We start from the raw sequence: 55,471 nt of genomic DNA, 5'->3' as shown, positions 1-55,471 counted from the left end.
ATTCACATCGCTATGACCTAAAATACCGTAGCGGAATGCATTGACCATATACACGACAGGGTTGATTAAAGAGAGATTTTGCCAAAAAGGACTCAGTGATGAGATGGCATAGAAAACACCGCCTAAATAAGTCAGCGGAGTCAGGACGAAAGTCGGGATAATCGAAATGTCGTCAAAAGACTTTGCATAAACAGCATTAATAAATCCGCCAAGAGAAAACAGCAGCGAAGTAATGAGAACTGTATATATAGTTACGAAGATATTGGTCAGGTGTAATTCAGTAAAAAATAGGCTCATCGCAGTGACAATAAAGCCGACTAAAACACCACGGCAAACACCACCGATCACATAACCCCAAAGCACCATGTGTAACGGCACTGGACTCATGATTAATTCTTCGATGCTTTTTTGAAATTTTGCACTAAAGAAACTGGATGACACATTGGCATAGCTGTTGGTAATGACCGCCATCATAATTAAGCCGGGCACGATGAACTGCATATAGCTAAAACCACCCATTTGCCCAATGCGTGAACCGACTAAATTACCGAAAATCACAAAGTACAAACTCATGGTGATTGCCGGTGGGAGAAGGGTTTGCGGCCAAATACGCATGAAACGGCGAATTTCTTTATACACTAAGGTGTAGAGGGCAATACACAGTTGGTTAAAATTCATTGTGCTGCACCTTCAAGATTTTTTTCGACCATACGGACAAACAGTTCTTCTAGTCGGTTAGATTTATTACGCATACTTCGAACCTGAATACCTTGAGATTCCATGAGTTGGAATAAATCATTCAAGGTATGGCCTTTATCCATAGTGACTTCTAAGGTGACAGGATCTACTAAGTTGAAACGGACACCAATAATTTCTATATGGATCGGTTCAATGGGTTCGGCTAGATCGAAAATAAAGGTTTCTTCATTCAACTGGCTGAGGAAACCTTTCATGCTGGTGTCTTCTTTAATCACACCACGATCAATAATTGCGATTCGACGGCACAACATTTCAGCTTCTTCTAAATAGTGTGTCGTTAAAATAATGGACGTGCCTTTTTCGTTCATTTCAGTGAGGAAATCCCACATCGAACGGCGTAGTTCAATATCAACACCAGCAGTCGGCTCATCTAAAATCAGCAGTTTAGGTTCATGCATCATGGCACGAGCGATCATTAAACGGCGTTTCATACCGCCCGATAGCATGCGTGCTTGGGTGCTACGTTTTTCCCAAAGGCCAAGCTTTTCTAAATATTCCTCTGCACGTTTCTCTGCTATCTTTTTAGAAATACCGTAATAACCAGCTTGAGTCACCAAAATATCAAATGTTTTTTCAAATTGACCAAAGTTAAATTCTTGAGGTACAACGCCCAAACACTGCTTTGCATGCGAGGGATGGGTATCTAAATTGTGCCCAAAAATTTCGACAGTACCTGAAGTTTTACGGGTTAGTGAACTGATAATACTAATCGTGGTAGATTTTCCTGCACCATTGGGACCTAAAAGTGCATAAAATTCACCTTCGGGTACTGTTAAATCAATACCTTTAAGCGCCTGAAACCCATTTTTATAGGTTTTTGACAGCTGCTTTAACGTTAGTGCATCAGTCATAAATAATTCACTCTATAAATAGTATGAGTATTGTGCGATATCGGGGCAAATAAACCAAGTAAATCGTATGGAATTCTGCATTTTAAAAATAGAACGTTGTATAAAGCTTAAGCAGAAAAATACCTAACATCTATATAGTTGCTTTACCTTACAGTTTTTTTTGTTATGATGTGCGCAATCCAAAATAAGCGCTCATAGCTCAACTGGATAGAGTACAGGTCTCCGAAGCCTGTGGCGTGGGTTCGAGTCCCGCTGAGCGCACCATTTTTTAGTTTTGATTGTTGAACTAAATTTTGCGAATCAATAGCTTTTATTATTACTACTTTTCTATTCAACCCGATCAATCTCAAAGCCCAATATTGCTTTAGCCATCATTGATGTATCTTTTTCTATATATAAAATTCAAAATATTTCTCAGTTCTTTTTATTCTAAGTTCAAAGTCATACAAAACATCTAAATTGAAAGCTTATAAAGAGTGAAAATAGAAAGTTCACTGTATTTATATCTGCATCTAAATGAAAAGAATCTATTGAAAACACGATTATAAAAGTCATGCACCAAAATAGTGGAGCTTGGAAACTTAATAGAACATTTATCCTTTTGTACTGGCTAAATAAAATAGGCAAATGATTGATAAAATATATTAAGATATTGAAAAATAAATAATAATTAGAGTTGGCATGATGTGTGCAACACAGTATTCAAACTTGGATACAAGAATGAGCACATCAATGAACTCAATAAAAACTTTAGGCTGGACCTTAGCGGAATGGAAAGCGGCCTACACGAATAACACAATTCAACTTGAAGACTTATATGCCTTGGTCGAGCAATTTGATCGCGTAGACCCAGCATGGATTTCCATTGCATCTATAGAGCAATTAACTTCTCAGATTAAAGCTTTAAAACAAATTGAAAATGCTACGGCCTTACCTTTATTTGGTGTGCCTATTGCAGTGAAAGATAATATTGATGTGGTGGGCTTTGCATCGACGGCTGCGTTTAAATTATTTACGGACATTAAAACTGAAGATGCCTCTGTGGTGCAGCGCTTAAAACAAGCAGGTGCCATCATTGTAGGTAAAACCAATTTAGATCAATTCGCTACTGGTTTAGTCGGTACGCGTTCGCCATTTGGTGCCGTGCCGAATACTGTTAATCCTGACTATGTAAGCGGTGGTTCAAGCTCTGGTTCAGGCAGTGTAGTAGCACGTGGTTTAGTCCCGATTGCACTCGGTACAGATACTGCAGGTTCAGGACGAATCCCTGCAGCTTTCAATAATATTGTCGGTTTAAAGCCGACCAAAGGTCGCTTTTCAAATACAGGCTTATTGCCTGCCTGTAAGAGCTTAGATTGTATTTCAATTTTTGCCTTAACCGTCGCTGATGCAACTGCAGTGGCAGAAGTTATGGAAGGTTTTGATGTAACCGACAGCTATTCACGTGTGAACCCAGCAACAGCGCCTGCAAAGTTCAGCGCACAATTAAAGTTAGCCATTCCAAAACAGTTAGAATTTTTTGGCGATGCTCAATCTGCTGATGCATTTCAGCAAGCACTAACTGAATTAAAAAACTTAGGTGCAGTACTAACTGAAATTGATTTCAGTCCTTTTGCAAAATTGGCTGCACAACTGTATCAAGGGTCATGGGTAGCAGAGCGTACGGCAGCCGTAGCTGAAATTTTAGACAGCCATGCAGATGACTTTGATCCAACAGTTTTAGAAATTATTCAAAAAGGGCAGCAGTACACTGCGGTGGATGCTTATAACGCCGAATATTTAAAGCAAGATTTGGCACGCCAAATTCAGCAAACCTTAGCGCAATTTGATGCTTTAGTGGTGCCAAGTTCGCCAACCATTCACACACTGGCTGAAATGGCAGAAGCGCCAATTGAAAATAATAGCCACTTTGGCACCTATACCAACTTTACTAATTTAGCTGACCTCAGTGCCATCGCTGTACCTACAGGCTTTCGTGCCGACGGGCTGCCTTTTGGAATCACATTCATTGCGCCGGCTTGGCACGATACGGCTCTAGCAGACTTTGCAGAAAAATGGCAAAACCACCTGCAATTACCGCTGGGTGCAGTAGCTAAAACATTGCCTGACGCAGCTTCAGTCATTTCTGCACCATCAGCACAGCATTTTCGTGTTGCTGTTGTAGGCGCACATCTCACAGGTATGCCACTCAATTTCCAACTGACAACACGCCAAGCCGTGCATGTTGAAACCACAACGACTTCTGCCGATTACGCCCTCTATGCACTGCCGGGCACAGTACCGCCGAAACCAGGTTTAGCGCGTCAGGAAGCGGGTCAAAAAATTATTGTCGAGCTTTGGGATATTCCAAAAGCACGCTTTGGTGAATTTGTCGCCGAAATTCCAACACCACTAGGTATGGGCAATGTCGAGCTTGCCGATGGACGTTGGGTGAAAGGCTTTATTTGTGAACCTTATGGCCTAAACGGTGCAAAAAATATCAGTGAATTTGGCGGCTGGCGCGCTTATATCCAATCACTGCAAGCAACAACAGCAAAATCAAATTAAAAAAATCGGGGAAATAATCATGTTTAAAACAGTTTTAATTGCAAACCGTGGTGAAATTGCTGTTCGTGCGATTCGTACTCTAAAAAAATTAGGTGTGAAATCTGTTGCCGTGTATTCAGAGACCGACCGTTATGCACAGCATGTGTTAGATGCAGATGTAGCGGTTTCACTTGAAGGTGTTAAACCTGCAGAAACTTATTTAAGTATTGAAAAATTGATTCAAGCAGCCAAACAAACTGGCGCTGAAGCAATATTTCCCGGTTATGGTTTTTTATCTGAAAGTGCCGACTTTGCCCGTGCATGTGAGGAAAATAACATTGCTTTTATGGGGCCAACGGCTGAACAAATTTTAGAGTTTGGTTTGAAGCATCGTGCACGTGAATTGGCTGCGGCCGCCAATGTACCCATGACACCAGGCACAGGTTTATTGGCAAGTTTGGATGAAGCACTCGCATCTGCTGCAGAGATTGGCTATCCAATCATGCTGAAAAGCACCGCAGGTGGTGGCGGAATTGGTTTAACCCGCTGTGATGATGAACAATCATTAAAAGATGCGTATGAAAGTGTAAAGCGTCTAGGCGAGCAATTCTTTAAGGATGCAGGTGTTTTCCTCGAACGTTTTGTCGATAAAGCCCGTCACGTAGAAGTACAAATTTTTGGTGATGGTTTAGGTCAAGTCGTTGCCTTTGGGGAGCGCGATTGTTCATTGCAGCGCCGTAACCAAAAAGTCGTTGAGGAAACACCTGCACCGCACTTACCAGAAGCAACCCGTCAAAAATTGCACCGTGCTGCTGTAGAGCTTGGTCAATTGGTGAAATACCGCAGCGCAGGTACGGTTGAGTTTATCTATGATGCTGCCCGTGATGAAGTGTATTTCCTTGAAGTGAATACCCGTTTGCAGGTTGAACACCCAGTCACTGAAATGGTGACGGGCTTAGACCTGATTGAATGCATGCTGAAAGTGGCGGCAGGTGATGCTTTAGATTGGGAAAAACTCAGCAATATTCAACCCAATGGTGCTGCCATTGAAGTGCGAATTTATGCGGAAGATCCAGTGAAAAACTTCCAGCCAAGTCCGGGTGTGTTGACGGATGTGTATTTCCCTGAAGATATTCGTGTGGATACTTGGGTGTCTACAGGTACTGAAATTTCACAATATTTTGACCCGATGATTGCCAAAATTATTGTGCATGCTGCAGACCGAGACAGTGCGATTGCCAAGTTAAAAACAGCCTTGGCTGAAACCCGCTTGAATGGCATCAGCACCAACTTAGACTATGCGCATACCGTAGTGTCTGATGCACGCTTTGAAAATATGCAAATTTGGACACGCCTGCTGGATGATTTTAAATATGTGCCAAATGTGATTGAGGTGCTGCAACCAGGTACACAAAGTACGATTCAGGATTATCCGGGGCGTGTGGGCTATTGGGATATTGGTGTACCGCCATCAGGCCCAATGGATGATTATGCATTTCAGTTGGCCAATCAAGTTGTGGGTAATCCAAAATCGGCAGCAGGCTTTGAATTTACCTTACAAGGACCAAGTCTTAAATTTCATGCCAACAGCATCGTAGCCTTAGCAGGTGCGCCATGCAGCGCGGCTCTAGATGGAGTAAATGTCGATTTTTGGCAGCCGATCAACATCAAAGCTGGGCAAACTTTGGTACTAGGACAAGTTGAATCGGGTTGCCGTACATATCTTGCAATCCGCAATGGGTTAAATGTACCTAAATATCTAGGCAGTCGTTCAACCTTTGCATTGGGTAATTTTGGCGGTCATGCAGGGCGAGTGCTGCGCGCAGGCGACATGATTAAAATGGTCAACCCTAGCCTGCCTTTGGATGGATTGGAAATTGCTACAGCAGCACCACAAGCTTTGGCAGCAGAGCGTATTCCAAGCTATGGCAAAGAATGGAAAATTGGCGTGCTGTATGGTCCGCATGGTGCACCCGATTTCTTTAAACCTGAATATATTGAAGAATTCTTTGCTTCAACATGGAATGTGCACTTTAATTCAAACCGTTTAGGTATTCGCCTAACAGGTCCGACACCAAGCTGGGCACGTGAAAATGGCGGTGAAGCAGGTTTACATCCATCCAATGTGCATGATTGTGAATATGCCATTGGGGCGATTAACTTCACCGGTGATTTCCCTGTGATTTTGGCTAAAGATGGCCCAAGCCTCGGTGGCTTTGTTTGCCCAGTAACCATTGCCAAAGCAGAACTTTGGAAGATTGGTCAGCTTAAAGCAGATGACAGCATCAGTTTCTATCCGATGAGTGTTGAACAAGCCAATGCCTTGGAAGTTCAACAAATTGCCGATATCCAAAACTTTGCTCAAGCACCTGAAGCAAAACAGGCGGCAACTTTTGAATGTAAGCCAGAAGGGATATTGGCAGTGCGTGAAGCAGATGCGTATGCGCCGAAAGCTATATATCGTCAGGCAGGTGACAGTTACATCTTGCTGGAATATGGCGAAAACGTTCTCGACCTTGCATTGCGCTTACGTGTTTATCGACTGATGCAGCTGATTCGTGAAGCGAATATTGATGGCATCTTAGAGCTTTCACCAGGTGTACGTTCACTGCAAATTAAATATGATGGATTGCGTTTCAGCCAAGCGAATTTGATTCAGTTCTTATTGGGTCTCGAAAATGAGATGGGCGATTTGAGCCAAATTAAAATTCCATCCCGTATTATTCACTTGCCGATGGCATTTGAGGATTCGGCAACTTTAGGTGCTGTAGAACGTTATCAAGAAAGTGTTTGTGCCAAAGCGCCATGGTTGCCAAATAACGTCGATTTCATTCAGCGTATTAATGGCTTAGACAGCCGTGAGCAAGTCAAAGACATCATTTTCGATGCAAATTACTTAATTTTAGGTTTGGGCGATGTGTATTTAACTGCACCTTGTGCAGTGCCAATTGATCCGCGTCATCGTTTGCTCAGCTCGAAATATAACCCTGCACGTACTTTTACTGCAGAAGGCACAGTGGGTATTGGCGGTATGTACATGTGTATCTATGGCATGGACTCACCAGGCGGTTATCAATTGATTGGCCGTACACTGCCTATTTGGAATAAGTTTAAAAAGAACAAACAGTTTGGCGATCAGCAATGGTTCTTACGCTTCTTTGATCAAATTAAATATTATGAAGTAACCGAAGCTGAACTGGATCAATTCCGTGCTGACTTTGCCAATGGTGTGGCGGAAATCAAAATTGAAGAAACTGAATTTGATTTTGCAGCCTATCAAGCCTTTTTAGAAACAGAAAAGGACAGTATTGCCGAATTTAAAGCGCAGCAGCTGCAGGCATTTACAACTGAAGTTGAACGCTGGAAAGATGAGTTTGATGCGCCTGCGGAAATGGAAATCCTGCAAGATGATACCGACTATAGCCAGTATGCAGCCTTGAATGCATCGATGACCGGCAACATTTGGAAAATTTTTGTCGAAGCGGGACAGTCTGTGAAGAAAGGTGAGACTGTAGCCATTATTGAAGCGATGAAAATGGAGCTTCCAGTCTATGCCGATGATGATGGTATCGTGAAAGCGATTATCTGCCGTGCAGGACAAACGGTACATAGCGGTGAGCCGCTGGTTTATATGGAATAAACATGACCACAACCACCATTGTTGGGAAAAGCTCAGACAACTTGTCTGAGCTGGTTTTCCAAAAAATAAAAAACGATATTTTTGATTTCCAGCTCAAACCGGGCGCACGTTTTACCGAATCTGAAATTGCCGAGTTGTATGAAGTGAGCCGTACACCCGTACGTCAGGCTTTATACCGTTTACAGCAAGATGGCTATGTAAGAGTACATTTTCGTAGCGGTTGGGAGGTGAAGCCGCTGAACTTTAAAGCTTATGAAGAACTGTATGATTTGCGGATTTTGCTTGAATGCTATGCCATTGAGCAGCTCTGCAAAATGGAAACAGAACAACTCAAACAGGCTTTACAAGACTTGGTGAATCTGTGGTGTATTCAGCCTGAGCAGTATTTGCATGATTTAAAAACTTTATCGATGCAAGATGAAGCATTTCACTGTCAATTGGTTGAAGCAATAGGCAATAGTGAAATGGCAAAGGTGCATCGGGATGTGAGTGAAAAAATCCGTATTATTCGACGTTTAGATTTTTCTAAAGATTATCGAATTGAAGCCACTTATGCAGAGCATCAACAAATTTTACAATTGATCTTTGGACATAATGTGACAGCGGCATTGGAGAAAATGCGCAGCCATATTCAGCAAAGTAAAGAAGAGGTGAAAAAAATTACTTTGGAAATGTTGGCGCGAATGGCATAGAAGTATTTGCAAAAGATCTACCTCACGATAATTCACGGTAGATATGTATTTTACGAGTCAATCTGTGTCGTTCGAGTAGCGCTTAGAGTTACAAATATCTGTATTCATTGGTTAATATGATGGAGAAAAATAAAAAAGACCACGAAGGGGAGATTCTTTATTTCAACTTTAGAAAATGCGATTTCTTTGGCGACTGAACGCCATTTCGGACAAGTCGATAAAGCGGGACAAGCCTATATTCAACATCCACTTCGTGTGATGCAAAATGTGCAACATCCCGACGCTAAAATCGTCGCTGTATTACATGACATTTTAGAAGATACAGAGACAACAACGGATGAGCTTCATGCTTTAGGTTTTCAAGCCCATATTATCGACGCAATACAGGCACTAACTAAAACAACAGGTGAGAACCGATTTCAAGCGGCGCAGCGTACTGCTAAAAATGCAATAGCGTGTGAAATAAAACTCAGTGATTTACACGACAATATGGATTTATCGCGCTTAACTTCGGTCACAGCAAAAGATCGACGTCGGTATCAACAATATGTCAAAGTTAAACGTAGATTAGAGCGTGCTCGGAGCGTCCATTTACATCTGATCGATTTAAATCTAACAACAGATTATCCGAGATTTCAATTTCAAAGTTCACAGCAAAATTTTCAGTATCTGCTCAATGCGATGTTTGATCTAGAGCATTCATTAGGTGGCGTTCAGATTGGAAGTCCACAGGAGTGGTGGATTTTATTTGAAGATGTCAGCGCATATTTTGCATATTGCCAAAGAAAGGGAGTAGTTCCCAAGCAGGCAACATTCTTCGATTTAATTTTAAACACAGATCGGGACTATTTCGGTGGCATCTTTCAATCTGAACAAGATCGGCAATTATTTTTCTCTATGTTTAACGTCTTTATGCAAAATCATTTTTATCGCGTGGAAACTGAAGGCTGATTAGATAGATTGCATCAGCAATAGAATAAAATCACCTTTGATTGATGAATTTTATCTAGATAATTAGATGCTGAGTGTCATTTAAGAATATCTCGAAATGCTTGATTTCGAGACGTTTAAAGTGATTCCATCCATTGACATCTCCAATGAAACATGTGGCCATGCTTGCTGAGCCTTATGCCTCAATCCTACATGGCATCATGGTGGCTGCAGGGTTTATCATTCCAACTTTGGTGTTGATGTGGTTGTATAAACGAAGTGAACGCCTGAGCCAAGCGACATAAAAAAAGCCCTCACATTTGAGGGCTTTTTTTTATTTTACTTCAGGTAAATCAAACCAAATCACTTGAGCATCTTCAAGCGCTTCAATTTGGCTATCTTCTAAGAACGCAATTGCACCACCAGCTTCAACTTTATGTTCAGCAATTTGCACTGAACCTGAAATAACATGGATATAGTTGATATGCTGCGTTGCATGGATATCTAAAGATTGACCTTTCGTCAAAAATGCAGATTTAACTTCCGCTTGCTGGCGAATATGCATAGCTGCATTGTCATTTGGACCGACAATTAAATGCCATTGATTGGGTTGATCGCGTGGATCACATTTAATTTGTTGATAGGTCGGTTCAGCATCACGTTCATTTGGAACGATCCAAATTTGTAGTAAATGTACATCTTCATCACCTTGGTTCATTTCGCTATGACGCACACCTGTACCTGCGCTCATCAGCTGCCATTCACCCGCAGAAATGCCACCATGGTTGCCCATGCTGTCTTTATGCGTAATGGTACCTTTTAACACACAAGTTAAAATTTCCATGTTGTCATGTGGGTGTTGACCGAAACCTTCATGTGCTGCAATTAAGTCATCATTAATTACACGAAGCGCACTAACGCCCATGTATTTCGGGTCATACCAGTTACCAAAAGAGAAGCTGTGTTTAGACTCAAGCCAGCCCATTTTTACGTGACCACGGTTTTCACTTGGATGTAAAAAAGCATTCATGGCATTCATCCTTATCTTAATTATTGAACATGTGCCTATTTTAAGATTGAACTAAATCGGGATATATAGTTTTTTAGCGACAATTCATCCTATTTTTGCAACGATCATTCATGATTGAGTCTTTTGTTATGCATGAATGCACAGCTATAAAAAAAGCCTGCACGAAGCAGGCTTTTTTAAATGTGACTAAAATTATTCTAAGAATTTAACAGTCACACCAGATTTCACTTTCTTACCTAAGTCATTTGCATCCCAGTTGGTCAAACGAATACAACCGTGTGACGCAGTTTTAGAGATAGCAGATGGGTTCGGTGTACCGTGAATACCGAATGATTTTTTGCTCAAGCCAATCCAGATATTACCGACAGGGCCATTTGGACCAGGTGGTAATGAAAGTGGTTTTTTGTTGTTGCCTTGAACAAAGTTAGACGGTGAGTAGCTGTACCATGGGTTTGGTGCAACACCTGTGACTTTGTATGTACCTGTAGGCGATGGAGTATCTGAACTACCAATCGTTGCAGGGAATGAACCGATCATTTGGTTGCGGCTATTAAACAAGTAAAGTTGTTTCGCGCCTTTATGTGCAACGATTAGGTGAATATCTTCAGGAACTTCGTTACGAATATTCGCTACTAAGATTTTTTCACCAGCTTTTTTAAATGTCGCTTTTGGATTCAACTTTTTCAAAAAGTCTTCATCCATGTGGAATTTTTCACCCAACATTTCAGTCACACGTGTGTAGTACAAGCCCTTCATTTTTGCTTGTAATGCATAGTCGTGTGGAATCGATGCTGCATAAGGACCTTTCAAGTCTGCATCAGTCAATGTGTATTCAATAAATGCAGGTTTAGAACCTTGTTTTGCAATCAGTGCATCCCAAGTTTCTTTAGTTAAAGTCCCTGTAGGTTTCAAGCTATTCATTTGTTGGAATGAAGCGATCGCCTTTAAGGTATTTTTACCACTAGTACCATCAATTGCACCTGGTGAAGCATGTGCATTATTGAGCATGACATGCGCACGTGCATAAACAGGGAATTGACCTTTACCGATATTGTCATACCACTGTGCATTATTTAGGTCATTTAAACCCCAAGCAACTTTGGCAGCAGGCGAAGTTGATGTTGGAGTTGTAGCAGTCGATGTAGCAGGTGCAGCACCGATGTCGGCTTTAACATCTTCTGATTGTTGCAGGCTGTCTAAAGTTTGCGATGCTTGGTTCAGATCTTCTTGTTCTTGAGCGCTAATCTGGCTAGTTGCAGATGAAGCTTCAGTCGCTAACGGATCAATGGGATCCTGAACTGCAACATTAGTCACTTTTTTTGGCGTTAATGGTTGTTCAGCAGTAGATGCGGCAATAGCTGTACCAGCAAATATGCAACTTAGGCTCAGTGCGAGCATGGTGCGAACGAACATGTAATTCAACCTTAAGAATTATTCATTTACTGTGTATTAAAAACTGGCTAAGTATTACAGAAAAAAAGTGGAGATGCAGTAGTTGTTTTGTGTAAATATCATTTTTGGCACTCAACATGATCGGTTTTTAAATGCTTGAGAAGTTATTATATTTACAACCTTTTTGATATGATGATGCGAATATCGAATTAAGTTGGGAAAGTGAATGACGACCTTAAAAAATGATCGTTTCTTGCGTGCCTTATTACGTGAACCGGTAGATGCAACTCCGGTTTGGATGATGCGTCAGGCTGGCCGTTATTTACCAGAGTATCGTGAAACACGTGCAAAAGCGGGTGATTTCCTATCTCTTTGTAAAAATACAGAATTTGCTTGTGAAGTTACTTTACAACCTTTGCGTCGTTATGACTTAGACGCAGCTATTTTATTTTCAGACATTTTGACAGTACCTGATGCGTTGGGTTTGGGACTGTATTTTGAAGCAGGTGAAGGTCCGAAGTTTCATAAAACTGTACGTACCGAACAAGATGTACTGAATTTACCTAAGTTTAATGCCAAATCTGACTTAGATTATGTCATGAATGCAGTGACTACGATTCGTTCAGCATTGGGCGGACAAGTTCCTTTGATTGGTTTCTCAGGCAGTCCTTGGACACTGGCAACCTATATGGTGGAAGGCGGTTCAAGCAAAGATTTCCGTTTTACGAAACAAATGATGTATGCACAACCTGAAGTACTGCATGCTTTATTAGACCGTTTGGCTGTGGCGGTGACTGAATATCTCAATGCGCAGATTGATGCAGGTGCCCAAGCTGTACAAATCTTTGATAGTTGGGGTGGGGCATTAGCACACCGTGAATACATTGAATTTTCACTAAACTACATGCAAAAAATCGTGGCAGGATTACAGCGTGAAAAAGATGGACGCAAAGTTCCTGTGATTTTGTTTACCAAAGGTGGTGGTCAATGGTTAGAGCCAATGATTGCAACGGGTGCAGATGCCTTTGGTTTAGATTGGACTACGCCATTAAATGTGGCGCGTCAAACAGTCGCAGGCCGTGCAGCATTGCAAGGCAACTTAGATCCAGCAACATTATATGGTTCGCCTGAAGCGATTGCGAAAGCGACGCGTGCCATGTTAGATGATGCATATGCCAACGGTGAAAAAACCGGTTATGTGGCGAACTTAGGTCATGGTATTACTCAGTGGGTAGATCCAGCCAATCCAAAAGCCTTTATTGATACGGTACACGAATATAGTGCCAAGTATTTATAAGGCTTCAAGGAAATAGGTTTAGGATTCAACCGTGGTCAAGATGATAAAATCATGTTTTGAGTTCTCTTATAAGGCAGCTTCGGCTGCCTTATTTGGGATATTACTGTTGATCGCTTTTGCATTAACAGCAGCAATGGGAAGTCAGGAATATTTTGGCTTTTTCCGTTATGACTATTTATTGTTTTATGCACTGATCATTCAAGTGTGTTTACTCTGCTTAAAACTTGAGTCTTGGGCGGAAGCCAAAGTCATAGCACTGTTTCATATCCTTGCAATGGGGATGGAAATATTTCTGACCCATCCACACATTGCCTCATGGCAATATCCGCAGCCTGCCGTTTTCAAACTGCTGACCGTGCCATTATTTGCAGGTTTCATGTACTCGGCAGTAGGAAGTTTCTTTGCACGTTCGTTACGTCTATATCAGGTGTCGTTCAGTAACTTACCGCGTTTTGGCAATATGCTGTGCTTAGCCGTTTTGTCATATCTTAATTTTATGACCAAATTTTTTGTGCCAGATATTCGTATGCTTTTGTTTGCTTGGAGTGTGGTAATCTTTTGGAAAACCAAGCTCAGTTTTCAATTACAAAATCATGTGATTCAGTTGCCCATGTTACCAGTACTGTTGATTTTGGCATTTTTGATTTGGATTGCAGAAAATATCAGTACCTTCTATCAAATTTGGTTATATCCAAGTCAGGTCGATGCATGGCATATGGTCGGTTGGGGGAAACTTGGTTCTTGGTATTTGTTGCTATTACTCAGTTTGGTTTTAGTACTCAAAATCCTTGGAAAACGTGACGAAAATGGTACTTGGTTGCTCAAAAAATAGTGAAAAAGAACGTATTATTTTTAGCCAAAAGTTTTAGATGAAAATGTTTTGCCTTATCTGAAAGATCAAGTTAATCTACAGGTGTGTAATCAAAATTACACATGTTTTAATAATTAAAAACAATGGAATAAAATTCCCTGGAGAAGTGCTATGTTAAAAAAATTAGCTTTAGTTGCAGTCGTTGCACTAGGTTCTACAGCTGCTTTTGCTGACCGTGACGTAGGTTGTGGTGTTGGTTCTCAAGTTTGGGCTGGTCAATCAGGTAAAATTCCTAAAATTTTAGCTGCGACTACCAACGGTATTTTTACTAACCAATTACTTGGTATTACTTTTGGTACTTTAGGTTGTAGCGGTACAGGTACAGTAACTGCTCAAGCGGTAACTTTTACCAATGAAAATGCTGAATCACTTGCTCGTGATATGGCAGTTGGTCAAGGTGAGAGCCTGAATGTTTTGGCTGAGCTTTTAAACATCCAATCGACAGATAAAGCACGTTTCTTTGCTGTGTCTAAAGCAAATTTTGCTGAAATCTATTCAGCTGAAAACCAGTCTTCTCTACAAGTACTTGCTTCATTACAAAGTGTAATGGCAAAAGACGAAGTACTTAAAGCATACGTTTAATCGATGCTTTCAAAACCCTGTCTCTCGGCAGGGTTTTTTTATTATCTAAAATATATAAAAATGGATTTGAATATAACTGAATGAAATCAATTGCATTATTTTGTACTTTTATGATTCCGAGCATCATATATGCTCAGCAAGTTGTAGATTCTACTCCCTCTAAAACCGTAGAGTTACAGCGATATATTGAACTTGCACAATCAAAAAAACTGTCTGAACACATCAGTTGGCAACGACTTTTATATACAGATCATAAAGGACAAAGTGAAGTTGCTTTTTCAGGTTACTTTCTAGATGAAAATGGCCGTCAAAATGCCCAAGCCGAATTAGAGGCAGATGTTGCTGCACTGTTTCAAACCGCCGAACCTAATCAAGCCTTTCGTTGTCGTTTCCCAGCGCGTAGTCAGTGGCTGATGCAAGAGTTATCCATCCGTTCAGAGCAGTTACCAGTGGTGAGCTGCCCTGAGTTTGATGAATGGTTTGGAAAAATTAAGCCTTATAAAGCGACATTAATCTTCGCCACAGACTTTATGGGTAATCCAAGTTCTATGTTTGGACATACCTTATTGCGTCTCGATCCGAAAGATCAGAAAGAGCTAAATTTGGTGTCATACGCCATTAATTATGCAGCCACAGTTGCAGGTGAAGATAACTGGTCTTATGCATGGAAAGGATTAACAGGGCAATATCCTGGTGAATATTCCTTGATGCCGTACTACCGTAAAGTGAAAGAATATGGTGATTTTGAAAGTCGTGATTTGTGGGAATATGAGCTAGCACTAACCGAGCAAGAAACCAGTTATTTGGTTAAACATATTTGGGAAATGCAAAATGTAAGTTTTCCCTATTATTTCGCCAGTGATAACTGTGCATATCGATTATTGGGCTTAATGGATTTGGTTCGCCCCACACTGAATTTAACCCAGAAATTTAAAGTCGCTTCCATTCCCGTTGAGACGATCAAAGCGATCAATGATGAACAACTGATTCAAGCAGCGGTTTATCGTCCTGCATTAGAAACGCAGCTTTTGTCACAAGCGCAGCAACATGGATATCGTTTAGCACGCGAAGCGCATAAGCTCGCTGAAATTGAACCTGCGAACATGTCGACAGCACTCGCTCAGTTTAATGAAGCAGAGCAAGCGAAAATATTGGAAATGGCGTACGACCATCTGTATTTATTGCTGATTGGTCGAAAGGTGAGTGCGGAAGAAACGCAGCCTAAATTGCGTCAAATCTTGGCCTTACGTAGCCAATCTTCACAACCAAAACAACGGACTGAACCTACGCAGCCAAGTCTAGACCCAGTCAATGGACATCATGCGCGAAATTTTTCAGCTACCGTGGGTGAAGTTCAAGGTGAAAAATATATCGAACTCGGTCATCGTCAGGCTTATCATGATTTGATCGATCCGCAAGGTGGCTTTCGGATTGGTACGCAGTTGATGTTTTGGGATGGCTCGATCCAATATCGAGACGACCAATTCAAGATCAATCATTTTGATTTTTTATCGGTCAATTCTTACAACCCGATCACGCCATTTAAAACACCGCTAAGCTGGGGTTTTAATTTTGGCTGGCAGCAAGTGTCTGTAGATGCAGGTCAATTTAGCGAAACGAAACAACATGGCGTTGCTGAATTAAAAGCGCAATCCGGTTATAGCTGGGCCAATCAAGAACGCACGCATTTGTGTTATGCACAGTCTCAAATGCAGGTGCAGGGCGGTAAGTCTCTCGATCAGGGCTGGCGAGTTGGCCTTGGGCCGACACTGGGTTGCCAAAATATTTGGTCAGAAAAATTAAATAGTTTGGTTCAGGCAGAGCTTCCGTATTGGGAAGATGCACATCAATGGAATCTGAAACTCGATGCAGAATTACAATATATCGTCAACCAACAAAATGCCTTAAGACTAGGCTATGAATACCAGCAGCAAGATGATCAAGATTGGAATAAATTGAAATTGAGTTATGTATTTTTCTATTAATTTTTAAGATAGATAAAATATGAAATATCAAATAAATTTGTTTTTTTATGTAAGTAAAGCAAGGTATGATTGCTAGCTTTGTAATAGCTGTGGTTTGTGTCACCGAATGAATCAAGAATGTATTACAGGTCTAAGTCAGACTTGGAAAGATATTTGTGATCAATATACTGAAAATGAACATCTTGCAGCATTGCAATTTATCCAAAGGCATGTTGAACATTTAGTTACTGTTTTTTATGAACAAATGTCACGTGAGCCAGAGTCAGCTGAATTTTTTAAAGACGATATCATTCAAAAAAGGCTCATCGACACTTTAAGAAAATGGTTGTTAGAAACGTTTAATGTCGCACTGAATGGTGAATTTGAAAGCTCAGTCAAAAGACAGCAGAAAGTTGGAATGGTACACGCGCGTGTTGGTATTCCGTCATGGTTCATCATACGTGGTGTGCGTGAAATAGAACGTAAAATATTTGAAATTTTAGAGCTAAACCAAACGCAAAGTATTCTCCATATGTGCAGTTATATTGTGCAAATTATGGGGTTCAGCACAGAAATTATGTGCCGATCTTATGAGATCAATACGGAAAAAAACCAAGAAACAAAACACAATTATCGCTTATTTTCAGCGATGCAAGATGTGGCCGTGCATAAAGATAAACAACGGGGTTCATTGCTCGACTGGGAAAATGAACTGATGTTTAAAATCTTTTCGGGCAATGTTGGTTTTTATCATCCCTTATTTTCAAAATCAGAGTTTGGGCTATGGTTCATTCATAAAGCGGCATATGCTTTTTCAGGTTCAGATCAGGTTCAACTGATTATTGACAGAATTTATGAAGTGGATCAATTAACCCAGCAAACGATGCAGATGACGGAAAAAGATCAGCTGCAACAGTTGATTCAACAGATTCGTGAATTGAACCGTGAAATTCAGCATCTAGTTGATCAACTATTTCAAGTGGCTGAATATATTGAGTCTGGCAATGATTCTTTGACTCAACTCCTAAACCGTCGTTATCTCAGTACGATTATTTCACGTGAAATTACCTTTGCGCGGCAAAATGAAACGCCGTTGTCTTTGCTCGCCTTTGACGCGGATTATTTCAAAATGATCAATGATAAGTTTGGTCATGCGGCAGGTGATCTTGCGCTCAAATTTATTGCCGAAGCCTTACAGCGTTATAGTCAAGGTAGCGATTATGCATTCCGTATTGGTGGGGAAGAGTTCTTATTACTCTTGGTGGATACTGGTGTAAACCGTGCGATGAAAATTGCAGAAAATATTCGCCAATATATTGAAAAGGGTTTGATCCGAACGGCACAAGGTCAGCAATTTAGTTTTACCGTAAGCATTGGTTGTGTACAGTATGATGGACATCCTGATTATCAGCGTTTCTTAGATGCAGCAGATCATGCGCTGTATGCGGCAAAAAATAATGGTCGAAACTGTATCCAAGTCACTAAGCATTTGTCGTATATCTAATTCGTTCAGAGTATAAAAAACTCCCTTATGTGGGAGTTTTTTATGGGTAAATGCGTTTTATGGCGAGATGTGCCGTAATTTAAACTTCAACAACCACATAGTATTTTTTGACGGCTTCGACAACTTCAAACTTGCCCTGAAACGATGGGGGAATAATGCCCGCTTGGCCAGCGGAAACTTCAATATACCCGCCTTGTTGATCATAAATACGTACTAATCCTTCAAGGATTGTAAAAAACTCTTGTTTATTGGGTGCAAAGACAATATTCCATGCGCCAACTTCACATTGCCAAATCCCGCAGTCCATATTGGGGTGTGCATACATGCTTGCAGTTTCACGTTTGGGATTGCCCTGAACCAAACGGTCTGGGCGAGGGTAATCTATGCTGTGATCGGCTTGCGCTAAACCCTGACCAGCAATATATACATCTGACATGATTCATCCTGAAAATAGTGCTTTGCTATCAAAGCAAATGATTTGGGACATTAAAACACAAATAAAAAAAGCCTCAAGAGTTTGAAGCTTTTTTATGAGTGCTAACGCTGAATGTTCTGTTAATAGCTTTCAGGTACAGCACTTAGGAATTCACGGCGTTCTTCTTTATTGGTTTTAAAGTCACCGACAAAAGAAACGGTACGGGTTGTAGACTCTTGTTTACCCACACCACGCATCATCATACACATGTGAGCTGAATCAATCACCACAGCAACACCACGCGCACCAGTCACTTCAGCCACTGCTTCAGCAATCTGCTGAGTAAGGTTTTCCTGAATTTGTAAGCGACGGGCAAACATTTCTGTAATACGTGCGAATTTTGATAAACCTAAAACATTGCCTTCTGGGAGATAAGCAATATGTACGCGACCATAAAAAGGTAATAAATGGTGCTCACACAAAGAATAGAATTCGATATTCTTAACTAAGACCATTTCACGGTTATCTGATGGGAAAACCGCATTGTTGGTCACTTCTTCAAGTGTCTGGCTATAACCAGAAGTAAGATATGAAAAAGCTTTAGCAGCACGCATAGGCGTATCTTTAAGACCCGGGCGATTCAGATCTTCACCAACGGCAGTTAGGATATTTGCGTAGGATTGCTGCATAGACATAAGACGTGTTCACTTACACTGAGAGATTGAACAAGGACGGCATTGTAGCAGAAAACTATTACAATGCCTTCTTTTGGAGTTAAATCCGATTATTGTTTAAACTGTGGGTTTTTTTCTGCACGTTTAAGCAGAACCAGTACAGCACCTGTGCCGCCTTGTTTTTCTGGGGCGCTCACAAATGCCAATACATCACGATGTTGACGTAACCAACTATTTACATAAGTTTTTAAAATTGCTTCTGGACCTTTGCCATGCACAATTTTAATGACGTTTTGATTGTCATCTTTCGCCATTTGAATAATTTGCAGCACGGCAGAACGGGCTTCTTCAACAGTGCAACCGTGTAAGTCGACAGCTTCAAACCAACGTAGATTACCAGCTTTCAAATCTTCAAAAACTTTATGTTGTAAGGTTGCAATGCGATAGCTTAAAGCAGCTTGACTGGCAACAGGGTTGAGCATCGCTTGCGTATCAGAAAGTAATGCATCATCTGTTTCCATAGGACCAATTGCAGCAGCACGTTTAGCCAACGTTTGCGCATCAGGTTTTTTACGACCCACTTTTTCCATTTTTGCAGTATTTCCTGCATTCATTTTTTGAACACCTTGCATTTGCTTTTGGAAAAGCGCGAAGTCTTCTTCCTGCTCTTGTTCAACAGTCTTTGGCGTTGGCTCAGGCTGTTTAGCAATCGTTGAGGAATGTGGATTCGTAATTTGCTTTTTAAAAGATTTCAGTAGGTTGTACTGATCTTTTGAAAGCGAAGAATCGTGTTTGCTCATAATGAAAAAACGGGAAATATACAAAAATTTAGTGCAATTATAGCCTTAAATGGCACTGATTTGAACTGGAAAGACTTTATATAAAGAAGATCTCCTAATTCATTACAAGTCCTATTTGGGCTTCAAAGTTGAATTAATTAATTTAATAACTTTTTTATTTTTATATTGTTCTGCAAGAGCTAATGCTGATTGTTCTTCATTAAATTTAGAAATACACACGATTTCGGTTGAAGCGCCTTTTTCAAGTAAATAAGAAATTATCTGATATTGATTTAGGCGGATAGCTTTACCTAATGGGGAGCATCTAGTGAAATAATATGTTTGTGGTTCAACTTCATCTACTACAAGTTCATTTATTTTTCTAAGCTTCATTTTTTTAATGAAAGAAATATCTGTGTGCTCGATTGCCGCCATAATTAAGGTGGTATCATAAAATTCATTGTTTTCACCAAAATTTAAATATTCAAGATACAAATTTTTGGCTTTTTCATAATTATCAATATCATTTTTCTGTGTCAGGTTCTTTATCGCATTTTGGAAAAAATCATTCATATCATCAAAATCATTTATTGCTGCATGGAACATGAATAGATTTATTAAATATGGCTCATCAGCTAAATTCTTTTTCAATAAATGAGGGTTATCTTTATAAAAAATCTGTTCAAAATAATTTAATTTTTCCATGGAAATAGGGTGAGATTTAATATTGATTGGTTTTGATAAAGAATTTTTATGTTCTTTAGAAATAGAATAATAGGTTGAATTTTCAATATTCTTGTTTTTAGTATTGATTGAGTAATTAATGACTATTGGTAAGCCTTGATAACTAACGATTTCAATTTGATTCTTATTGAAATCATAATTTTTGCCCTTTAGCACGTTAGTATTTATATTTGGAAAAATTTGATTTAGGTCAATCTGCGCAGCAATGATGCCTTCGGGCATAGTGGAAATATTAAAGTAGAGGATATGATTTTGGTCAATAAGATACGGTGAGCCTGTATACAGAGTTATATTTTTTGCCCAACTTAACTGGTGTAGTGAAACCAAGATTAATGAAATGAATAGAAGAGTAGAAGAAATAATCGACTTCATTATTTTTAATTCTCAATTGAATAAAATTATAAAAAGGATGTGTAATTTTTTTAATATGGATGCAAAAGAGAAAAAGGGTGAGCGAACTCACCCTACATATTTCATTTATATTTTATCAGGCACACCAAACAGCTCTTTAAAAGCCTGATCAGGGCGTGGTTGCTTCATAAAACTTTCACCGACCAAGAAGGCATGAATGTCATGTTCTTGCATCATGGCTACATCAGTAGGTGTTGCAATACCGCTTTCTGTTACAAGTAGGCGAGAAGGCTCAAGTAACTTCTTCAAACGTAATGATGTATTGAGGTCAACATCAAAAGTTTTTAGATTGCGGTTATTGACGCCAAGTAGACAGTTGTCAGAAAGACGCATTGCACGCTCAAGTTCTTCTTCGTCATGTACTTCAACCAACACGTCGAGATTGTGCTCAAAAGCAGTTTTCGACATTTCTTCGAGTTGTTGATCAGACAAACAAGCCACGATTAATAAAATACAGTCCGCATGTAAAGCGCGTGCTTCAATTACGCCATAAGGATCAATTAAAAAATCTTTACGCAGCGCAGGTAAGTCACAGTTCTTACGTGCAATCTGAATGTTTTCATCGGCACCTTGGAAAAAATCCACATCGGTGAGAACAGACAAACATGCCGCACCAGCATCTTGATACTGCTGCGCAATTTCAGCAGGGTTAAAGTTTTCACGAATGATGCCTTTCGATGGTGATGCCTTTTTAATTTCAGCAATCACCCCCGGACGTTTAGAGCCGAGGTTTTGTGCAAAACCTCGAACAGGTGTAGCTGCTTGAGCTAGCTCTTCGACATCTTTATAGCTACGTTGTTTAAGACGGGCTGCAAATTCTTCTTTTTTACGGTCAACAATTTTACCTAAAATTGTATTGGCGATATCTACCATGATTTGAGTCCTAATCTTAAGCTTCGTATTCTTTTAAAGTTTTCGTAAATTCTGACAAAATGCCCATTTTCTCTAGAGCTTGACCGCCATAGATAATGTCATGTGCTAATGCAACACCTTGTTTATAGCTATTGGTTAAGCCTGAAACATAGATACCGGCACCTGCATTTAGGGCAATCATATTCGCGGCTTTATCACCGAGAGCAGATTTATTTTTACCTAAAGCATCTTTAATTAATTTCAGACTTTCCGCAGCACTATCTACAGATAGACCTGTTAAGGTTTGCGACTCGATATCTACAGCTTCAGGTTGAATTTCCCATTCAGTGACTTCGCCATCTTTGAGTTCAGCAACATAAGTACTTGATGCAAGGCTAATTTCATCTAAACCGTCTTTTGAATGCACCACCAAGACATGTTCTGCACCAAGCTGTTTTAAAACTTCAGCCATAGGACGACATAATTCTGTAGAGAAAACACCAATCACAAAACGTTTTACGCCGGCCGGATTTGTAAGCGGGCCAAGTAGGTTGAAAATACTACGGAAGCCCAATTCTTTACGTGGACCAGCAGCATATTTCATGGCTTTATGATGATTAGGTGCAAAGAGGAAACCCACGCCCATTTCACGAATACAGCGTTCAGTTTGCTGCATGTTCAGGTCAAGGTTAATTCCTGCCTGTTCTAAAAGATCAGAAGATCCTGATTTTGATGAAACACCACGACCGCCATGTTTGGCAATGGTTGCGCCTGCTGCTGCAATGACAAAACTAGACGCAGTAGAGACGTTAAATAAGTTTTGACCATCACCACCTGTACCAACGATATCCACCAAATGTGGCAGATCACTGACATCGATTTTGATCGCAAATTCACGCATTACACGTGCTGCGGCAGTGATTTCATCAATACTTTCACCTTTTTGGCGTAAGCCCATCATAAGTGCGCCAATTTGCGCATCGGTCGCTTCACCTTGCATGATGGTACGCATCACTTCTTCCATTTGAGGTTGAGTGAGTTCAATATTTTTCGTGATGTTATTTAAAGCTTGTTGAATATTCATAATATTTTTTGCACTCGATTAAGCGTAAATTTCTAAGAAGTTTTTAAAGATTTGATGACCATGTTCACTAAGAATTGATTCAGGGTGAAACTGCACGCCTTCGACAGGCAATGTCTTATGTTTAACGCCCATGATTTCTTCCATCGTGCCATCTTCTTCATTGGTCCAGCAGGTCACTTCTAAACATTCAGGCAAAGTCGCTTGATCAATCACCAAAGAGTGATAACGCGTTGCGGAAAATGGAGAAGGGAGGTTGCTGAAAATACCTTGATCGCTGTGATACATGTCAGATAAACGACCGTGCATCACTTTTTTAGCGCGAATAATATCGCCGCCAAAAGCTTGTCCTATGGCTTGGTGGCCTAAACACACACCCAGTAAAGGAATTTTTCCCGCAAAGTGTTGAATCGCAGGAATTGAAATACCTGCTTCACTTGGCGAACAAGGGCCAGGACCAATGACTAAATACTTCGGTTGCCATCGCTCGATATCTTCCAATGTCACGGCATCGTTACGTACAACTTTTACTTCCTGATTTAACTCGCCAAAATATTGGACGATGTTGTAGGTAAAAGAGTCATAATTGTCGATCATGAGAAGCATATCAAGCGTATCCCTAAGAAATTTATACTAATATTTTGTTTAACGTTTTTTTGTTACCCGTAACGTTACCCGTTTTAAGAACTTCAACTTAAATTAGGCACAAAATATAAAGCCTGCTAAGTGCAGGCTATATTATCAGATTCTTGTTTGTATTTTTCGACTTCTTTCTTCACTTGAGATTCGTGCCAAAAAACATCTTTTTCGCTTAAACGGATTGGCTCGGGAAGCTCTCCTTGCTTTAACATTCTATAGAACTTAGTTTTCCCAACAGAGAGAAGTTTCATAAAATCATTAGCCCGAACTCGACGATCAATTTCCATCAAGATACCTCCTTTAAAATTTGTTTCACTGATTCAAGAAAATCCTCAGAAATACTTTCATGTCCTATATCTGTATCTTCGCCGTTGGGATCCATCACGCCACCTTTAAAATAAGGGCCTGGGCTTGAAGGCGAAGAATAAATTCTTTGCCATTCTTTAGCCATAATTTAAGAAAAAGCTCATAACGCTTTTGAGCAGCACCATTCATGTTTCCCGCATTATCAATCTTCAAACCAGGTTTATTTGCTTTAGTGAAAACAGCTTCACCAACAATTTTATTAATTACGCATTGATATCCATCACTTGCTAAAAACATTGTGAAGGCCGGGACTAATGATTTAGGACAAATCATGAGCTCACCTCACTTGCTTGATTTTCAAGCTCGAAGCGACGCTTTTTAACGTAGCCCATTAACTTTGGTTGAATTTCAGGACTACGTGCAGAAACATCAATTTCCAATGCATCTAATGCCGTTAAGTCTGGTGCATTTTGAATCTGAACCATAAGTGAAGGGGGAGTTTTAATTTCAGCTTCTGCAGGTGCGAGCTCACGTAGGCGCTTATGAATAGCATCCAATAATGGTTTGCGCTGTGCTTCAGTCCAGTTGCGTGTATAACCGGTAAGGACGGTAGCTTCTTTAGGTGTTTGAGCATTTGTTGCACTGGTTATTAAATCTTTCAAAAGATTTTGATATTCATCATCTGTTGATTCACTAGCTAACTTATTTTTCGCTACTAACTTTTCGGCCTCAACCTGCAAACGTTTGAGTTCTTCTACACTTAAGTTGTCAGTCGTATGTTCTGGCTTAGGTGTATATTGCTCAGGATCTAGTTCAAGCAGCTTATCCTCAGTTAACTTACATAGGTGCTGAGTGTGTTCACGTTCTAAATGACCATTTGCAATGAACACCGGACGTAATGCTAAGACTGCTTCGTTGGTGGTACATGCATTAATTTGCATAGTGAACTTTTCAACCAGTTTCAATGGATCTGTTTCAATCTCTTCAACTGTAGATTGCTCTGATGTCTTTTCTTCAACATCATTTGATGTTTGAATTTGGGTATTTTTAGCTTCTGTAGCCGATTCATCCTCCCAAGGCAATGATGTATCAGAGACAGGTTCTTCTTTATTTAAAGAACCACCACTCACTGAAATCAATGCCTGAGCGTGAACTACCGCATTATCTTCATATAGATGAACTAAGCCACGAGTGAGTAATTCCAAGTCAGATGCAGAGTTTTTCCATTTGAATGATTTACTCAATTCAGCTGTTAAAAGTGAAGGGGCAAAACATGGAGTGCCTTTTGCCGGTGCTTCGGATATTGCTTCTGGAACTTGCATGGTACCAATGGCCATATATACGACAGCAATGCGGAATTCATGATCAGGGTCAAAGAAAACAGTCGCAGGGAAGTTGCGAATGCTATCAAAATCTAAATCAGATCCAGAATGACGACATTCAATGTTTTGACCTGCAGCCATGGCAGCAAATGCTTCTTGTCCGTTTAAGATAATCATGAATTTACTCCCGCTTTAGCAATTTGATCTATTTCCTGTTTTACTTCTTGAATTTTCGATACATCGATCTGCATCAGCGAATCTATACCTAGATGTTCGCATACAGTTTTTGTATCTAATCCACGCTCATCGATGAAGGCCAATAGATCATCACGTTGCGCATCTGATATGCCATTAAATTCAGGTGGACTCATCCACGTTTCTTTATGCTTATCAAAGGTACAATTCAGTTCTTTGGCCTTAAGTAGCATGGCTTGGCGCATGTTTTGGTAATACATATGGCTCTTATCAAGAGACTCAGTTAACTGGTTTAGATCACTGGCATATAGCGCTTCATCACAGCTTTGTTTCCAGTTTTCCAAGTCTTCAAGTGCTTTTGCTGAAGCCAATTGCGCAGGGGTTAATGTATTGATGTGTGCTTTAGCTGCTGAAATTAATTGTGCTAAAAACATCGGTTCTGTTTTTAAGTCAGGTACCCAAACTTCACCAGTTTCTCCACCAAGAGCACCTGAGTTTTTTGCATGATGAGTTGGAGATGGTTTGAAGTTAATGACACGCGCATTCTTACCTTCGCCAGTAGTGACAGTAGTCATGTAGCCCATCATATCTGCGATACGGTACAGCTCATTTCTATTCTTACCACCTAAGTCAGGACGGTAGATGATCTGATCATTGTTTTGGTCCTCAGAGGCGTGAGCAATAAAGACAACATCTTTACCCATGCTAATCAGGGTATTCACATACTGCTTAAAAGTTTGATTGGCCAAGCCTTGGGCTTTAAGTTTTAAAGCGCCATCTTTCTGCCGGTTGTTTGGATGAAGTAGTAGGTGGGTTTTAATGCATTCAAGCATCGCGCCTACTGTATCAATAACGACAGTGTTGTAAGGTGCTAAGTCTTGAGTTGTAAGACCTGCAACGTCAGCCCATTGTTGAACAGGGATCACTGCGCCACGACGAAGTTCACCGGTACGATGAGCACCACGGTCGAAGTCAAAGGAAACAGCTTTATCTGCAGTAAAGCCTAAAGAGGATTTACCGAGGCCTGGATCTGCATAGATGTAAGTGATGATGGCACTGACATTTAGAGCTTGGTCTGCTGGAATAATATTAATCGGCATCACACTTCTCCCAACAAACGGTTTTTAATCATGTGCTGCACCAACAATTCATTGATGTTGCGGTGGTCGTTGTAGTCCGTGAAGTCGGGGAATGGGTTGCCGTATTCATCGGAGATGTGATCTACAGATAACTGGGTAATTTCAGCAGTATCAAATTCACTACCGGGTACGCCGTAACTGTCTTCAAATGGTTCAAAGTCAAAGCTTACGTCTAGGGTAAAGTTGTCTAAACGGATAACAGCACTACCAGAAGTTTTGGAAGTGAGTTCCATTGCAGCGACAGTAGTGACTTCAGGTATGCTTTTGTGAAGCACCTGAGTATTGTCAGCATGAGGCTTGTATGCGAATGCCAATGCACCGATTGTTACGGTTGCAGCGACAAGTGTTACCTTGAGGCTATTGAAAGGGTTTAATGTTTTGTTCATACTTATCTCGCAGTTTGCAAAGCACATCAGGAGTTAAGAGGTCTGGTGTGCTTTTTTGTTGTCTGTGAGATAAAGGTAAGTTAACTTACCTATATAGTCAAGTGTATTTGGTAATTAAAGTTACTTTTGACTCTTTTTTGAATTATTAGTGGATAAAAGAATCTTTTTAAATACTAAATAAAAACATCCTCTAATTACTTGAAAATATGGGAATAATATCTGAAAATTGGTTAAATCTTGAATAATAGATATATCTATGGAATTTTTTCTTTTCTTGCTATTAATGGCTTTAGGTGGTGTAGTTTATTTCTTTTACACAAAGAATAAGGAGTTAAAATTAAATGAAGTTGATCTAACAGATAAGAATAAAAATTTATCTATAAAGATTAGCAAACTTGAAGCTCAAGCTAGCAGTGATTACAGACAAATTAGTGGGTTTTTGAATCAACAAGAGATACTAGGTAAGCGATTAAGTGAATTAGAAAAATATCAAGGTATTGTTGATGTTGTTGCATATATAGCATCTGAAAAAGAAAAATGTGCAAATGATATAAGTGATGCAAAACTTGAATGGCAGCAAGAATATGAATCCAATTTAAAATCACATGAAGCTTACAAAAGAGCTATTGTGGCTGAAGCAGAAGCTTTTAAGCGCCAAATTAAAGAAAAAATTAAAAATGTAGAATTATTCTTAGATGAGCATTCCCAAAAAACCCTACTTAACACGGAGCAGCAAGCTAAAAATATACTTGGTGATTATTACGATTTAGCCCAAAAAACTATGGAGTTAAATAAAATCTGTAACGCCCTTGAAAATAAAATACAAGGCTACAGTGATGAATACTTATTGCCGAATCAGGCGATTTTAGAAGATCTAATAGATGGATATGAGCATCTCGATGCGGCACAAAGATTAAAAACAATAAAACTGGAAATCAAAACCGCAATTAAGCAATGTGTTGTTGCTGAGTGTGATTATGTCGAAGAGAATAGAAAATCAACAGCTATAGCCTTTATTACAAATGCCTTTAATAGTAAGGCGGATGTGCATGTATCACGCTTAAAACATGACAATGTTGGTAAGCTGATCGAAGCTTTGAAAGATGATTATTTACTTCTAAATAATTATGGACAGGCTTTTAGGAATGCCAGAATTAATCCTTCATATCTTGCATTAAGGGTTGAGGAGCTAAAATGGGCTGCATTAGTACTAGAGTTTAAAGAAAGAGAGCGCGAAGAGCAGAGAGAGATTCGTGAGCAAATTCGCGAGGAAGAAAAGGCTAGAAAAGAATATGAACGAGCAATAAAAGATGCTGAAAAAGAAGAACAATTACTTAAGAAAGCTTACGAAAAAGCAAAAAAAGAGTTTGATTTAGCTTCTGATGATGAGAAAGCTAAATTTGACTTTAAAATGCAGGAGTTAATGGAAAAACTCAAAGATGCTGAGGATAAAAACCAGCGAGCATTATCAATGGCTCAACAAACAAGAGCTGGACATGTATATGTAATTTCAAATATTGGGTCTTTTGGTGAAGATGTTTTAAAGCTTGGAATGACCAGACGTCTTGAGCCTCTAGATCGTGTCAGAGAATTAGGCGATGCTTCAGTTCCATTTACATTTGATGTGCATGCAATGATTTATAGTGAGGATGCTCCTTCGCTTGAGAAAAAACTACATCATCATTTCAATCATGAGCGTGTCAATAAAGTTAATTACAAGAAGGAGTTTTTCAGAACTTCTTTAACGAATGTTAAAAGCTATTTAGATGAATTGGGTATCCAAGCTAAATTCACCTTAAAAGCCGAAGCTATGCAATATAGGGAGTCTTTAAAAATTGAACTCATGCCGGATGATGAGCAGAGAGAAATAGAGGACACTATCGAAGAGATGGAGCTAAAGCAAAAAGATTATGCATTAGTTGAAGATGAAGAATAAAATTAAAAGAGGCCTGTAATAACAGGCCTCTAGTTTTTCGACTTATAAGGGATAAAAGAAAACCCATGCAGGGTGGGTAAGTGTATAAATTATTCTGAAATATTAAATGTTCTAATCCCATTCAGATATTCAATTTTATGGCTTTCAGATTCAGCCATTATTGGAAATAACTCAGATGTTGCACAAATAAGTTGATATGGATCTTCAAAAGAGGAGCAAACTTCAACTATTATCTTTTGTAAATTTTCTGCCCTATCCTTTTCCAAACCGCCATCATTTATTCCGTCTAATACTAAAAAATGTGGCAATCTGATAGTTGAATCAGCCATTGCTAATTGCAGTAATGCCAAATGAAATAAATGTCTAAGAACAATTGTAGAGCTCTGGGAGAAATGACCAGAACCGTTTACGTATACTTTGTTATCTTCGAAGCTAACTTCAACTATATTCTCAGGGTCTAAAAACTCTTCTTGAACTCCGATATCCTTGGATAGTAATTGCTTTAGGTTTTCGTTCAATCTGTTCAGTATACTTTTTAATTTATGCTCTGAACTATTTTTCATTCTTTCAATTGATAGTTCAGTTTCCTTTAGGGAGCTTTCCAAACTGTCTTTTTTTAATTCTAATTGTTTAATTTCATTTGCGATTAATAATCTTGATTCAATATTTTTTAGTTCAGTTTCCACCTCACCTAATTCACGATAGGCTTCTCTTAACTCTAATTCGAAAGCACTGTGCCAGCGGTCAGATAGAATGTCGAAATCTTTTTTCCTACTATTGAATATTTTTTTTTGTTCATTAAGTTTTTCCTTAGTCAGTTCAATATTTTTTTCTTCATCCTTGATTAATTTTGTGGTTTCTTGGATTTGAAAGTTTAATTCGGTCTTCATCTGTAGCAAGTTGTTTTTATTTATGTCCTCAGAAGTTGGGGTTTTACATAATTTACAGATATTATCATTTTGATTGATTGATATTAAATCTAATTTACTGTGACAACATGGACAGAAATCAAAAATTATATTTGATATAAGTTCGTTACTAGCAATAGAGCTATTTAAATCATTGGAACGTATTTTTAATTCAGCATTAAAATTATTCAAATCAATAATTTCTAGTTGCTGTTCGTTATATTTTTGCTCAAGAGCTATTATAGCTTTATTTAATTTTGATAACTCTGACTGCAGGTTTTTTTGAATATTTTTTTGGTCTAAATCTGAATTGAAATTTTCATTTGAGTTATTTAATGTATTTAATCTTTTTATAATATTTTCATGCCTTTGTAGATAATTCTTCTTTTCTTCAAGAATAAGTTCCTCAATCATATTTTCTGAAGATTTACCTACAATCTTGAAGAATGACTGAAGTTTACTTGTTGTATCAACTAATTGTTTATTTAAGGTTTTACTATAGAGTTGTTGTTCATAAAGTTCGCCGCTGAACAGTCCAAATGCATAATCTCGAATTGCAACCCGCTTTTCAGATTTATCCCATTGTTCATATCTATAAATAGGGAGATGATTATTAGCCTGATCAGCATATAGCAATCTTAATAATTGATGAGTGGTTATACTTGTTTCAGCAGAAACAGTTTCTGGATAATTTAAGTAGTCATAAAAAACTCTTGAAAAACCAAATTTTTCAGTAAAAGAGTTATATGGAAAATTATGCCACTCTGTATCATTTGATGAGAGTGCATAATCCATTTCACCGTAAAATAAACTTAATCCCTCTCGTTTTTTTGAGGAAATTTCTCTATATATAGTTAAAAAGTTATTTTCAATTTGAACTTCTGTTAAAACATGCGTACATTTATTAACAATTGGAGTGAAATTTATTTCTTCGCCCCCCAGTGAATATATTAAAACATCTAGAAGCGAGCTTTTACCTGCACTATTTTTTCCATAAATAACGTTTAGACCATCTTTAAAATTAACATCTAAAGCACAGTTTTTGTTTTGAAAGACAAGCATCTTATTAACTTTAAAATTGTTATAATTAGTTGTCATATCTAAATTCCATTAATGAAGTTCGATCTTTCAGTCCATCTTTATTGTTGATGGGGTGGGTTAGTAAAAATTTTAATACCAATACCTCTATCTCATATTTCAAAGAATTTTCAAATAATGTACTTTTAAGAGATAATTGGTTAAATTTTTGACCTTTACTGTAACTATTATCAAGATTATTAAAAGATAAATATTCGTTGGTAACAAGTATGCTTAATACTTTATCCTGAATAATTGACATTTTTTTTGAAATTAAATAAGGGTTGCGACAAGGTCGATAGGTATCATTAATAAGGTTTAATTCTTTTCTAATTTTTTTAGAGTCAATGTTTTGGGGATACTTTATATATTTCATTGTCTTCGGAAAAACAATATAAAAATCAATAATTTTAATGCGATCTAATTCCAAAAAATCAATGTCGCTTAAGGTGTTGAAGAGTTTAAGGATTCTAAAAGCACAATGACTAGCATCAAATGCAGGATGATAAATTAACATTTCTTATCCCAACAAATATGGCAATTCCCAGCAAGGAAATAAAGCAATTGAATAACGCAATCGTTATTTGAACCAAGTGGCGTACCTATCAATAAGCTCTGAATTGGTTGTATTACCTCTTTCAAAATTGCAGCATCCACTTCTTGAATATTGGCATTATTTTGTATCATAGGCCTTATAATAAAGTCATAGGTAACTTCAATTCTAGCAAGTACTTTAGCAATTAGAAATTGAAATGCTGGGCTATCTTGATGCTTGGTAATTAATCTACTAGCTTTAGATTTATATCTTAAGGCATTATTAATTAAGTAACTCCTATCTGAGTCAGTTAATTTTTTTTCTAGCCCCCTTTGGTCATCTCTAATAGTTCCAAGATAATGTTCTAAATCCTCAATTTGTTCCTCTATGTCAATCTCAAATCCAGCATTAATTTTTTTAACTAATTCGAGATAAGGCTGTAGGAGAATAGCACTTTCAGTATTGTGAAAATGATATTCTCTTTTATCCAAATCTCTGCCTGCGAAATCACCGCCTTCAGTATTGATATCCTTTTGAGTATTCATTACTAAAAGCCTTACTTATCTTTGTACATATCTCTACCTGCAAAATCACCACCGCCTGTTTTAATTTTACTTTGTTTTGGTTGGTTTTTAGACTCATCCTTATAAGTCAGTTTTTGATAGGTAAGTGTTAATCCTATACCTGCTAAAAGACCGATCAAAGCTGAAATTATTTCATTAAGATAATCCATTAAGTTTTCCCCTTGTAAAATTAGAAATTTAAAGCAATATTAATAAACGTACTAAACATCCCGATACAAACCAACAACCTTGCCAACCAACTTACAACCATCCTCTAAAGCAATGGTTTTCTCTGGCCAGTCAGGATTCAAAGGCTGCAGATACTTATTTCCGCTTTCAACAATAAGCTTCTTAAACGTCGCTTCACTGTCATCGTCACAAGAAACAATGACCAGATCCCCAGTTTTCAATTCATCTGGTTGAAAATCAGGATTCACATAAATTTTATCGCCAGGCCGAAAGTCAGGGAGCATCGACTCACCAACTACTTCCAAACCATAACCATTTTTTCCGCACTTAGGATTTGGAGGTAACCATTCCTCAAACTGTGTACCTGCGGGAACAGAATCTACAGTTGTCCATGCACCGGCTTGTACCCATGAAATTACTGGTACTAATCGACCTGCAAGTGGGAATGGCACAGAAGTATTTGACTCCAAACCACCAAGCGCCTTACCGCTGAGCAAAAAATCAGGCGATACCGCTAGTGCTTTTGATAAAGCCATCAAGCTTTCATGTTTAGGGAGGTTGTCATCTTTCTCCCAATAAATTACAGAAGTTTTAGATACGCCGATTGCGTCAGCAAGTTGTTGCTGAGTTATTTTTTTTGTTTTTCTTAATGCTTTTAGGCGTGTACCAAGAGTTTCCATAATTTAAGCCCATATTCAATGTAAGGAATCTTACCATTTGACTAGGTAAGTTTTATGCTGTTTAATAAGGTAAGAAAAGTTACCTTTGTGAGTAAAATTAATGACAAAACAAGAAGCTCTAAAGCTTTTGAATTGTAATGTCGCGGATTTGGCTTTGAAGTTAGAGATAAGTTCTCAGGCTATTAGCCAATGGCCTGAAACAAAGATTCCTTTAATGCGTGAATATCAAATTCGTGATTTAGCAAAAGGGCAAATTCCTATAAAGCGTTCTACTAAAAATAGTAATAACCCAGCCCTCCAATAACCACGTTCAAAGGACACCGATATGAACATATTGGATGCTGCTTACAACACTGTTCACGACTATCAAGGTGGAGCGAATGCACTAGCACCACGAATGGGCATTAAAAGCCCAGCGGTACTGAACAGTAAAGTGAATCCCAATACGGAAACACACCACATCACCTTGCTTGAGGCTTCAAAACTTATGGAGCTGACAGGGGATTACCGAATTTTGCAAAGACTGAATGCTCATCACGGAAAAGTGGCCATTAACTTGCCGAATATTCCCGAATGTCGAGATACAGCGCTGACGGATTTAGTTCTGAGTTTTGGAATGGGCGGCGGGGATATCTACACGCTATTCAAAGAAATGATGGCAGACGGTCGGATCACTCGTGGTGAAGCGATAGATATGTCAAAGGTCATTCACATGCTGCACGAAATTTTGGCAGAGCTAGAAATGCAAATAAACAAATGCGTCGAGCAATAAAAAAGCCTGATCTCGAACATCAGGCTTTCAATTCAATTTATGAGGGAAATCACAAATGAATCTGAAACCAAATATACCACAAAACAATGACATGGCAAACGATGGATTCCTCAATGGCGACGTCGTGGTCTTCACAGACCCAATCAAACCAGGCCATCTAATGACCGTACATAAAGTCCAAGGTGATGGCGTACTACTGGATGGAAATCACAACTTTGCGCTGAGCCATTTAGTGCGTCCGGCAACGGTTGCTGAAGTCTTGGCTAAACGTCGTTTGACTGCTGCTGAACAAGCGCTTGCGGAGGTTCCATGATCACCAACAAGGCAATTAAAAAGCAGCCTGAGCATAAACACCTGCAAGGCGTTCAGAGTTGGTATAACCCAGCGCTACGCACGCTCAATGGTTTATTGGATATCCGAAAGGCCAACTTACGCAAGATCAATCGTGATGAAGCCAATGCTGCAGTCACACGTGATGAGTTTATCGAAATGCTAACCAATGAACATCGGATCTCGGCCTGGTATGCCGGGGAAATTATCTTAAGCTTACTGCGTTCAGAAATGATTTTGATGTTTGGGCGTTTTATATGGATTAATGAAAGAAGGGGTGAACAGTGAGCCATATTCTGTCACTACGTGGCACAGGGCAACCTATTGCCTATTTCCCCAAGCTAGGTAAATACATTGGCTGTGTGAAGGCAGGAATCTTTCTTGGCCAAATGGTTTTTTGGTCGGATAAGACTGATAGCCCATTAGGCGTGTACAAGACTTCTGATCAAATTGAGGAAGAAACTGGCTTGTCATATCGAGAACAGATGAGTGCTCGAAAGAAGCTTGTTGCCTTAGGTTTGATCTCGGAAACATACAAGCGTTTAGATCATCGTTTGTACTTCAAATTTAACGAAAAACGCTTTGACGAGTGGCTTTCAGAGATGATTTTGGCGAACTCACAAAATGTAATTTCCCCAACTGACGAAAGCGCAGTTCGGGAGCAAACAAAAGCGCAATTCGTTCCTACAGAGAATACAACAGATATAAACACACACAGTAACGCGCACGTTGAAAATCAAAACGTGGATTCGTGGACACCAGATCTTGAGCAGCTGGCATTCGCTTTGAAAACCACAAAATACTCTCAACGAGTTTCTGAAATTCTTGGCATGGCAGATTTTCAATTCCATCTTGGGAACTTCAACGCTCACCACGAAAATAATCACCAGATCACGAACAACCAAAAACTTCGCAAGTTTGCACAATGGATTTTTCAGGAATTTGAAAAACAATTGGCCAAAGCTGAGCGTGAAGCAACAAAAACGAAAAACCATACCACTGAAAAACAAAATTCTCGAAACGTAAATGATGCTTGGGGTGAAGTACAGCAGTATGCACCTGCAAGTGATATCGACTGTGGAGGACTGCTATGAACGCCTCAATTTTAAATGCGCAGATCCAGTTGAGTTCTGAATACTGTGAAACACACCGAGCTCAAAAAGTCTTAGTTGGTCGTACTGCAATTTGCAAGCAATGTGCAACTGAAATATTGAATAAAGCCCATCAGGACCACGAGATTGAGGTAAATCGCATGGTTCGTGAAAAGCATTTTGAAGGAGCTAAGTTACCGGCTCGTCATGCAAACAATGGCTTTAGAGACTATGTAATTAGCAATAACGGACAGATGAATGCAAAGCAGCAATGTATGTCGTTTACCAGTGATTTCAAGAAAGACATCAAACGTAATTTAATCATGGTTGGCCGTACTGGTACAGGTAAAACACATCTAGCGTGTGCCGTTGCTAGAAATGTCCTTGAGAGTCGTAAGTACGCTCGTTACATCACATCTGAAGATATCGCCAATGAAATTGCGAATGCTTGGAAAAAAGCCGATGACAGTGAATCAAACGCAATTCACCGATTCACCGAATATGACCTGTTAATTCTTGATGAATACGGCTTGCATGACCGTCATGAAAATCGTTTGCAGCTTGTACATAAAGTTTTATATGCGCGTTATGACGCTGCTAAGCCAACCATGTTGATTTCCAACATGACGATGGCTGAACTGCAAAAGGATTTGGGGGATCGCTTATGGTCTCGTTTTCAACATGATGGCCTGGTGATTGTGGAATGTAATTGGGTGGATCAACGTGTAGGAGGTGGGGTGTGAAGGATCAGCATGACAATAAAACCGTGGATTGGGTGGAAGTCATGGCTCTGCGTTCAGCCTATCGTCATGGAATCAGAACACCAGAGACTCGTGAAGCATGTCGAATTTACATGAGCGAGCGTAGAAAAAAGAAAGCAAAGCAGGTGGCAGCATGAGCATAAGCCAATCACACGGACACATGTTTGAAACAACGATGGATATTCTGCTGTTTATCACATTCAGAGGTAAGGCGACTTATGTGCAAGATGTGCTTGATAACGTTGTGACCAATACGAGTTATCGAACTGTGCAGCGATACGTAAATTCTTTAGAAAAACTCGGTTATGTGCTCGGAGATGGGAAAAGAAACTCCCCTCAAGGCTTCTTGCCAACGGATAAAGCAAAACAACTATTTGGGGTGAAGGGATGAAAGCGAACGAGTTTGTTAAATATTTGAAAAATGGAATTGAGTCTGCAAAAGAGTTGATGGGGGTTCGGCCTTGCATGCTTAAGGAGATGGGTGTTGATCTAGGCGACCTAAAACGCCTTGTCGAGTCGTGGGAGTTGGTTGAAAAGCTTGGAGGGTTGGAAAGGGTGAAAAATGCGATTAATGGGAAGCATATTGGCTATACGCATTTTTACCTGCATTCAAATAATCGCTATGTATTTCTTGATCATTATGTGGATTTTATTCCTGATCATGCACAACACATAGGAATGTTTAATAACGCCATCGCAGACGTGGAGTCATGCCAGTGAACCTAACAATCGAACAAATGCGGGAAATTGTGGATGGTGCGCCTGAATGGGCGGTTTTTTGGATCACTCGAAACGAGTACCACATTTCAATGTTGAGCTTTCCAAATATGACAGGACAGCAAAGTTACTTAATTTCCGATCTGCGTTCTGCCATCGCAGACCACGATCGCACTAACAACGTATCAGACATTCGCAACCATATTGCGCTGACTACAAAGGTGATTGAGGGATGAATTTAAACAAAAAACAACGTGCAGAACTTAAGATGAAATTTGGTGGTCATTGCGCTTACTGTGGCTGTGAGTTGGGCGACAAGTGGCATGCGGATCATATTGAGGCTGTTAAGCGTGACATTATCCACGTTGGCGGTGGGAAGTTAATTTCAGGAGAAATGACTCGACCACACTTAGACACGATTGAAAACATGAATCCTGCATGTGTGCCTTGCAACTCCAATAAATCATCAATGTCTTTGAAGTCGTGGCGCAGTCTTTTAACTCACTATCGTGATGTTCAGTTGCTAAGGGACAGCACTCATGCTCGTCATCTGCATCGTTTTGGATTGATTGAAATTAAATCTTATCCAGTGGTGTTCTTTTTTGAGACTTGGCGAGGTGAGTCGTGATCTATAAGCACAACAAGACTGGAAATCTATACAGCTACATCGCAACAGCAAATAAGTGTAACAACGAAAAGTTTCCAAAAATGGCCGTTTATCAAAGTCTGAATGATGGGAGTGTTTATGCAAGGCCTTATCGGGATTTTGCGAACGCTTTTACGATGGTGAGCCATGACCAGCATCTCACTCGCTGAATACCATAAACAATACGCGCCCAAGACTAAACCCAAGTCAGGGCGCAGCAAATTTAACTCACAGCGTATTGAAAAAGACGGAATGAAGTTCGATAGCGTCAAAGAGTACAACCGCTATATCGAGCTTACAGCACTAATGCAAAGGGGTGAGATTTCAGAGCTTAAGTGTCAGGTAAAATTTGTCTTGGCACCTAAGGTGAAATTGGAAGGGGAGAAAAGGGCAAAACCTGAATTGAGGTATTACGCGGATTTTACATACATGAGCAATGGGAAGCTGATTGTTGAGGATGTGAAGTCGGCAGTAACACGGAAATTGCAAAGCTATCGCAATAAGAAACACCTTATGAAAACAGTACACGATATCGATATTAAAGAAGTTTGAGGGCAGGGTATGAACGCAGTAGCAGCAGAAAAATTTGAACCGTTTGAGTGGTTGACCAAAGGTATTACAGCGAAGTCGCCAAACTTTGAGCCACAGGCACATGGCACTGGGGAGAAACCTTTGAATTATGAAGATCGTTTGGGTGCGATTGCGAGTATGGAAACGCAGCTTGCAAAGTCGGTGACAGCACTAATTGTCTTTGATGGGAAGTGTGAAAGTGATTATGAGTATGTGCGTAATCACTTGGTTAAAATTATGTTGGTCAATGCCACGGATGATAAGAAGCGCGAGCCTGAGCATATCACTATGAATCACCTAGCTTACTTGATTGCACGCATGGTAATTGACTTTGCATTAAATCCTGAGCTTGAGGGGAATTTTACAGCGCAAGGTCGATTGTATTATGCGGGGATTAATTCGATGCAGATGACAACGAATGTGTATCGCTTAACATGGAAACCGTATGAGGATTTAATGAGTTTGGCTCTTGAATCTGCAATTGACGAAGCATCAAATGCGATCAAAAAATATAAAAAGGAAACTTACAAAGAAATGCGAGCATAGGACTATCATTAAAATGATAACTAGGGTATCTTATTTATATACTGGTCGTATTACGGTTATCCGAGACCAAGTCATTAAAGCTCACCAAACGGTGGGCTTTTTTGACATTATTTATTCATAAAATTAAGTGATAATGCCTTTTTGTTTTTGAGCTCTAATTGAAATGGCGATTTTAACTGTTAAAAAACTAGAAGATACTCTCGGTAAATTAGTGGCTGAAGGCGAAAAGCCTGAAAAGATTTTATTAGGCTATAAAGCGTATGGCGAGCTAATGAATGATCGTAGCTTTTTTGAGGAAGTGGCTGGCTCGGCAATGGATCCAAACAAACGAAAATATAAAAATATTAAAATTAAGGTTACTCAAGATGAATACCAGTTTAACGTGAAATGTCAAAAATAGGTTTAAGCATCAAGGAAAGCTCACTAAAAGGTGGGCTTTTTTGTTAGCTTATTAAACAAATAGTTGGCATACTAAGACTCATCTATAAATCAAGGTGAATCTCTGTGAAAAACAATTGGTTACTGATTTTAGGCTTAACATTATTAATACTTGCGGTATTTTCGTGTTTTCATGTTAATCAACTATCCAAGAAAAAGAGATTAGAAGATTTGGAGAAATTGCATAAAGAATTAGCAACTAGATAAAATTATTTTAAAAGTAAAAAAAGCTCATCGAAAGGTGGGCTTTTTTTGTGCCCGATTAAGGAGAAAAGGAATGCTCCGCTTTATACGCCAAATATTCTGCTTCCACTGCTGGGAGTTTGAGAATGAGGTATTCAGGGTGAAAGAATGCAGGAAGTGTGGGAAATGCCAATCAGATAGCTAAAAAGTATATTTACCGAATAGACTTCTCGGTCTATTCCATTTATGTGATTTTTGATGTAAAAATGCCGGTTCAAATTTGCAGAAAGCAAATTTTCTCCTGGTGAAGCAAATGAAAGAAAATTTAGGCGTAGTTATTTTTTATGCGTTATGTATTCTTGGAGTTATCCTTGAATTGGTGGGGTTATTGAATATTGATGTAATGTTTCTGGTGATTGGGGTTGCATTTTTAATCAGTGCGTTTCTCATAAAGTCGGAATTCAAGCTATATGTCACTTTCTGGAAAGAAATCGAATAGCGTTATTTAAGTTTGGTAAGAATAAGAAGCCGCATTGACTAAAGTTAGTGCGGTTTTTTTGTGAAATGTGAGAGTGCGTGAGTGCTCTTTTTTGTTGTCTAAAAAAGTGAGCTAACAATGAAAACTAAAATATTAGCAGTTGGTCTAATGTGTGCAATGGCAATGGCGGGTTGTTCTCGTGATGCTCAAGTTGCTTCACGAAATCTATCATATGCAGCTGATAACTTTCAGTTGGATCGACGAATTGTTTTTTATAATGGCGTTACTGGTGATTATGTTCTTACTATTGAAGGCAAGTGTGCTTTTGAAGCTGTGAGCGAACGGAAGGTTGATGTGACCTGTAAGACCAGTGATACGGAATTCAAAAAGCATTCACTAGGTATTTCTGACAATGTTACTTATTTTTCTGAGCAGTTGAATAGTAAGGGTGTTAGTACCTACCAGTACAAAGTTGATTTCAGACCAAGCGTTATCATTCCTGATGTGGATCTGAAGTTACCTAAATAATTCGCCGAACGTATTACGGCGCATAAAAGCCCTTCACATTCTAATGTTGAGGGGTTTTTCTTTTCTTATTTGGTGGTGGGTATGGCTTATATCGTAGTGGGTTTATTTTCATTCTTATTTGGGTATGGGTTGTGCTTTAAGTGGTTTAAGAAAGACATTGTTGAAAGTAAGCCGATCGCGTTTAACGAAGGTGTTTATGTAGCATCTAAAAAGAAGATTGAGCCATGACAGATAAAGTACAAGCGAAACAAGACTTAGAAATTAACATGAAGTGTTGCAATGCTTATTACCCAAATATTGTATAGCTAGCAGAAAGAGAATATATAAATCACAAATATAAATAAAATTGAAATAAAGTTAGGTTAATATTAATATATCTGATATATTGTGTTTGATCGAATCCGTAAGCGGAACGGTAGTGTTTGAGTTGTTAACGGAATTGCGTATTCCCTCCATTCTGATGTTCAAGCATCAAATTCAAACAGTTAACGCATAGCATGAATTCGCATCATGCCGATCAAGGGAAGCCTGCAGCTATCCGTGGGTTTTCCTTAAATTTTATTTTTAAGATACTAATTTAATTTTTATATCTTTTTTAAATTTCACAGCTACTGTAAATATCATAAGTTTAAATATCTTCTTAAGTGAATTATCTCCAACCTTACAATTGGTTTTATCTTTAAATACTTTCTTGTTTGCAAAAGCTCATCACATGAGTGATTAAATGAACATTTCAAATGGGTGGACAACCGCCGCAGCAATCAATGGCGATGTTATACGTGTAAACATTATTCCATTAAACAAAATTCAAAGCACAATGAATGGCCATACTTGGGTTGAAGTTGCAAAGCAAGTTGAACTTGAGTCAGGCAAAAAAATTGAACTGAATTTAGATGGTAAGTCTTTTTATACTGAATTGAATAAGCTTTATAAACTGTACTCTTAATTCGTCAACATTATTCAATACGTCACATAGAGTAAGATTTTTAATTTATTTTTTGTTTTTTACATTTTTAAACTAAGGGTATTTCGAATTTTTCTCTATCACAAAAAATCTATAAGGAAAAATATATGTCTAATTTAACTACTGGCACTGTGAAGTGGTTCAATGATGCAAAAGGTTTTGGTTTTATTGCCGCAGATAATGGTAATGAAGTTTTTGCACATTTTTCTCAAATTATGTCAAATGGTTTTAAAAGCTTAGCTGAAGGGCAACGGGTTCAGTTTTCACAATCTAAAGGACAACGCGGATTTCAGGCAAGTGAAATTGTAGCGATTGATAATTAATTATGAATACGCCATTAAATAAAGTAATGCTGGACGTAGTTGATCAACATGGCGCTGTCTATACACTAGAAGCTATGTGCGAAAAATCATCTGATGAGCCAAATAGTTTTGGTGATTGCGTCCGTTATCTAAATATAGAAGATGAAATAATTAAGCCTAGCTTTGATATGCATTTCTACAGTGATAAAACTGGAAAAATATTTAAGTTATTTTAATTTTTACATGCAATTAAATTAACCTCCTCCGGGAGGTTTTTTATTGGGTGAAATATGGAACTTGATGCCTATAAAAATCTAACTAAAAAGATTCCTCCCAATAAGAAACCACGCTCCAGGCCACTACCTAAAGCCAGTGAAAAATACTTAGAAGCATTCGAGAGGTTAAAAGAAATATTAGACCGTATGGAAATGAAGTATGAGGAGTACTTTCATTTCAAAAGTACCAAACATTGGCGTTTTGACTTACACCTCATTGAACATCGCATGCTAATTGAAATAGCAACTGGTCCATGGTCTGGCGGTCGCAAGGGCAAACTTGCAACAAAAGCTTGGAGTGTTGATCGTTATGACCATGCTGAAGAATTGGGGTATCGATTTCACAGGTTTGAACTTGCAGATATCAACATGGGTCGTGCAACGGCCTGGCTAAGACATTTAAAGGCATCACATGGAACAGATCAGACCATTCCCGCCGACTGAACTTATAGATCAGGCTGAGGAAGAAGACGCTATACGTCTTGCACCAGCACAAGAATTATTGGCCTGGGTGAAAGATAATTACCTAACTATGGGTGGCCAACTACATAACCCAGACCATGATCATATCGCTGAGCTGATTCATGATAACGAAGAGTTTTTAGCATTTGCGTGGGCATCATCCGCGGCTATGGCCAAAAAGCGCATGGTACTTGGTCAATGTGAAAAAGTGATGTTTAACCAAGGCGGATGGAAGAAAGCCCGTCAAGAACAACAAATGCGAGACTGGTTTGGTTTTGTACCTCAGTACTTAATCACGATTGATGCAGCATTTTGTGAGCAAACCTCTGATCGTGAATTCTGCCGTTTGATTGAACATGAGCTTTATCACATTGGTGTTGAGCGCGATGAAGATGGTGAGATCATTTATAGCGATACGACTGGCTTACCTAAGCATTACTTAGCTGGCCATGATGTTGAAGTGTTCTTTGGTGAAATACGTCAGCACGGAATTGATAGCTCAGTACAACGATTATTGGACATTGCTAAAAATGCTCCATTTGTATCGGAGACAAACATTGCAGCGTGTTGCGGAAACTGTGTGATTAACTGAGCCGAAAGGCTCTTTTTTTGTCCGTCTTCTTTGACGTACTTTGACGGATAGAGGGAAATGGCTACTTTAAATAAAAAGCAAAAACTCTTTATTGTACGGTCACTTGCACAGTTCAATACACCTCAAGAAACCGTAGTGCTCGTCAAAGAAGAATTTAACATTGATGTGAGTCGTCAGCAGTGTGAGGCTTATGACCCAACCAAGCGCGTAGGCAAAGATTTAAGTGCTGAACTAAAAGCAGAATTTGATATCTCTCGCAAAGAATTTTTAGAAGCACCTCAAAATATTCCAATAGCAAACCTGACAGTTCGTTTACAACGACTGGAAAACCAATACCAAAAACATGGAAAAAACCGTGTTGCTGCCTTAAGCATTCTTAAGCAGGCTGCAGAAGATATGGGTGGCAAGTACACCAATAAAACCGAGGTGACAAGCGAAGTAACCCAAACCACGGTTACCCAGGCCACTCCTGAGCAGGTTGAAGATGCAATAAGGAAGGCTAAAGAGGAATATTAAAATGGATCTACAAACACAGGTTGAAAAGAAGCTGTGTGAGGATGAACATTTATATTTCACACGGCGTTTCTTTAAGCCACGCATGGGCTTTAAATTCACCGTAAATTGGCACCACGTCTATATTTCATGGATTATCGACCAAGTCATTGCTGGTGAAATAGCCAACGTTGTGATTAATGTTCCACCTGGTGCAGGTAAAACAGAACTCATGACTAATTTGATTCCACGCGGCCTGGCATTAAATGCACGTTCACGATTCCTCTACTTATCTTTCTCCCAATCCTTAGTTGAAGGTGTTTCTGATGTGGCTAGGGATATTGTTAAGTCAAAAGACTTTCGTAGCATGTGGGATCTGAATGTATCGAATAGCACAGACTCCAAGAAAGAATGGAAGATCACAGTTGAGGACTACGATGTTGGTCATGTGTACGTAGCTTCAATGGGTGGTCAAGTTACAGGTCGTCGTGCTGGCACATTGGCTGATGATGGTTTTACTGGTTGTATCACCATTGATGACCCATTAAAGCCTGAAGATGCCTTTAGTAAGATTAAGCGGGACGCGGCGAACCGTAAATTGTTGAACACGGTGAACTCACGTAAAGCGAAGTCTGATACGCCGATCATCATGATTATGCAGCGACTCCACACTGAAGATCCGACTAACTTTGTAATGACTGGAAATCTACCTGGTGAATGGACTCAGATATCTATCCCAGCACTGATAGATGATGAATACATTGCAACCTTGCCAGAACATATCCAAAAGCTTGTACCGCGAGATGTTGAGTGTGATGAGCAAGGCCGTCAAAGCTATTGGCCTAAAAAGGAATCCTTACAATCGCTACTTCAGTTAGAGAAGGGTGGTAAGGATAAGGAAGGTGCAACCGTCTCACGTTACACCTTCAGCAGCCAATACATGCAACAACCTAAGAAATTGGGCGGGGATTTAATCAAGTCAGAGTGGTTTGGGTTCTATAAAGAAATCCCTACGCTTCAGTGGCGTGCAGTCCTTGTAGATACAGCTCAAAAAACCAAAGAGCACAACGATTACTCAGTATTTTTACTTGTTGGCCTGGGTATTGATGGAAAGCTATACCTATTGGATCTATTGCGTGGAAAATGGGAAGCACCAGAACTTAACCGTCAGGCGAAAGCTTTCCTCGACAAGCATAAGGAATATACATGGGAAACCAAGCCTATTCGCTATATGAAAGTAGAAGACAAGGCCTCGGGTACTCAGCTAATCCAAACTCTAGGGACATACTCCGGTGTTGCTGTCATACCAGTACAGCGTAATACAGACAAGCTATCCCGTTTCATGGATGTACAAGTCCACCTTGAAGCGAACTATAAAGATAAGCCGGAAGATCGCTTTGTGATGGTACCTAAGGATGCACACTGGGTTGGGGCATTCTTTGAGGAGTGTGAGGCCTTTAATGCTGCATTTACTCATGACCATGACGACCAAGTTGATACTTTGATCGATGCAATTGAAGACGCAGTAATCGCAATTAATTACAGCCCTCCGGCTGCATAGGTTTTATTTATGGCTAAGAAAAGAAAAAATCCTGAGAATAAAAAGCCGGAGTCTGGTGCACTTTATTCTCATGAGGCTGAACAGGCTTTAATCAGCTATCTAACCAAAATGCCTGACGGTGATGAGGTGCTACGAAAAGCTGGTGTTACTCGTCCACGCCTAAAAGTCATGATGTATGACGATGAGATTTATCAGGCAATTGAAAAACGCCAAGATAAACTTGAGAGCGCGGCATGGCGTGTAGAACCAATGGATCGACCTGAATCTAAAATCATCATGGAGCATTTGCGTGAATGGTGGTCAGAGATTCTACTTGGTGCACAGAATGCTCGCTGGTATGGGTATTCAGTATTAGAAGCCATTTATACAAAGCCTGAGGAGCCGAGCTTGCATATTGATGGCGATACAATTACACCATTTATTGGGTTAAAGTGGATTGGTGAAAAACCTATGCAATGGTATGAGCCGAAAAATGATGGGCGTTTATTATTGCTCGCCAATTACAACGCAACTCGGCAGGATCAGGAAGTGGACCAACGGTTTAAGCACTTTCTGACACGTTGCAAATCTACTTATGAAAATCCATTAGGCGAGGCTTTATTAAGTCGACTGTACTGGGTGTGGTTCTTTAAAACATCGGGCTTCAAATTCTGGGCAAAGTTTGTAGAAAAATTTGGTTTGCCAATGCTGGTTGGTAAAACTGCTGGCAAGACTACAGATATGCGTGACGCACTACTCAAAGCTCATGCTAGCTCGGTTATTGCTCTAAGTGGTACGGATTCAGTTGAAATCCAAACTGCCAATACCAATGGCAATGCTTCTCAAACATTTGAAGTGTTTGATAAGAATCTTGAACGTCGTATACAGAAAGTCATCTTAGGTCAGACATTGACAAGTGGAACTGATGGAGCAGGCTCAAGGGCTTTAGGGGATGTTCATCTAGAAGTACAGAATGCGAAGTATAAAGCCGACGTGCGAATGATTATGCCTACGATCCAAGCCATTATTAATGCGCTATGTGATATCAATGGCTGGGAGCGTCACCGGGTTATCATTGGTGAAGAGAAGTCACTGGAAGAGCCTAAAGCAGACCGTGACGTGAAGTTAAAAAATGCTGGTGCAGTACTAACCCCACAATACTTCAAACGTGAGTATGGTCTGGAAGATGGTGATGTGATTGAGCAGGTATCTACTAGCTTCAACCAATTCTCAGCTATACCTAAACGTGCATTTAGCTTTAAAGCCCAGGCCAATAAACTTTCAGCTGAACAGCTAGAAGTTGAGGAATTAACCGATGGTCAAGCAGACTTGCAGCTTTTAAGTAATGAGCAGATAAAGCAGCTTGTTGTGGAATCTGATAGTCCTGAAGGCCTAGCATTCAATTTAATGCAGTTGATACCGTCTGTATCTGAGTCTCAGTTTAAAGCCAATTTAGATCAGGCTTTATATGCTGCAGATGTATTGGGGTACGCAACAGCACAGGGGGGGGAGTGATGAATAAGAAATGTGATTCGTGTCGCCGTGGCTTTAATGGCCGAAATGGTAATGGCTACTCGCCATGTAGTTGCAAAAAAGCTATTTATGCTACCCCCATGACTGCGATCGAGCATGAGGATTTTAAAGCGGCTATGGAAAAGGATTTACGTGAAAATCCTCTTTACTCTAAAAGAAATAGTATTGAGGCTATTCCTGATTTTGTGCCGCCACCCCCTTTGATTGCTCTGGATGATTCTGAATTTAAAATTATTCACCTATGGTTTTACCATGCCGCCATTTACTTTGTGTTGGGTTTAATAGTAGGGATTGTGGGGTGTTTATATGCAACCAGTCACGTTCCTTGAGGCGCTTCAGTACGCGCATGACAAAAAGATTGTGCTACCTGATGAATTTTACTCAATGGACTTAAAGACTCGGCAGATGGCGACAACTGTGAGCTTTCTATCAAGTCTAGAGCAAGTTGAGACAGTGATTAAGTCACTGAATAAAACATTGGCCAATGGAGGTACGTTTAACGATTTCCAAAAGCTCATTGTTGAGTCTGAAATCATTCTGCCAAAGCACTATTTGGATACAGTGTTTCGTACCAACATTCAAAGTGCTTATGGTCATGGACGATGGCAGCAACAGCAAAGGAATAAAGAAAAACGACCTTACTTGATGTATTCGGCTATCGATGATAGTCGCGTACGTCCCGCACATTTAGCTTTGAATCGTATTGTATTGCCAATTGATCATCCATTTTGGCTAACGCATTACCCGCCACTAGGCTTTCGTTGCAGATGTACTGTAATAGCTCTCACAGAGGCTCAGGCGCTCAAATACGGTATTACACCGGATGACAAGTTGCCGGAAGTTGCTGAGGCATTGGACTGGTCATCGCATCCTTTGCAGTTTGGTGATTTGGAAGCATTGGTTGATAAAAAGATCAATGTGTCAGTGCTAGATAAGGAATACCTCCTCGAGCAGAAGGAAGTCATCAAAGCTGAATGGACTGCATCGAAAAAGCTTACGAGCCTATTTGCTCCTATGGATGATAAGACTCGGGACCTATTCGATACGGTGGCCAAAACCGTTATTCCATTAGATCCATCGATTCGACCAAGTGCTATTCGTACTTTCTTGGACTATGTGCAAGGCAATGACCAGGCCATTACAGGTTATTTGAATGGCAAAGCTATTTCTAAGGCTGACCAAGTGCTTAAGCAATGGTTGGTTCAGGATATAGGAGCGATTCATGCTGTAGCTAAAAACACCTCAGGCGTTATTACCGGCACAACCACACTGGCTTACGCAGCTTCACTCGAAGTAGGCAAGGTGGTGACTTTGGATGCACCAATGCTTTTGGCAGGTCAGTCAAACATCATGATTCAGATTGAGAATGCCAAAGGCCTGGGGATTGATCTTGATCAGTTGAATGCCGGTGAAGGTGTCTTGCTACCTTTGGGAGTCTCATTTGAAGTTGTTTCGATGGAGATGGTTGAAGGGGTGATGGTTTATACACTGAAGGCATTGGTAAATTAAATTGAAATTAACTAGAGACCGTCCGAAAGGGCGGTTTTTTTATGGAGCATGAAAATGCCAGATCCAAATGAAGAGCGATTGAAGTATCTATTCAATGCTGCAGCTATTGAAGTCCCGAAGGCTGAAGAGGGGCAAAAACGAAAATTTAAAGGCACTGCTTATGCAGGTGGCCGTGTAGATGGTCATTGGTATTGGGGCCGTTCTGGTGTGGTCTTTGATCTTGATGGGATTGAGATTGATAAGCCAGCAGCCTTACTTGAAGAACACTTTAGCTCAAGTCGAATTGGTGTTGTTCAGACAGTAGATACAAACGGAAAGATTGATGTTTCAGGCGATTTTCTTACGAATGCTAAGGCGCAGGAAATTGTTCAGGACTCTGATGATGGCTTTCCATTCCAGATGTCAATGATGATTGATCCTGGATCTATTGAAGAAGTCTCGCAAGGCAAGACAGTCACTGTGAATGGTCAAGTATTTGAAGGTCCTATCACAATCTTCCGTCAAAACCGCATTCGTGAGTTCACGATCTGCTCGACTGGTGCCGATCGCAATACCTCAATTAAAGCCTTCTCAGGCAAAGCTAACCCTAACCCAACCAAAGAGGACACCGACGTGACCGAACTTGAAAAAGAAAAAGCTGCTCGTGAAAAGGCAGAGCAAGAACGCGATGCTGCACAAGCCGAACTTAAAAAATTCAAAGCCGATAAGCGTGAAGAAGACATCAAAGGCTTAGAAGCAGCAATGAATAAGCAATTCAGTGCTGAAGAAAAGAAATCCTATACGGAAATGGATGATGCTGCATTCGCATTCATGTCACAACAATTGAAGCAATTCTCTGCAGGTAATCAGCAATCAGCTGTTCAGCAACAACAGCCAGCACCGGGTGTAAATCCAGCATTTGCACACTTATTCACTCATCAAGCGAATAGCAATCAAAGTGGGCAACAAGGCCAAGGCGATCAGCAAGGTACAGCCTTAGATCATGCGTTTAACCAATTTGCTACAGCGCAACAAGGAGCAAAAAATTAATGGGAACCATTACTCAAACAATCACGACTACACAGCTTGTAGTCGGTGATGGCGTTCGTACGGAAAACGCCAAAGTAAAAACGGCGACTGCATATAAACGCGGTGATTTGTTGAAGGTGGCTACAAACAACCTCGCAGATCACCCCGTGGTAACAGAAGGTGTAGTTGGTGATTGGAATGCCATTGCCAATACAGATATGACTGTGGAGCAGGCTACGTACCATGCGGCCAATGGCCTGGAAATGCCAATTTACGTACAGGGTGCTTTTGATATTGCTGTGGTAACCGTGAATGGTACGCCGTTAACGGAAGCCCAATATGATGCGGTACGTGCCCAGGCCTTAATTAACAAAATTGAACTTCGTAAAGTCGTGGGGAAATAATCAATGAGTCAAACTTTTACATTTCAGAACGCTCCGGTTGAACTACTGGATGTACCTCAGTTGGTGTTATTAACGGATACCACTCAGAAGGTAGACACGTGGTTAATGGATCGCTTTTTCCCGCAGCGTGTGTCGTATACCAAAAAAGAAGTACCAGTGGGTGAACTAAATACAGCGACACCGCTTGCACCATTTGTAACGCCTACAGCAGCTGGTCGCCAAATTAAAGTCGGTGAGTCTGGTAACGTTAAATTCGTTAAGCCGGCATATTTAAAGCCGATGATGACGGTATTTCCAAGTGATGTGCAAAATACTGCGCTAATCACTCAACTGCGTAAATTTGGTGTGATTGCCACAGGTTCAAACCGTTTAAGTGATGCTGATCTATTGCTGATTGACCAAGCGCAAAAGGCTTTATATTTACGTCAATCGATTGAAAACCGAAAGTTGCTGATCGCCCGTGATGTTTTGCTATATGGCAAGACAACATTCGCTTCTGCTGACTTCCCAATGTATGAAGTAGATTATGAGCGTAATGCAGCTTGTACATTTGCTCCATTGATCAAATGGGGGCAAGCGGGTGCTACACCAGTAAAAGATATCCAGACCATGATTGATCTATCAGTAGAACATTCAGGTACTTCTCCAACAATGGCACTTACAACATCTAAGGTGTACAACACTTTAATTAAAGATCCAGAGTTTAAAGAGAAGTTCATTGCACCATATGCGGGTATTAGTGTTCCTTTGACTCCAACCTTTGATCAGATGGATAAACCGCAGTTCCGTGGTACGGTCGACAACATTGAAATTTGGACGTATGACGTTCAACACAGTATTGGTGGCGGTACACCGGATCGTTTTATTCCGGAAGACTTCTTTGGACTGATCTCTGATGCTAATGGTTGGATCGCTCACTGTGCTATCCAAAACGTAGAGGCTTTTGGTCAGGCTCTAGAGTTCTATCTAAGCCAATGGCAAGAAAAGAACCCTTCAAGCATTCAAATGCTTGCTGAATCATCTCCACTGGCGATTCCAAACAATAAGAATGGCCTGGTAGGCGGTCGCGGGTTCGTATAAGGAAATTATTATGACGAAGTACATTGCAAAGCAGTCACTTGGACCTTTTCGTCCAGGCCAAGAAATCACAGGGCTTGAAGCTAAACAACTTCAGGCCCTTTTAGCATCTGGAGCGATTGAAGAAGAAAAGGCTCCAGAAGAACCTAAGGCTGATGGTTCAGCCGCACGCTTAGTTGAACTGGAAAAAGCCAATACTGATCTTATTGCAGCAAATAAGCTGATGACTGATGAAAAGGTCAAATCGGATCAGGAAAATGGTGAGCTTAAAGCGAAGGTTGCAGAGCTTGAAAAAGCATTGGCTGCATCTGACGCTGCCCTGAAAAAAGCAGCTGCCGAAGCGAAAAAGGCTGCTACAGAAGCCAAGTAGGTGATCCATGTATGCGACTAAATCTGACTTGGTGGTGCGATTTGGTGATGAGCTAGAACAACTGTTAATGATGCTACCCAATGTCACCGCTGTAGATGATGCCATTCAGGACGCGACAGAGGAAATTAACGGTCACATAGGTGGCCGTTATTCTTTGCCGTTGCCAAATGTGCCAAGCAACTTAAAACGCATGGCATGTGATATTGCACGCTATCGCTTGTATTTCCAGCAACCAACTGAAGAAGTCCGAAAGCGCTATGAGGATGCAATCTCATTCTTAAAGCGCGTGGCTGAAAACAAGGCACATTTACAGATCCAGTCTGAGGAGTCGGACGAGATTATTGATGATGAGCCTACAAAGAAGCCAAGTACTTTACCTATCGGTAGTACTTATCGTGGTGGGGTATTTGGTGACGATGTCTTAAATATGATGCCTAGCATCAAGTGAGGCAATTATGGCGTTTGCAATCAAGATTGATTCAAATAGTTCAGCAATTGAGGCGGTAATGACTCAATTGCTGGATATTGATGCTGAAAAAGCTCGACTTTATGAAGATATTGGCCTGGCATTAACAACCAGTGTTCAAAAAAGATTCATTGGTGGGTTTGATGTTGATGGTAATCCATGGAAGATGTCTTGGCGTGCAAGCTTGCAGGGACGAGAGGGCATGCAAGGTGGTCAAACGCTACGTGATACTGGTCGTTTGATGAATTCTTACACATACAACGTTCTTTCGAATGGTGTTGAGGTAGGTACGAACGTCTTTTATGCGCCATACCTGCACTTCGGTGCTACGATTCTGCCAAAGACAAGCCAATACATTACCTTTGCTGTTGGTGGTCAATACAGAAAAGTAAAACAGGTGGTTAATCCTCCAAGGACACAATTAGGTATCAATTCTGCAGATGAAGAAATGATCCTAAATATCGTAGGAAGTTTTATTGATGAGTACCTTCTTCGCGGTACGTGATGAGATTGCAGAAAAACTGAAAGAAATTTCAGAATTTAAGCAGATTTATACCCCGCTAAATTCAGTAGTGGTCACAGAAATGTCGCAGGTCACTCCATCGGCGCATATCAACTTTGTACGCATAGACAAGAAAGCAAGCGCGGGTAAAGGGCGTATTAATCAGATAGGCCAACAGTGGGCGGTGACTGTGGCGTGTCGCAATGCCCAGTCACAGAAGAATGATGGTCGAGCAGTTAGCGATGAAGCGGGGCTTTTAACTGAAAAAGTTATTCAGCTTCTTTCGGGGTGGAAGCCGCAATCTTCTCGCACTGAATTAGACTTAATTTCTGTGCGTGATGGTTATAGTCCTGGGTTTGCATACATCACTATTATTTTTGAATCACAAAAATTTATTTAGGAGCCATTCATGGCAAAACAATATAAAGCCCGGCAACCCGTCGGGCGTTTTTCTGCCGGCGATATTGTTGGTGGGCTGACAGAGAATCAAATCAGCAAATTACTCGCAGATAAAATCATTGAAGAAGTGAAGCCATCTGCCCCAATTAAACCCGCTAAAGAGGTGAAAACCGATGGCTAAAAATTATATTTCACTCCAAGGTAAATTCTATTTATCTGAAATTGCAAATGGTGTTGCAGGTGCAATGCGCCATATTGGTAACGTGCCTGAATTTGAACTTGAAATCACAACTGATCAGGTTGAGCACACAGAAAGCACATCCGGTCAGCGTACAACAGACTTTGTGCTAACCAAGACCACAGGTGTTAACTTCTCGGGGCAACTTGAAGAAGTGGATGATGCCAACCTTCAGTACATCCTTTCAGGTATGAAGTCTGAAGTTGCAAGTGATACGGTGACTGACCAAGCCTTGGGTACCGTGAAAGTCGGTGAAGAAATAAAGCTCAATGGCTATAGCCTTACAACAGTTTCGTTTAAAGCTGGTTCTACAGCAGTGGATGAAAGCAAATATGACTTAGATGCTGTATTCGGCACTGTGATCTTTAAAGAGGCGATTACTGAGCCGGTCACTGCCACGTACACCACTGGTGCTGTAAGTCATACTACTATCGCTAGTGATTTCAACAAAGAATATGAATTGTTCTTTAAGGGGATTAACACTGCAACTGGAGACAATATGGCTGTTCGCTTATGGCGTACCAAAAAATCACCAGAAACCACTTTCCCATTGATTCACGAAGAACTTGGACAGTATGAAATTTCAGGTCAGGCTTTATCAGATGTCGGCAAAGGATCAGATGAAACACTTGGTCTATATGGCCATGTGGTGACAATTCCAAAAGCTTAAACCCATTCAGGCACAAAGAACTCCACGGCGCATAAGCGTCTTTTTTTGTGCCTGTGTTTTAGGTGACCCCCTGTAGGGTTTTACGAAACCCTTGACAAGAATCTATATTTTTCAAAGCGAAGCCGGCCTAACAAGTCGGCTTTTTTAATGCCTGCCTATTATTCCAAGTGCATTCGATAGATAGGTTCACACTCAACTCAAGGAGTTATACATGAATGCAAAAATTGAAGTTTTAAAAATTGTTGAAGTTGATAATGGGGTTCCTAAAACAACCACACTACAAATAGCCCTAGGTCTAGGTATTCAGCATAAGTCTGTAATTCAATTGGTGAGAAGTTATAAGTCAGACTTTGATGAGTTTGGCCCATTGGCATTTGAAATGCGGATGGGTGCACCACTTCCACAAGGTGGTTATGGGCACTCTTTACAGTATGCGGTGCTCAACGAGCAGCAAGCAACTTTACTCTTAACGTATATGCGAAACAGCCCCAAAGTTCGTGAATTTAAAAAAGCATTGGTAAAGGCGTTCTTTGAAGCTCGCGCCTTATTGCAGACTGATTACTTCTCACTTGTTCAGAAGCGCGAGGCCTTAAATGCAAAACTTGAATGCGAAAAAGATATCGCAAGTGCATGCGGAAAAGGCCTTTCTGAGTGGAAGAAACAGCGAGACACCTTGCAAACAGCGATAGCAAATGTAGATCGACAAATTCAACCATGTCTTTTCGATTAACAATCTATGCCACCTACGGGTGGCTTTTTCGAGATACCATCATGAATGATTTCTTTTTAGCGAATAACCGCTCGATCACAATTAAGGTGCTTGGTAATGATGTGGAAGTGAAGCAGCTGCAGATGCATAACTTTGATTTCTGGTCGCCTTACGCATCCGTTATTCGTGACAGCCTAAAGCAAAGTGATTATTCAGATTTAATCGGTGCAGGCCTGGTAAAAGATTATGGCGCTCATGTATTTCAACTTTGCTCAATGTGTACAAACACTGAAATGGAGTCGCTATTAGATCTCGCTGAATCAGATCCGTTGGAGTTTAGCCATCTTCTTAAACATGTGATCGAAGTAAATGGTGCATATTTCAATGAAGACGTTAAGCCAGGCCTTAAAATACGTAAGAATAAAGGTAGTGTTGAACAAACTTGGTTTGATTCATTCCAGTACTTGATAGCGTATGGCCATAGACATGACGATATTTTGCAAATGACCTATGGTGCTTTTATTGGCTTCTTAAAAGCGGCTGAAAAGTATCAACGAAACCGAGGCAAGTTTGATTCAAATATCATTCGAGCAGCGCAATATGCCGATAAAAAAGGCTTTACAGCGTTCCAAGTTGAGCTAAGTAAACATTGAGGTAAGTTACGGTTTTCACTTAATATGTGCTCAATAATTATATTGAGGGTTTTAGGATGGGCGTAAAGATTTGCAATAACTGTAAAAAGCCAATGCGGTTTGAAAGCACACATTGTAATAGTTGCGGGAGTGAGTATAAGCAATCCATTCCTAAGTGGATGATTATCTCAATTATACTTGCAGTGCTAATACTGAGCTTTGTTATTGCAACGCCTCGAACAAGCTCGCCATCGCCTGATAAGGTAGCCAAGACCAAGCTGATTGAGCAACAAACGCAGTCAAGATTGGCTTTGCAAGGTTATTTAAAAGATCCCACAAGCGCAGAGATTAGAAATCACAAGGGTAATTGTGGTCAGGTTAATAGTAAAAATAGTTTAGGTGCTTACACTGGGTTTAAGCGTTTCATAGCCACTCCTGCAATAGTTGTAATTGAAGGTGAAAATATAGAACCAGTGGAGTTCCAGAAAAATTGGGGCGTTTTTTGCCAATAGATAAATGTAAAAACTTTAGGTGTTTTTAACACCAATATAATCAGCTCACATTTGTGGGCTTTTTTATTCCCAGAATTTTGAGGTTCGCCATGTCCGGTAAAAATCTAACGTTTAAACTTATACTTGATGGTGATAGCAAAGGTCTGGTAGCTGCTGCAAAGCAGTCAGAAGATGTCACAAAAAAAGTATTTGAGACCATTCGAGCTGAAGCAAAGAATGTTCAAGTGGATGCTCTAGTTGGAGAGCTTAATAAAGCCACCAAAGAAATCAGCAACCTCGGTGATAAAAGTACAGTTAGCGCAAGCCAGCTTCGTGATATGTCGATGCAAAGCCAACAAATGATTGGAGCATTGAATACTGAGCTTGTAGGTGCTCAGGCCGAGCTTGTTGAACTATCGCAAACAAAAGCTACGCCGTCAGATATTCAAAATGCCGTTAATCGCGTTGCTGACCTTAAAACATCGATCCAAAGTGTTGAGGCTGCATTTGGTATTTATGAAGCAACTGCCACCGATGCAATGGTTGGCGTGGATAAAGCCGCAAGTAAAACTATTTCTGAAGTTCAAAAATTTACGTCTGTAGATTTAACCAATATTGTTTCTGAAGCTCAGAGCGCCACTCGTGCAATTGACAGTATGGGTGATGGTGCCGTTGTTTCAACTAAAGAGGTGGAACGAATTGGGCAGTTAGGTGCAACTGCAATAGATGCACTACAAAAAGAATTAACTGCGGCTAATGTGGCCTGGAAGGCTTTGGCGGATTCATCCGATGATGTTTCCTTGGAAGAATTAACTTCTGCCAAGACGAAGGTATCAGCTTTAGAACAAGCGCTAGAATTAGCGGAAACATCGATGCATGAATTTAGTCAAGCATCGCAACAAGCCAT

The 55,471-nt window shown here is 40.0% G+C and carries 71 protein-coding genes, 1 tRNA gene and 1 pseudogene (2 of these 73 only partly in view); 52 read left to right on the top strand and 21 right to left on the bottom strand.

What is annotated here, in order from left to right; all coding sequences use genetic code 11:
* Both FTT77_RS12570 and FTT77_RS12565 read right to left on the bottom strand, forming a co-directional pair.
* On the bottom strand, positions 1-678 hold the 5' portion of the coding sequence (locus FTT77_RS12570) for an ABC transporter permease (RefSeq protein WP_078190306.1). The gene continues 96 nt to the left of window position 1, outside the view; only the first 678 of its 774 coding nucleotides appear in the window; its start codon is at positions 676-678; the stop codon falls past the left edge of the window.
* Positions 675-1,610 carry an ABC transporter ATP-binding protein gene (locus FTT77_RS12565; protein ID WP_168378014.1) on the bottom strand — a complete coding sequence of 312 codons (936 nt, stop codon included), beginning with the start codon at positions 1,608-1,610 and terminating at the stop codon, positions 675-677. The genes FTT77_RS12570 and FTT77_RS12565 overlap by 4 nt, the downstream gene beginning before the upstream one ends.
* Before the next feature lie 188 nt (positions 1,611-1,798).
* On the opposite strand from FTT77_RS12565, the gene FTT77_RS12560 reads away from it, so the two are divergent.
* From FTT77_RS12560 to FTT77_RS12535, 6 genes and pseudogenes are all read left to right on the top strand, one after another.
* Positions 1,799-1,874, top strand: a tRNA-Arg gene (locus FTT77_RS12560).
* Between the two features lie 468 nt (positions 1,875-2,342).
* Positions 2,343-4,157, top strand: a complete 1,815-nt coding sequence (gene atzF, locus FTT77_RS12555; RefSeq protein ID WP_180007652.1) for an allophanate hydrolase — start codon at positions 2,343-2,345, stop codon at positions 4,155-4,157.
* A 19-nt stretch (positions 4,158-4,176) separates the two neighbouring features.
* Complete coding sequence (gene uca / locus FTT77_RS12550) at positions 4,177-7,776, top strand: urea carboxylase (RefSeq protein WP_180026404.1); 3,600 nt, start codon at positions 4,177-4,179, stop codon at positions 7,774-7,776.
* A 2-nt stretch (positions 7,777-7,778) separates the two neighbouring features.
* A complete protein-coding gene (locus FTT77_RS12545; protein WP_180007654.1) occupies positions 7,779-8,468 on the top strand; it encodes a GntR family transcriptional regulator in 690 nt (229 codons plus the stop codon).
* Positions 8,469-8,627: 159 nt separating this feature from the next.
* A pseudogene (locus FTT77_RS17480) lies at positions 8,628-9,029 on the top strand (guanosine-3',5'-bis(diphosphate) 3'-pyrophosphohydrolase); the annotation flags it as partial.
* Between the two features lie 536 nt (positions 9,030-9,565).
* Positions 9,566-9,703 (top strand): hypothetical protein, encoded by a 138-nt coding sequence (locus FTT77_RS12535; RefSeq protein ID WP_168379152.1) that lies wholly within the window; start codon positions 9,566-9,568, stop codon positions 9,701-9,703.
* 29 nt (positions 9,704-9,732) lie between these two features.
* Here FTT77_RS12535 and FTT77_RS12530 read toward each other — a convergent pair whose 3' ends face one another.
* Both FTT77_RS12530 and FTT77_RS12525 read right to left on the bottom strand, forming a co-directional pair.
* Positions 9,733-10,428, bottom strand: coding sequence for a pirin-like bicupin family protein (locus FTT77_RS12530; protein WP_168379153.1), 696 nt, complete (start codon positions 10,426-10,428; stop codon positions 9,733-9,735).
* Positions 10,429-10,620: 192 nt separating this feature from the next.
* Complete coding sequence (locus FTT77_RS12525; protein WP_180048626.1) at positions 10,621-11,841, bottom strand: L,D-transpeptidase; 1,221 nt, start codon at positions 11,839-11,841, stop codon at positions 10,621-10,623.
* A gap of 205 nt (positions 11,842-12,046) precedes the next feature.
* On the opposite strand from FTT77_RS12525, the gene hemE reads away from it, so the two are divergent.
* The 5 genes from hemE to FTT77_RS12500 all read left to right on the top strand — a co-directional run bounded on the left by hemE (position 12,047) and on the right by FTT77_RS12500 (position 18,038).
* Positions 12,047-13,117, top strand: coding sequence for a uroporphyrinogen decarboxylase (gene hemE / locus FTT77_RS12520; RefSeq protein WP_078191978.1), 1,071 nt, complete (start codon positions 12,047-12,049; stop codon positions 13,115-13,117).
* A gap of 40 nt (positions 13,118-13,157) precedes the next feature.
* The gene (locus tag FTT77_RS12515; RefSeq protein WP_180109405.1) at positions 13,158-13,949 is read left to right on the top strand and encodes a DUF817 domain-containing protein; all 792 of its coding nucleotides are present in this window, start codon (positions 13,158-13,160) and stop codon (positions 13,947-13,949) included.
* Between the two features lie 150 nt (positions 13,950-14,099).
* A complete protein-coding gene (locus FTT77_RS12510; RefSeq protein ID WP_078190276.1) occupies positions 14,100-14,570 on the top strand; it encodes a DUF3015 family protein in 471 nt (156 codons plus the stop codon).
* A gap of 80 nt (positions 14,571-14,650) precedes the next feature.
* Complete coding sequence (locus FTT77_RS12505) at positions 14,651-16,555, top strand: DUF4105 domain-containing protein (protein WP_180109402.1); 1,905 nt, start codon at positions 14,651-14,653, stop codon at positions 16,553-16,555.
* Between the two features lie 106 nt (positions 16,556-16,661).
* Positions 16,662-18,038: a diguanylate cyclase gene (locus FTT77_RS12500; protein WP_180022745.1), complete on the top strand. Its 1,377-nt coding sequence runs from the start codon at positions 16,662-16,664 to the stop codon at positions 18,036-18,038.
* A 79-nt stretch (positions 18,039-18,117) separates the two neighbouring features.
* Here the strand turns inward: FTT77_RS12500 and FTT77_RS12495 are convergent, their stop codons facing one another.
* The 12 genes from FTT77_RS12495 to FTT77_RS17475 form a co-directional block, all read right to left on the bottom strand.
* Positions 18,118-18,474, bottom strand: coding sequence for a cupin domain-containing protein (locus FTT77_RS12495; RefSeq protein ID WP_180059902.1), 357 nt, complete (start codon positions 18,472-18,474; stop codon positions 18,118-18,120).
* Between the two features lie 119 nt (positions 18,475-18,593).
* Entirely contained in the window at positions 18,594-19,142 is a 549-nt protein-coding gene (gene folE, locus FTT77_RS12490) for a GTP cyclohydrolase I FolE (protein WP_171262632.1), read from the bottom strand.
* Positions 19,143-19,237: 95 nt separating this feature from the next.
* Positions 19,238-19,927, bottom strand: a complete 690-nt coding sequence (locus FTT77_RS12485) for a Smr/MutS family protein (RefSeq protein WP_078190270.1) — start codon at positions 19,925-19,927, stop codon at positions 19,238-19,240.
* A gap of 111 nt (positions 19,928-20,038) precedes the next feature.
* Positions 20,039-21,022, bottom strand: a complete 984-nt coding sequence (locus FTT77_RS12480) for a hypothetical protein (RefSeq protein ID WP_180109401.1) — start codon at positions 21,020-21,022, stop codon at positions 20,039-20,041.
* A gap of 105 nt (positions 21,023-21,127) precedes the next feature.
* Positions 21,128-21,934, bottom strand: coding sequence for an indole-3-glycerol phosphate synthase TrpC (trpC, locus tag FTT77_RS12475; RefSeq protein WP_180109400.1), 807 nt, complete (start codon positions 21,932-21,934; stop codon positions 21,128-21,130).
* Between the two features lie 16 nt (positions 21,935-21,950).
* Positions 21,951-22,997: an anthranilate phosphoribosyltransferase gene (trpD, locus tag FTT77_RS12470; protein WP_078191968.1), complete on the bottom strand. Its 1,047-nt coding sequence runs from the start codon at positions 22,995-22,997 to the stop codon at positions 21,951-21,953.
* An 18-nt stretch (positions 22,998-23,015) separates the two neighbouring features.
* Complete coding sequence (locus tag FTT77_RS12465; protein WP_078190263.1) at positions 23,016-23,600, bottom strand: aminodeoxychorismate/anthranilate synthase component II; 585 nt, start codon at positions 23,598-23,600, stop codon at positions 23,016-23,018.
* Between the two features lie 116 nt (positions 23,601-23,716).
* On the bottom strand, positions 23,717-23,920 hold the full coding sequence (locus FTT77_RS12460) for an AlpA family transcriptional regulator (protein ID WP_111884584.1): 204 nt from the start codon (positions 23,918-23,920) through the stop codon (positions 23,717-23,719).
* A gap of 94 nt (positions 23,921-24,014) precedes the next feature.
* The gene (locus FTT77_RS12455; protein ID WP_180026396.1) at positions 24,015-24,272 is read right to left on the bottom strand and encodes a hypothetical protein; all 258 of its coding nucleotides are present in this window, start codon (positions 24,270-24,272) and stop codon (positions 24,015-24,017) included.
* Positions 24,269-25,438 (bottom strand): hypothetical protein, encoded by a 1,170-nt coding sequence (locus FTT77_RS12450; protein WP_180109399.1) that lies wholly within the window; start codon positions 25,436-25,438, stop codon positions 24,269-24,271. Before FTT77_RS12450 ends, FTT77_RS12455 begins: the two co-directional genes overlap by 4 nt.
* Positions 25,435-26,556 (bottom strand): ATP-binding protein, encoded by a 1,122-nt coding sequence (locus FTT77_RS12445; RefSeq protein WP_180109398.1) that lies wholly within the window; start codon positions 26,554-26,556, stop codon positions 25,435-25,437. Before FTT77_RS12445 ends, FTT77_RS12450 begins: the two co-directional genes overlap by 4 nt.
* Positions 26,556-26,828 carry a hypothetical protein gene (locus tag FTT77_RS17475; protein WP_257224720.1) on the bottom strand — a complete coding sequence of 91 codons (273 nt, stop codon included), beginning with the start codon at positions 26,826-26,828 and terminating at the stop codon, positions 26,556-26,558. Before FTT77_RS17475 ends, FTT77_RS12445 begins: the two co-directional genes overlap by 1 nt.
* A gap of 409 nt (positions 26,829-27,237) precedes the next feature.
* On the opposite strand from FTT77_RS17475, the gene FTT77_RS12435 reads away from it, so the two are divergent.
* Entirely contained in the window at positions 27,238-28,917 is a 1,680-nt protein-coding gene (locus FTT77_RS12435) for a DUF4041 domain-containing protein (RefSeq protein WP_180109396.1), read from the top strand.
* Between the two features lie 89 nt (positions 28,918-29,006).
* On the opposite strand, the gene FTT77_RS12430 is transcribed toward FTT77_RS12435, so the two are convergent.
* Genes FTT77_RS12430 through FTT77_RS12410 form a run of 5 tightly spaced genes read right to left on the bottom strand, consistent with a single transcriptional unit; the run spans position 29,007 to position 32,869 of the window.
* On the bottom strand, positions 29,007-30,923 hold the full coding sequence (locus FTT77_RS12430) for an AAA family ATPase (RefSeq protein ID WP_180109395.1): 1,917 nt from the start codon (positions 30,921-30,923) through the stop codon (positions 29,007-29,009).
* Complete coding sequence (locus tag FTT77_RS12425; protein ID WP_120365420.1) at positions 30,913-31,419, bottom strand: ABC-three component system middle component 5; 507 nt, start codon at positions 31,417-31,419, stop codon at positions 30,913-30,915. Before FTT77_RS12425 ends, FTT77_RS12430 begins: the two co-directional genes overlap by 11 nt.
* The gene (locus tag FTT77_RS12420) at positions 31,413-31,982 is read right to left on the bottom strand and encodes an ABC-three component system protein (RefSeq protein WP_180109394.1); all 570 of its coding nucleotides are present in this window, start codon (positions 31,980-31,982) and stop codon (positions 31,413-31,415) included. The genes FTT77_RS12425 and FTT77_RS12420 overlap by 7 nt, the downstream gene beginning before the upstream one ends.
* Before the next feature lie 11 nt (positions 31,983-31,993).
* Positions 31,994-32,170, bottom strand: coding sequence for a hypothetical protein (locus FTT77_RS12415; protein ID WP_171406320.1), 177 nt, complete (start codon positions 32,168-32,170; stop codon positions 31,994-31,996).
* A 51-nt stretch (positions 32,171-32,221) separates the two neighbouring features.
* Entirely contained in the window at positions 32,222-32,869 is a 648-nt protein-coding gene (locus tag FTT77_RS12410; RefSeq protein ID WP_120365418.1) for a LexA family transcriptional regulator, read from the bottom strand.
* A gap of 100 nt (positions 32,870-32,969) precedes the next feature.
* Here FTT77_RS12410 and FTT77_RS12405 point away from each other — a divergent pair, with 100 nt between their 5' ends.
* The 40 genes from FTT77_RS12405 to FTT77_RS17470 form a co-directional block, all read left to right on the top strand.
* Positions 32,970-33,173, top strand: a complete 204-nt coding sequence (locus tag FTT77_RS12405) for a Cro/CI family transcriptional regulator (protein ID WP_180109393.1) — start codon at positions 32,970-32,972, stop codon at positions 33,171-33,173.
* Positions 33,174-33,194: 21 nt separating this feature from the next.
* Positions 33,195-33,641 carry a phage regulatory CII family protein gene (locus tag FTT77_RS12400; protein WP_180073668.1) on the top strand — a complete coding sequence of 149 codons (447 nt, stop codon included), beginning with the start codon at positions 33,195-33,197 and terminating at the stop codon, positions 33,639-33,641.
* A gap of 55 nt (positions 33,642-33,696) precedes the next feature.
* Positions 33,697-33,954 carry a hypothetical protein gene (locus FTT77_RS12395; RefSeq protein WP_257223084.1) on the top strand — a complete coding sequence of 86 codons (258 nt, stop codon included), beginning with the start codon at positions 33,697-33,699 and terminating at the stop codon, positions 33,952-33,954.
* Positions 33,951-34,259, top strand: a complete 309-nt coding sequence (locus tag FTT77_RS12390) for a hypothetical protein (RefSeq protein ID WP_180109392.1) — start codon at positions 33,951-33,953, stop codon at positions 34,257-34,259. Before FTT77_RS12395 ends, FTT77_RS12390 begins: the two co-directional genes overlap by 4 nt.
* On the top strand, positions 34,256-35,065 hold the full coding sequence (locus tag FTT77_RS12385; RefSeq protein ID WP_180109391.1) for a hypothetical protein: 810 nt from the start codon (positions 34,256-34,258) through the stop codon (positions 35,063-35,065). Before FTT77_RS12390 ends, FTT77_RS12385 begins: the two co-directional genes overlap by 4 nt.
* A complete protein-coding gene (locus tag FTT77_RS12380) occupies positions 35,062-35,805 on the top strand; it encodes an ATP-binding protein (RefSeq protein ID WP_180109390.1) in 744 nt (247 codons plus the stop codon). Before FTT77_RS12385 ends, FTT77_RS12380 begins: the two co-directional genes overlap by 4 nt.
* A gap of 151 nt (positions 35,806-35,956) precedes the next feature.
* Positions 35,957-36,214 (top strand): hypothetical protein, encoded by a 258-nt coding sequence (locus FTT77_RS12375; protein WP_180109389.1) that lies wholly within the window; start codon positions 35,957-35,959, stop codon positions 36,212-36,214.
* On the top strand, positions 36,211-36,543 hold the full coding sequence (locus FTT77_RS12370) for a hypothetical protein (protein ID WP_180109388.1): 333 nt from the start codon (positions 36,211-36,213) through the stop codon (positions 36,541-36,543). The genes FTT77_RS12375 and FTT77_RS12370 overlap by 4 nt, the downstream gene beginning before the upstream one ends.
* Positions 36,540-36,776, top strand: a complete 237-nt coding sequence (locus FTT77_RS12365) for a hypothetical protein (protein ID WP_180109387.1) — start codon at positions 36,540-36,542, stop codon at positions 36,774-36,776. Before FTT77_RS12370 ends, FTT77_RS12365 begins: the two co-directional genes overlap by 4 nt.
* Complete coding sequence (locus FTT77_RS12360) at positions 36,773-37,168, top strand: HNH endonuclease (protein ID WP_180109386.1); 396 nt, start codon at positions 36,773-36,775, stop codon at positions 37,166-37,168. The genes FTT77_RS12365 and FTT77_RS12360 overlap by 4 nt, the downstream gene beginning before the upstream one ends.
* Positions 37,165-37,356, top strand: a complete 192-nt coding sequence (locus tag FTT77_RS17615) for a DUF1653 domain-containing protein (RefSeq protein ID WP_106986610.1) — start codon at positions 37,165-37,167, stop codon at positions 37,354-37,356. The genes FTT77_RS12360 and FTT77_RS17615 overlap by 4 nt, the downstream gene beginning before the upstream one ends.
* Positions 37,334-37,738, top strand: coding sequence for a DUF1064 domain-containing protein (locus tag FTT77_RS12350; protein ID WP_180109385.1), 405 nt, complete (start codon positions 37,334-37,336; stop codon positions 37,736-37,738). Before FTT77_RS17615 ends, FTT77_RS12350 begins: the two co-directional genes overlap by 23 nt.
* Before the next feature lie 9 nt (positions 37,739-37,747).
* Positions 37,748-38,302, top strand: coding sequence for a hypothetical protein (locus FTT77_RS12345; RefSeq protein ID WP_180109384.1), 555 nt, complete (start codon positions 37,748-37,750; stop codon positions 38,300-38,302).
* Between the two features lie 163 nt (positions 38,303-38,465).
* Entirely contained in the window at positions 38,466-38,702 is a 237-nt protein-coding gene (locus FTT77_RS12340; RefSeq protein WP_004646432.1) for a hypothetical protein, read from the top strand.
* A 534-nt stretch (positions 38,703-39,236) separates the two neighbouring features.
* Complete coding sequence (locus FTT77_RS12335) at positions 39,237-39,422, top strand: hypothetical protein (RefSeq protein WP_046205780.1); 186 nt, start codon at positions 39,237-39,239, stop codon at positions 39,420-39,422.
* Between the two features lie 117 nt (positions 39,423-39,539).
* Complete coding sequence (locus FTT77_RS12330) at positions 39,540-39,929, top strand: hypothetical protein (RefSeq protein ID WP_106986614.1); 390 nt, start codon at positions 39,540-39,542, stop codon at positions 39,927-39,929.
* Positions 39,930-40,010: 81 nt separating this feature from the next.
* A complete protein-coding gene (locus FTT77_RS12325; protein WP_180109383.1) occupies positions 40,011-40,157 on the top strand; it encodes a hypothetical protein in 147 nt (48 codons plus the stop codon).
* Between the two features lie 496 nt (positions 40,158-40,653).
* The gene (locus FTT77_RS12320) at positions 40,654-40,875 is read left to right on the top strand and encodes a transposase (protein WP_180063595.1); all 222 of its coding nucleotides are present in this window, start codon (positions 40,654-40,656) and stop codon (positions 40,873-40,875) included.
* 125 nt (positions 40,876-41,000) lie between these two features.
* Positions 41,001-41,216, top strand: coding sequence for a cold-shock protein (locus tag FTT77_RS12315; RefSeq protein WP_180063596.1), 216 nt, complete (start codon positions 41,001-41,003; stop codon positions 41,214-41,216).
* A 2-nt stretch (positions 41,217-41,218) separates the two neighbouring features.
* Positions 41,219-41,431 (top strand): hypothetical protein, encoded by a 213-nt coding sequence (locus FTT77_RS12310; RefSeq protein WP_180109382.1) that lies wholly within the window; start codon positions 41,219-41,221, stop codon positions 41,429-41,431.
* A gap of 54 nt (positions 41,432-41,485) precedes the next feature.
* Positions 41,486-41,914 (top strand): hypothetical protein, encoded by a 429-nt coding sequence (locus FTT77_RS12305; RefSeq protein ID WP_180109381.1) that lies wholly within the window; start codon positions 41,486-41,488, stop codon positions 41,912-41,914.
* Entirely contained in the window at positions 41,883-42,524 is a 642-nt protein-coding gene (locus tag FTT77_RS12300; RefSeq protein ID WP_180073680.1) for a putative metallopeptidase, read from the top strand. Before FTT77_RS12305 ends, FTT77_RS12300 begins: the two co-directional genes overlap by 32 nt.
* Positions 42,525-42,581: 57 nt before the next feature.
* Positions 42,582-43,040, top strand: a complete 459-nt coding sequence (locus FTT77_RS12295; protein ID WP_180073681.1) for a DUF2280 domain-containing protein — start codon at positions 42,582-42,584, stop codon at positions 43,038-43,040.
* A gap of 1 nt (position 43,041) precedes the next feature.
* Positions 43,042-44,577: a phage terminase large subunit gene (gene terL, locus FTT77_RS12290; protein ID WP_180073682.1), complete on the top strand. Its 1,536-nt coding sequence runs from the start codon at positions 43,042-43,044 to the stop codon at positions 44,575-44,577.
* A gap of 9 nt (positions 44,578-44,586) precedes the next feature.
* The gene (locus FTT77_RS12285) at positions 44,587-46,071 is read left to right on the top strand and encodes a DUF935 family protein (RefSeq protein WP_180026377.1); all 1,485 of its coding nucleotides are present in this window, start codon (positions 44,587-44,589) and stop codon (positions 46,069-46,071) included.
* Positions 46,071-46,418 (top strand): hypothetical protein, encoded by a 348-nt coding sequence (locus tag FTT77_RS12280; RefSeq protein ID WP_180026376.1) that lies wholly within the window; start codon positions 46,071-46,073, stop codon positions 46,416-46,418. The genes FTT77_RS12285 and FTT77_RS12280 overlap by 1 nt, the downstream gene beginning before the upstream one ends.
* A complete protein-coding gene (locus FTT77_RS12275) occupies positions 46,396-47,598 on the top strand; it encodes a phage minor head protein (RefSeq protein ID WP_180026375.1) in 1,203 nt (400 codons plus the stop codon). Before FTT77_RS12280 ends, FTT77_RS12275 begins: the two co-directional genes overlap by 23 nt.
* A gap of 54 nt (positions 47,599-47,652) precedes the next feature.
* On the top strand, positions 47,653-48,627 hold the full coding sequence (locus FTT77_RS12270; protein WP_180026374.1) for a hypothetical protein: 975 nt from the start codon (positions 47,653-47,655) through the stop codon (positions 48,625-48,627).
* Positions 48,627-49,010 carry a hypothetical protein gene (locus tag FTT77_RS12265; RefSeq protein WP_078193411.1) on the top strand — a complete coding sequence of 128 codons (384 nt, stop codon included), beginning with the start codon at positions 48,627-48,629 and terminating at the stop codon, positions 49,008-49,010. The genes FTT77_RS12270 and FTT77_RS12265 overlap by 1 nt, the downstream gene beginning before the upstream one ends.
* 3 nt (positions 49,011-49,013) lie before the next feature.
* Positions 49,014-50,090 carry a major capsid protein gene (locus tag FTT77_RS12260; RefSeq protein WP_078190824.1) on the top strand — a complete coding sequence of 359 codons (1,077 nt, stop codon included), beginning with the start codon at positions 49,014-49,016 and terminating at the stop codon, positions 50,088-50,090.
* Between the two features lie 10 nt (positions 50,091-50,100).
* Positions 50,101-50,457 (top strand): hypothetical protein, encoded by a 357-nt coding sequence (locus FTT77_RS12255; RefSeq protein ID WP_180026373.1) that lies wholly within the window; start codon positions 50,101-50,103, stop codon positions 50,455-50,457.
* A 7-nt stretch (positions 50,458-50,464) separates the two neighbouring features.
* Positions 50,465-50,905 carry a gp436 family protein gene (locus tag FTT77_RS12250; protein WP_180005170.1) on the top strand — a complete coding sequence of 147 codons (441 nt, stop codon included), beginning with the start codon at positions 50,465-50,467 and terminating at the stop codon, positions 50,903-50,905.
* A 7-nt stretch (positions 50,906-50,912) separates the two neighbouring features.
* Positions 50,913-51,428 carry a phage virion morphogenesis protein gene (locus FTT77_RS12245; RefSeq protein ID WP_180026372.1) on the top strand — a complete coding sequence of 172 codons (516 nt, stop codon included), beginning with the start codon at positions 50,913-50,915 and terminating at the stop codon, positions 51,426-51,428.
* The gene (locus tag FTT77_RS12240) at positions 51,403-51,825 is read left to right on the top strand and encodes a hypothetical protein (protein ID WP_180109380.1); all 423 of its coding nucleotides are present in this window, start codon (positions 51,403-51,405) and stop codon (positions 51,823-51,825) included. Before FTT77_RS12245 ends, FTT77_RS12240 begins: the two co-directional genes overlap by 26 nt.
* 9 nt (positions 51,826-51,834) lie before the next feature.
* Complete coding sequence (locus FTT77_RS12235; RefSeq protein ID WP_180109379.1) at positions 51,835-52,005, top strand: hypothetical protein; 171 nt, start codon at positions 51,835-51,837, stop codon at positions 52,003-52,005.
* Positions 51,998-52,732, top strand: coding sequence for a hypothetical protein (locus FTT77_RS12230; RefSeq protein WP_180109378.1), 735 nt, complete (start codon positions 51,998-52,000; stop codon positions 52,730-52,732). The genes FTT77_RS12235 and FTT77_RS12230 overlap by 8 nt, the downstream gene beginning before the upstream one ends.
* Before the next feature lie 211 nt (positions 52,733-52,943).
* Positions 52,944-53,462, top strand: a complete 519-nt coding sequence (locus FTT77_RS12225) for a Rha family transcriptional regulator (protein ID WP_180026370.1) — start codon at positions 52,944-52,946, stop codon at positions 53,460-53,462.
* A 41-nt stretch (positions 53,463-53,503) separates the two neighbouring features.
* On the top strand, positions 53,504-54,094 hold the full coding sequence (locus tag FTT77_RS12220; protein WP_180109377.1) for a hypothetical protein: 591 nt from the start codon (positions 53,504-53,506) through the stop codon (positions 54,092-54,094).
* 56 nt (positions 54,095-54,150) lie between these two features.
* Positions 54,151-54,585, top strand: a complete 435-nt coding sequence (locus tag FTT77_RS12215) for a hypothetical protein (RefSeq protein WP_180109376.1) — start codon at positions 54,151-54,153, stop codon at positions 54,583-54,585.
* A gap of 89 nt (positions 54,586-54,674) precedes the next feature.
* Positions 54,675-55,471: the beginning of a tape measure protein gene (locus FTT77_RS17470; RefSeq protein ID WP_257224718.1), read on the top strand. The gene runs 2,764 nt beyond the window's last position; only the first 797 of its 3,561 coding nucleotides appear in the window; the start codon lies at positions 54,675-54,677; its stop codon lies off the right edge, out of view.

Origin of the sequence: Acinetobacter sp. YH01010 (genome assembly GCF_013420775.1) — a bacterium.
Lineage (GTDB): Bacteria > Pseudomonadota > Gammaproteobacteria > Pseudomonadales > Moraxellaceae > Acinetobacter > Acinetobacter amyesii.
This window is presented reverse-complemented; position numbering and strand designations above follow the sequence as displayed.

Bases quoted from the DNA above. Each gene is read 5' to 3' on its own strand.
- FTT77_RS12485 (WP_078190270.1), bottom strand. From the start codon at position 19,927: ATGAGCAAACACGATTCTTCGCTTTCAAAAGATCAGTACAACCTACTG.
- trpC (WP_180109400.1), bottom strand. From the start codon at position 21,934: ATGGTAGATATCGCCAATACAATTTTAGGTAAAATTGTTGACCGTAAA.
- FTT77_RS12445 (WP_180109398.1), bottom strand. From the start codon at position 26,556: ATGCCGATTAATATTATTCCAGCAGACCAAGCTCTAAATGTCAGTGCC.
- FTT77_RS12250 (WP_180005170.1), top strand. From the start codon at position 50,465: ATGTATGCGACTAAATCTGACTTGGTGGTGCGATTTGGTGATGAGCTA.
- FTT77_RS12350 (WP_180109385.1), top strand. From the start codon at position 37,334: ATGACCAGCATCTCACTCGCTGAATACCATAAACAATACGCGCCCAAG.
- uca (WP_180026404.1), top strand. From the start codon at position 4,177: ATGTTTAAAACAGTTTTAATTGCAAACCGTGGTGAAATTGCTGTTCGT.
- FTT77_RS12505 (WP_180109402.1), top strand. From the start codon at position 14,651: ATGAAATCAATTGCATTATTTTGTACTTTTATGATTCCGAGCATCATA.
- terL (WP_180073682.1), top strand. From the start codon at position 43,042: ATGGATCTACAAACACAGGTTGAAAAGAAGCTGTGTGAGGATGAACAT.
- folE (WP_171262632.1), bottom strand. From the start codon at position 19,142: ATGCAGCAATCCTACGCAAATATCCTAACTGCCGTTGGTGAAGATCTG.
- FTT77_RS12500 (WP_180022745.1), top strand. From the start codon at position 16,662: ATGAATCAAGAATGTATTACAGGTCTAAGTCAGACTTGGAAAGATATT.
- FTT77_RS12465 (WP_078190263.1), bottom strand. From the start codon at position 23,600: ATGCTTCTCATGATCGACAATTATGACTCTTTTACCTACAACATCGTC.
- FTT77_RS12220 (WP_180109377.1), top strand. From the start codon at position 53,504: ATGAATGATTTCTTTTTAGCGAATAACCGCTCGATCACAATTAAGGTG.
- FTT77_RS12370 (WP_180109388.1), top strand. From the start codon at position 36,211: ATGAAAGCGAACGAGTTTGTTAAATATTTGAAAAATGGAATTGAGTCT.
- FTT77_RS12495 (WP_180059902.1), bottom strand. From the start codon at position 18,474: ATGTCAGATGTATATATTGCTGGTCAGGGTTTAGCGCAAGCCGATCAC.
- FTT77_RS12330 (WP_106986614.1), top strand. From the start codon at position 39,540: ATGAAAACTAAAATATTAGCAGTTGGTCTAATGTGTGCAATGGCAATG.
- FTT77_RS12425 (WP_120365420.1), bottom strand. From the start codon at position 31,419: ATGTTAATTTATCATCCTGCATTTGATGCTAGTCATTGTGCTTTTAGA.
- FTT77_RS12315 (WP_180063596.1), top strand. From the start codon at position 41,001: ATGTCTAATTTAACTACTGGCACTGTGAAGTGGTTCAATGATGCAAAA.
- FTT77_RS12515 (WP_180109405.1), top strand. From the start codon at position 13,158: ATGATAAAATCATGTTTTGAGTTCTCTTATAAGGCAGCTTCGGCTGCC.
- FTT77_RS12225 (WP_180026370.1), top strand. From the start codon at position 52,944: ATGAATGCAAAAATTGAAGTTTTAAAAATTGTTGAAGTTGATAATGGG.
- FTT77_RS12325 (WP_180109383.1), top strand. From the start codon at position 40,011: ATGGCTTATATCGTAGTGGGTTTATTTTCATTCTTATTTGGGTATGGG.
- FTT77_RS12285 (WP_180026377.1), top strand. From the start codon at position 44,587: ATGGCTAAGAAAAGAAAAAATCCTGAGAATAAAAAGCCGGAGTCTGGT.
- FTT77_RS12415 (WP_171406320.1), bottom strand. From the start codon at position 32,170: ATGGATTATCTTAATGAAATAATTTCAGCTTTGATCGGTCTTTTAGCA.
- FTT77_RS12275 (WP_180026375.1), top strand. From the start codon at position 46,396: ATGCAACCAGTCACGTTCCTTGAGGCGCTTCAGTACGCGCATGACAAA.
- FTT77_RS12300 (WP_180073680.1), top strand. From the start codon at position 41,883: ATGGAACAGATCAGACCATTCCCGCCGACTGAACTTATAGATCAGGCT.
- FTT77_RS12260 (WP_078190824.1), top strand. From the start codon at position 49,014: ATGAGTCAAACTTTTACATTTCAGAACGCTCCGGTTGAACTACTGGAT.
- FTT77_RS12375 (WP_180109389.1), top strand. From the start codon at position 35,957: ATGAGCATAAGCCAATCACACGGACACATGTTTGAAACAACGATGGAT.
- FTT77_RS12460 (WP_111884584.1), bottom strand. From the start codon at position 23,920: ATGGAAATTGATCGTCGAGTTCGGGCTAATGATTTTATGAAACTTCTC.
- FTT77_RS12295 (WP_180073681.1), top strand. From the start codon at position 42,582: ATGGCTACTTTAAATAAAAAGCAAAAACTCTTTATTGTACGGTCACTT.
- FTT77_RS12565 (WP_168378014.1), bottom strand. From the start codon at position 1,610: ATGACTGATGCACTAACGTTAAAGCAGCTGTCAAAAACCTATAAAAAT.
- FTT77_RS12245 (WP_180026372.1), top strand. From the start codon at position 50,913: ATGGCGTTTGCAATCAAGATTGATTCAAATAGTTCAGCAATTGAGGCG.
- FTT77_RS12310 (WP_180109382.1), top strand. From the start codon at position 41,219: ATGAATACGCCATTAAATAAAGTAATGCTGGACGTAGTTGATCAACAT.
- FTT77_RS12455 (WP_180026396.1), bottom strand. From the start codon at position 24,272: ATGATTTGTCCTAAATCATTAGTCCCGGCCTTCACAATGTTTTTAGCA.
- FTT77_RS12265 (WP_078193411.1), top strand. From the start codon at position 48,627: ATGGGAACCATTACTCAAACAATCACGACTACACAGCTTGTAGTCGGT.
- FTT77_RS12420 (WP_180109394.1), bottom strand. From the start codon at position 31,982: ATGAATACTCAAAAGGATATCAATACTGAAGGCGGTGATTTCGCAGGC.
- FTT77_RS12255 (WP_180026373.1), top strand. From the start codon at position 50,101: ATGACGAAGTACATTGCAAAGCAGTCACTTGGACCTTTTCGTCCAGGC.
- FTT77_RS12360 (WP_180109386.1), top strand. From the start codon at position 36,773: ATGAATTTAAACAAAAAACAACGTGCAGAACTTAAGATGAAATTTGGT.
- FTT77_RS12400 (WP_180073668.1), top strand. From the start codon at position 33,195: ATGAACATATTGGATGCTGCTTACAACACTGTTCACGACTATCAAGGT.
- FTT77_RS12280 (WP_180026376.1), top strand. From the start codon at position 46,071: ATGAATAAGAAATGTGATTCGTGTCGCCGTGGCTTTAATGGCCGAAAT.
- FTT77_RS12215 (WP_180109376.1), top strand. From the start codon at position 54,151: ATGGGCGTAAAGATTTGCAATAACTGTAAAAAGCCAATGCGGTTTGAA.
- FTT77_RS12405 (WP_180109393.1), top strand. From the start codon at position 32,970: ATGACAAAACAAGAAGCTCTAAAGCTTTTGAATTGTAATGTCGCGGAT.
- FTT77_RS12395 (WP_257223084.1), top strand. From the start codon at position 33,697: ATGAATCTGAAACCAAATATACCACAAAACAATGACATGGCAAACGAT.
- atzF (WP_180007652.1), top strand. From the start codon at position 2,343: ATGAACTCAATAAAAACTTTAGGCTGGACCTTAGCGGAATGGAAAGCG.
- FTT77_RS12335 (WP_046205780.1), top strand. From the start codon at position 39,237: ATGAAAGAAAATTTAGGCGTAGTTATTTTTTATGCGTTATGTATTCTT.
- hemE (WP_078191978.1), top strand. From the start codon at position 12,047: ATGACGACCTTAAAAAATGATCGTTTCTTGCGTGCCTTATTACGTGAA.
- trpD (WP_078191968.1), bottom strand. From the start codon at position 22,997: ATGAATATTCAACAAGCTTTAAATAACATCACGAAAAATATTGAACTC.
- FTT77_RS12270 (WP_180026374.1), top strand. From the start codon at position 47,653: ATGCCAGATCCAAATGAAGAGCGATTGAAGTATCTATTCAATGCTGCA.
- FTT77_RS12430 (WP_180109395.1), bottom strand. From the start codon at position 30,923: ATGACAACTAATTATAACAATTTTAAAGTTAATAAGATGCTTGTCTTT.
- FTT77_RS12240 (WP_180109380.1), top strand. From the start codon at position 51,403: ATGAGTACCTTCTTCGCGGTACGTGATGAGATTGCAGAAAAACTGAAA.
- FTT77_RS12510 (WP_078190276.1), top strand. From the start codon at position 14,100: ATGTTAAAAAAATTAGCTTTAGTTGCAGTCGTTGCACTAGGTTCTACA.
- FTT77_RS12345 (WP_180109384.1), top strand. From the start codon at position 37,748: ATGAACGCAGTAGCAGCAGAAAAATTTGAACCGTTTGAGTGGTTGACC.
- FTT77_RS12230 (WP_180109378.1), top strand. From the start codon at position 51,998: ATGGCTAAAAATTATATTTCACTCCAAGGTAAATTCTATTTATCTGAA.
- FTT77_RS12235 (WP_180109379.1), top strand. From the start codon at position 51,835: ATGGCAAAACAATATAAAGCCCGGCAACCCGTCGGGCGTTTTTCTGCC.
- FTT77_RS12435 (WP_180109396.1), top strand. From the start codon at position 27,238: ATGGAATTTTTTCTTTTCTTGCTATTAATGGCTTTAGGTGGTGTAGTT.
- FTT77_RS12390 (WP_180109392.1), top strand. From the start codon at position 33,951: ATGATCACCAACAAGGCAATTAAAAAGCAGCCTGAGCATAAACACCTG.
- FTT77_RS12480 (WP_180109401.1), bottom strand. From the start codon at position 21,022: ATGAAGTCGATTATTTCTTCTACTCTTCTATTCATTTCATTAATCTTG.
- FTT77_RS12545 (WP_180007654.1), top strand. From the start codon at position 7,779: ATGACCACAACCACCATTGTTGGGAAAAGCTCAGACAACTTGTCTGAG.
- FTT77_RS12530 (WP_168379153.1), bottom strand. From the start codon at position 10,428: ATGAATGCTTTTTTACATCCAAGTGAAAACCGTGGTCACGTAAAAATG.
- FTT77_RS12380 (WP_180109390.1), top strand. From the start codon at position 35,062: ATGAACGCCTCAATTTTAAATGCGCAGATCCAGTTGAGTTCTGAATAC.
- FTT77_RS12535 (WP_168379152.1), top strand. From the start codon at position 9,566: ATGAAACATGTGGCCATGCTTGCTGAGCCTTATGCCTCAATCCTACAT.
- FTT77_RS12340 (WP_004646432.1), top strand. From the start codon at position 38,466: ATGGCGATTTTAACTGTTAAAAAACTAGAAGATACTCTCGGTAAATTA.
- FTT77_RS12305 (WP_180109381.1), top strand. From the start codon at position 41,486: ATGGAACTTGATGCCTATAAAAATCTAACTAAAAAGATTCCTCCCAAT.
- FTT77_RS12525 (WP_180048626.1), bottom strand. From the start codon at position 11,841: ATGTTCGTTCGCACCATGCTCGCACTGAGCCTAAGTTGCATATTTGCT.
- FTT77_RS17475 (WP_257224720.1), bottom strand. From the start codon at position 26,828: ATGGAACTCACTTCCAAAACTTCTGGTAGTGCTGTTATCCGTTTAGAC.
- FTT77_RS12450 (WP_180109399.1), bottom strand. From the start codon at position 25,438: ATGATTATCTTAAACGGACAAGAAGCATTTGCTGCCATGGCTGCAGGT.
- FTT77_RS12410 (WP_120365418.1), bottom strand. From the start codon at position 32,869: ATGGAAACTCTTGGTACACGCCTAAAAGCATTAAGAAAAACAAAAAAA.
- FTT77_RS12320 (WP_180063595.1), top strand. From the start codon at position 40,654: ATGAACATTTCAAATGGGTGGACAACCGCCGCAGCAATCAATGGCGAT.